The following is a 57,671-nucleotide window of genomic DNA, read 5'->3' as shown; positions in this document are numbered from 1 at the left end:
TTCTCCATCGAATTCAATCAACTCTCCCAATGTACAGTCTTCATGATCACCCATTTTAGTATCTAAGGAAATGATAGATTTAGCAGATTTAATAACAAATCGCAATTTGGTAATTGTTATCTCCATTTTAGTAGCGATTTCTTCGTCGGTAGGCTTGCGACTGATTTCTTCAGAAAGCTGTTTGGTAGTTTTCTTAACCTCGGAAATTGTGCGCCACAAGTGAACTGGTAGCCGGATGGTGCGGGAATGGTTGTGAATTGCCCGCGTAATTCCTTGACGAATCCACGAATATGCGTAGGTGGAAAACCTGGTTCCCATCGTGCAATCAAACTTTTCTACAGCCCTGATTAAACCGAGATTTCCCTCCTGAATCAAGTCTAATAAATCCAGCCCTCGATTTTGATACTTTTTAGCAATTGAAACTACCAGCCGCAAATTAGACTCTACCATTTTGTCTTTAGCTTTTCGGCTGCCCTCTAATTCTAACTCAGCAATTTTTCGAGCTAATTCAATCTCTTCGTCAGCTTTGAGCATGGGAAATCGACCGATTTCTTGCAGGTAAACCCGAAGCGAATCTGGGGGTATAGGGTCTTCTTGAAATTTGATGCTGTCAGGAATAGTTTGATGCAAAGCTTCATTAAATTCGTCAAAGTTGCTAAAGCCATGATTTTCATGCAACTGTGCCAAGGAAATATCGAAGATAATTTTTAAATTTGAATTTGTAGGACTGGCGAATGGGATATCTTTAATATGTTTGACTTTTTCTAATACATCTTCAGATTCATTGTGTTTATTGGCGCGGCGGTTTATAATAGATAAAGTCAGAGTTTCTCCATGTTTAAAAATAACTATTGCGGGCTTTAGAAAGAGTTTATTAATCTCGCGGACAATGCCGTCAAGCTGTTCGCTAGTGTAGGTGCTACGCCACAATTCTATTGCGAAAAATAAGTAGGAGTAAATCAAAAACGTATTTTCGCCCTTAGCTTTAGTATTCAAGGAGAATTTTAGCTTGTCATCACCCGCAATTTCATCCCAAGTGAACTGAAATAAAAAATCAACAGTCAGCCATTCATTTAAGATCGCTTTTTTGTGATTTAGCTTTTGATCTCTGTCAAATTCTGCAATAAAATTCTCCGAATTATTAGGATAAAACGGAAGATTTTTATCACTTCGGTAGCCAAGAGCAAAGAACAAATTACGGGCGTTATCGGCTAGTTTTCCCTTGGCAAAACTCTTTAAAGCTTGATTAATAGATGCTTTAGCTTGTTGTTCGCTGACGCTCATTTAATCACCAGCCAGGTAATCAGTTCAAAATCAGTTGTTGCTTTAACCTGATGCGCTTGTTCAACCAACACAGCACTGCGACTAGACAGCAGATTTCCGATGAGCCGCTTGTTGTAAATACCTGCAATTGAATCAACCGCCGACTTCAGCAAATCGTTATACAAATTCATATCAAATCCGTTATTAGTTTCTCGATCGAACAAGTTGCACAACTCTTCATAGGGAACAGTACATCCCGCACACAGCAACTGGTATATTTCAAGTATTTGTTTGGGTTGAGCAAAAGTTAATCGCACTTCCTTATTTTCGCGGACATAAACTACAAAATATGGTTGCAGCGGATTGACGGTTTTATTATCAAGAGAATCGCCTTTCTGTTTGAGGCAAAAAATTACGCCGGGAGCAATTATCGGGTACTCCGAGTTAGTTGGAACTACTGCATAGAGTCCTAAAGGGGCATCTTGGAGTAGTTTGCGGTTACTCTCAATGTATTTGGCTAGTTCCATTCGGAAATCATCGAGAGTGAATTCCGTTAGGGCGACACTCTCGGTGAAATCTTCGAGATCCAGCACCTCGTCTTTCAATCGCAGCAACTGCTTGTCGCGGTATTTCAAATCAGTCTCAATCACTTCTTGAATTTCCTTTACCTCCAGCAGGTTATCTTCAAATGTACCAGCCATGTCTGCTAAAGCCATCCGTGCTTCTACTCGATTTTTCAGATTGATGTACTGATCCAAGTCCTCTGTCGGCCAAAAATTAATTAATTGTACGGTGTGGTTGGGGCTGCCAATGCGATCGCACCTACCGAACCGCTGGATAATTCGGACTGGGTTCCAGTGTATGTCGTAGTTAATCAGATAATCGCAATCTTGTAAATTTTGTCCTTCTGAAATACAATCGGTGGCAATTAATAGGTCAATCTCGCCGTCTTGCGGCATAGATGGAATTTGGGCGCGTTTCTTGGCGAAAGGCGAAAAATTTGTCAGGACATGATTGAACTCATTTTTGCCAAAGGTAGTCTTATTTGCCGCAGAACCACCAGTCACCAAAGCTAAGTTAATTTTCAAGTCTAATCTTGCCCATTCCCGCAATCCTTCGTAGAGATAAACTGCCGTATCTGCAAAGGCAGTAAAGACTAAAACCTTGCGATTTGGTTGGCCATGCTTGTTAGTCGTAGGATGCTTGACTTTATCGGCGATTAGTGATTTTAACTCAGCTAACTTGGCATCCCGTTCAACAGAAATGCTTTGGGCAGAATTGTAAAGATTTTTAAGCTGTTCCTTGTCGCGTTTCAGGTCTTTTAACCACGTTTTGACATCGATGTGCGCCATTTTAAATATCAGCTTTTGACCTACTTGCATGGCATCTTGCAACTCTTCATCGTCGAAGTCTTCAATCATCAAATCGCTGAAAATAACGGTCTGGTTAGCGCCGCGAGATTGCTGAAATTGCTGAAAGTTTTGAATTTTTTTCTCTAGATATTCAATTTTGTTAATTGTGCGTTCCATTGTCAGCCCAAAGGAACGGATGGAGCTTTCTAAGCGTTTAAGGAAATTGACTTTCATCATACCGATCAAACACCGTTCGCGATCGCTCTGTTTGAAATTTCGCCCTGTTTTATTTTCATACACTGAACGGTATGGCGACAGGACATATTTTGAAGGGTTGAATAGCGAGAGTTGATATTTAGAAATTTCGCTGTTAAGCTGTTCGTAGGACATGAACTCACCCTCTCGGTCAATGTCAGGAAATACGGAGATGGGTTTGAGCCGTTCTGGAAAGCCGCCTAATTGGGCGATCGCATCTTTATAGTATTTTTGAATGTGCTTGCGTGATCGGGCGATCGTCAATTCGTCAAGCAGTTTGAAGAAAGCAGAACTTAGTTCTTCCAGGAGTTCGCTAGTTTTGCGATCGCGACTTTTCTTTGCCCACTTGGTAAATTTCCGCTGAGCATCAGCTAGTGTATCGCTCAGACTAGCAATTCCCAGCGATTCGCCAAACGCAGCATCGCGACCTTCTGTGATAAAATAAAGTTGATTCCGCAAATCCTTTAAATCATTGTTAACCGGAGTTGCTGATAAGAGTAGCACCTGAGTTTTGACACCGCTCTTGATAATATCATCCATCAATCTTTCGTAACGACTCTTTCTAATTGGATTGCCAAATTCGTCCCGTTTGCTCTTGATGTTATTGCGGAAATTGTGCGATTCGTCAATAACTACCAAGTCATAGTTTCCCCACTTAATCGTTGCTAAATCAATGTCCCCAGACCTACCGGAATCGCGGCTCAAGTCGGTGTGAGATAGGACTGCATAGTTAAAGCCGTCTTTAAGAAAAGGATTCAGTTCGCTATTGTTCTGTGCTAGATATACAGTCCAATTTTCGCGGAGTTTTTTGGGACAAAGAACCAAAACTTTTTCATTGCGAAGTTCAAAATATTTAATCACCGCGAGAGCTTCAAATGTTTTACCTAACCCAACGCTGTCAGCAATAATACACCCGTTATATCGTCGAATTTTATTGATAGCAGCCTTAACTCCGTCTTTTTGAAATTCAAATAGAGCTTTCCAGATTTCTGTATCAAATAGGTGTAGCTGTTCGCTGAGAATATCGTTTTTTTCTAGGTCATCTAGGAATGTCTCGAAGATATGAAACAGAGTTTTGTAGTAGATAAATTCAGGAGAATTATTCTGGTAAAGTTGCTCTAGGTATAGCAGCACGTCTTGTTTGACATCTTCGATTAGTTCGGCATCATTCCAGAGTTCGTCAAACCAGGCTTTAAGGTCGTGGCTATCGCGTTTACTATCTACTTCTAAATTGAGTTCAATATTGTTTGTTTTCGTACCTAATCCCAGTCCCCGCATGGTAAAATTTGAACTGCCCATAATAGCATTTTCGCTTCCGTTATGAGCAATGTGATACATTTTGCCGTGCAGTAAATTAGATTGCTTGACCGACCGTATCTGGACTTTTTTCTCAATCCATTCTGCACATTCTTTCGCAACCCGTTTTTGCTGCAACCGATTCTGTAGCTGCAAGCCCTGATCCTCAATTTGGAACGCCTTTTTATCAGTTTTACTGGGGTCAAGAGATTTGATGAAGCGCGGTTCGCCAAAGAGAAATTTCAAGCTTTTAATACCTAGAAGTTGTTCCTTCAAAGCATCAAAGGCATAAATTGTAAAGTAAGCAGAAACAATGGATAGGGTTGAGTTTTCCTCGACCTTTGCTTTCAAAAAATCGCCTACTGTTCCGCGGTGACGGTTGTCTCTAATTGCCGAGTTTGGGAGAGAAGAATCATGCTGTGACATAGCCTACCTTTATGCGGTTGTTGCACTAGGCTATATTCTACTGGTACAACTAGAGTCGTGGACGAAATTTTTTATTTCTACACTATCCATAGTAATAATACTAAATCGAGCTTAAATACCCCCTGAATTATACAGTGCTGGACGTAGAGACACTATATATAGTTTGCCGAAAAAGGGCGATCGCCTGACAAGTCAAGGGGGGTGCGATCGTACTTGGCGTAAACACTAGACCTCTGCAATAACTCCTGTGGAACAGGTCTCCAAGCCAGTTCAACACAAGCTTTTTGAAAAATATCCAGGACTGTTTCAGTAAAAGTGCGATTATTTAACCATCGCCACAGTAACTAATGACTAGGGACGGAGGAATGAGGACTATTTTCTAACTTTAAAAAATGCACCTGTCCCGAAACTTCCCCCGCCACAATTGTCACCCCATCCGGTGCAATAGCACAAGATTTCAACGCACTATCTCCCCGAAAAATAGCAATTACTTCTCGACTTAACAAATCCCAAACTCTCAGGGTATTGTCATCAGAAACAGAAATCACCCTAGTCCCCACCGTCGCCAAAGCTGTTACCGCATCCCCATGACCAGCCAAAGTGAAAACTTCCTTTCTACTTGACAAATCCCACACTTTCATAGTGCTCTTTCTACCCCCACAAACGGCCCATTTACCATCCGCTGTAACTGCTACAGCATTTACTAAATTATCATCACCTTTGAGAGTGAAAAGTTGATTTTTTACTACTAAATTCCAGAGATCAGCCAAACTATTTTTTTCGGTTCCCAAACTCCAAACTTTGAGAGTTTTATCACCAGCCGCAGAAATTAACCGTTTACCGTCAGGAGTAACTGCAACAGCTTTTATCCCGTCAGTGTGACCTACAAATGTAAAAATTTCTTCTCCTGTTTCCAGACTCCAAACCTTAATAGTTTTGTCACCAGAACCAGAAATTACCATCCTGCTGTCCGCAGTCACAGCCACAGAATTTACCCAGTCTGTATGACCTGCGAAACTCCTAATTTCCTCTCCTGTGGCCACATTCCAAACTTTCACCGTTTGGTCACCCGAACCCGAAATTATTCTCTGGCTGTCTGGGGTGACAGCGATTGCCTTAACCCAATCTTTATGACCAAAAATAGTCAAAAGTTCTTCTCCATTTTCCAGATTCCAGACTTTAATCGTGTTGTCGCCAGAACCCGAAATTGCTTTAGTGCAATCCGGTGTTACTGCCACAGCATTTACGGAATCCTGATGGGCTAAAAATGATACATTTTCTGTTTCTGTTTCTAAACACCAAACTTTGAGAGTTTTGTCAGAGGAACCAGAAACTATCCGTTTACCGTCCGCACTCACCGCTACTGCATTCACCGGGGCGATGTGACCGGTAAAACTGAATATTTCTGCTTTGGTTTCTAGATGCCAAACTTTGATAGTTTTGTCACCGGAAGCAGAAATTACTCGCTGGCCATCGGGAGTTATTGCCACAGATTGGATGAAACTGTCATGAGATCCTAATGTAAATATTTTCTTTCTTTCTCTCAAACTCCAGACTTTTACAGTGCCGTCATAACTACCAGAAATAATCTTTTCTCCGTCGGGACTAACTGCTACTGATTTGACCCAATCCCGATGACCAGTCAGAGTGAAAATTTCTTTTCCTGTTTCTAAATTCCAGACTTTGATGCTGTTATCGCCGGAACCGGAAATCAATCGCTTGCTGTCCGGTGTTACTGCTACTGATTGTACAAAACTTGTATGACTTTTGAGGTTAAAGATTATTTCCCGGTTTTTTAAATCCCAAACCTTAATACTGCCATCCCAGGAACCAGAAATCACTGCTTTGCCGTCGGGAGTAACTGCTACAGCTTCTACGGCAAAGGTATCGCCGCCAAAGGTAAATACTTCTTGTCCTGTTTCTAAGTTCCAAATCTTGATCGTATTATCCCAAGAACCGGAAATTAGTTGAGTGCCATCGGGGGTTATTGCCACAGCATTGACGTAGGTAAGATGACCTGTAAGGGTGAAAATTTCCTCTCCTGTTTCTAAATGCCAAACTTTGATATTATGGTCGGATGAGCCAGAAATTACCTGCTTACCGTCGGGGGTAATTGCTACAGCTTGTACCCAATCTGTATGTCCGGTGAGGGTGCGCTGCAATCTTCCTCCCGGAGGGGTAAAACTAGGAGTTAATGGTCGGAACCAGGGATATTTCTGTTTTTTTGCTTGGGCTAGTAGTGCTTGAATTTCTGGATTTTCAAAACACATCAAGCGGGCAATTAGTTGTGTGGGTAGTTGGGTATGGTCTGGGACGATAATGTGGGCAGAAATTCGCAGTGTTTCTTGGATTAATTTGAGGGTTTTTATTTGGTGATGGTCGAGGAAATTCGGGATATTTATTGCTAAATTGTAATCTTCTATTAGGGGCTGTACTCCCGATGCTGACAGCTTGGTTTGAATAAAATTGTAATCTGTTAGTAAGCTGTATAATCGATTGATGTCGGAATTGGCGACTAACTGACTGGGCTGGATTTCCAGTTCTGGTGTCTGTGCTGCGGGCAGCATGGGCTCTGACCCTGGCGTAAACTCGCTCATAAATTTTTGGATGTTTTTGTCAAATGTATGCGATGGCTAACTGCACCTTGGTGACATACTCCTACGGGGATTCCGACAAAGAAAGCTAACTCGATCGAGAAACTTGTCTCTTTGGTTAGCATGACATAGTTAATTTCTGTTTGCTACTGGTATGGGGCCCGTGTTTGTAATTAAAAATTATATCATTATTTGAGTTTTTTGATTCTTGTTAATATATCCTCCTGACAGGATGATTGTCCGTCTGTTGCTGTCTCTGGTATTTTTCTGTAGCCAAAGCGCCCTCTACGGTTACTTTATCTGATTAATTTCAAACTGAAAACTCCTTGACAGCTTTGCAGGTGTTCCTCATTCCTTTAAAATATACAAAATAGAGAAGTATTGAGTTCAGAGACAAAATTCATGGATGTTATCGAGTTTTTCGAGCTAAGTGCAGGCAAATGGTTTTCGCAGCGCACCGTACACTATCTCAATTCCGGGGAATTGCAGGCTGGCAAATCTGAGCTCAAAATAGAAATACTGACTGCTACTGAACCCGCAGTGGTGAAGCTGTGCCAACAGCACTCGATCGATCCGAATGCCAGTGGGTTAACTAGCGTTAGGGTGAGTTGGGAGGGTACTCCCGATCGCACTGAGCAAAAACAAATCGGTTCTACAATATTAGCCGTCTTACCCAATGCCGACAATCCCAGGGAAGGCAAAGTGATCCAAGATAAGGGCAATACTCGCTACGTGATGGGCAGTGATGACGTGCTGACATTGATTACGGAATCTGAAACTATCCATGCTGAAGAACGCCTCTGGTATCTCATCCCCAACCTCCGACTGCGTACCAGTGTTGTCAAGGAAGCTAACGGTAATGAACAAGCTTCTTTTTGTTCAGAAATTCGGATGGGAGCAGCCCCTAAAAAATAAAAATTTTGTTATTTGTTATTTGTTATTTGTTTGTGCCGATCACTAATAATCAATAACGAATAACCCATAACCAATTCCTCCCCTTCGCTTCGCCCAGTTCTCAAGGCCCGTATCAGACTTTTTTTCTTCTTTCTCCCTTTTTTCGGCGGCCTTCTTTGGCAATAGCTTTTAACTTGGAGTGAAAATCAGTATGTTTGACGATGGGGACTGATTTTTCAACTAATGGCGAGGCGACTGAAATATCAGCTTCGGCTCGATCGGCCACAGCAGTTACTGCCAAATCTTCATAAATTACAACTTCGGCATTTTCCCTGGTGCGATTGACTGCGGACACTTGTGGTATTTCCTCAGTCTCTACTTTGGGGAGTTCTGCATTGTCGGCGGAATCGAACTCAACATCTGGAGTCGGAAGCAAATCTAGTTCTAACCCACCTAAATCGGATTCTGCACTAGGTAAAAATATAGGTTCTTCGGACAACTTAAAATCATTTTCCTGCATTAAATCTTGAGGAAAATTGCTGCAAACTAAGCGTTCAAACTCGCCATTAAAATGATAAACAGGTTGGTTTAAACGCTGCCACATACTCAATATTTGTGCCACAGAAACGGCTTTGTAACGACCTTGATAAAGCGCTTCAATCACGGCTAAACGGAGCCAATGGCTGGGATAATTAGTCAGCCATTCGCCCGCCAATTTTTCTGCTTTTTTGCCACCTAGGTCAAAACCATAGTGAACCAGCAGAGCCGCTGCTTGTGCAGATATTGCCGTCACTTCTGTCATTTGTTAGTTGTTAGTTGTTAGTTGTTATTTGTTAGTGGTTATTTGTTAATGGTTATTTGTTAGTTCTTATTGGTGATTGTTTAGGCTGAGTTGTTATTTGGTTGCGGAAAACAACCACTAATTAATCACCAATAACTAATTTAATTAATCGGATAAACGCACGCCTCCTTCTACACTTCGCACATCCCCACCAAAAGATTCTGGAGTGCCATTCCAATTGAAGTCGCTAATCCTAAAAGTCAGGCTACCGACTTGACGTTCTGGATTAAAACGTAAAATGATTGCATAACTGCGGCGACTGTATTCCAAAGTGTAATTTGTACTAATGGTTTCCTTGGTATCTAAATTAATAGCACTTTGAATTCCGACTCGAAACCCGCCATAAACTTGTTGGACAAGTCCAAAGGAAAGGATTCTGACATCTACCAGGCGATCGAACAAAAATGGCGATAGACCATCCCGTCCTACCTGAGTGTAAGTCACGTTAAACCCAGTGTAGTCCAGGAAAGGGCGGGAGAAATGACCGAATTGCCCTTGAATGCCGACACTGCCGGCGAGAGAATTTTGTTGATCGTCACTGCTATAAAAACTCCCAACACCACGGATACCCAAAGCCAGTTTCACGTAAGGAACCACCGGAGTCCGCGTATACTTCAAACCCTGGGTAGGAGTGCGGGGGAGGGATTTACCCTGCCATAGGGTAAAGTCGCGGGTTAAGGCTGCGCTCAGTTGTAAGCGGCTCAAATCGATGCGGTTATTTTCCCTCACAGGTTCGAGCAAGTCAAATCTGTCGGTGTCAGCATTGATAAATTGATAACCGGCTTGGTAACTAAGATTAATGCCAGACTTTCCCAGGGGGATGATGGGGGAAGTGAGAACAACTCCCAGGCTGCTGTTGACGGTTTGAAAGCCGAGAGAACCGTTAAAGAGACGATCGCGATAGCTATATTCCCCCACCAGAGTGTGAGTCCCGATCGACTGCCGCAAACGCAAATTACCCCGAAAAGCATTTTCAGCTAGATTCGGGAAATTATCAAAATTGAGAAATATTGCCGAACCGTCGAGCCTAGTACGAGGGCCAAGGGCCACCGTCAACTTCGCTTTCAGGCCGTAACTATCCGGGGAAAACGGGCTACCGCCGTGTTTTTCGATCGCCCGCTGAAGATAAACCTGGGGAGTCAAAGTCAGCCTGACTGGCCCTGCTTGCAGTACATCCAAAGCGCACTCAGCATACAAACCACCGCGATCGCCCCCATCGAAGCCAAAGGTCAAACACGGGCCATTCCGCTGCTGACTGTCAAACACCTGTCGGCGAGGATACACAGGTATTTTCACCCGGTTGTCGAACACCAAACGAGGTTTAGTTGTGACCAATTCCTCCGCCGTGGGAGAAATCCTTCTAATCGTCGCCGTCTTGGCGCGGTATTCCAGTTCCGGCGGAGAAAAGGGGTCATTAGTAATCCGAATATTAGTAGCCACCCTCACGCCATCGGGTCGGAGTTCCAGGCGTTCTGCTTCAAAGCGAACGCGGTTAACGGCCCCAGTGATTTGGGGTGCGGTCACCTGTCCACCCTGTCCGCCACCGCCGATGGTAAAGGTAGCGGCGCCGGGGGAGCGAACTCCGCGCACTGGTTGCTGACTGGTAATTCGATCGCTCAGGGGCTGATTGAGAATCGTGCCCGCACTGATATCTGTGGGGAGTGTGGGGGTTAACTCGCTACCTGCTGCGGGTAAGAACAGTTCACCTTTTGCCTGTTCGACAGCACCGGAATTGAGACCGAGATTAAAGTCCATCCGTTCCCCACGGACTACTTGTTGGCCGCGGGTATAGGCGACATTACCGGATGCTATCACTTGGCGGGTGACTAAGTTGACGATCGCCCGATCGGCATCAATCACCGTTTGTCGGAACCGCACCACCACATTACCAATAGCCGTAACAATTTGCTGCTTGTCATCAAACTCCTGACTGTCTGCTTTCACCTCAATCGTATCTGCCGGACTCACAGGGAAAGGTACCGTCCGCTGGGAAGGTGGGGTGCGGACTCCTGGGGCTGGGCCTGGTTTGGGCTTCGGTTTGGGCGATGCTGGCGTTCCGGGCGTTGGGGCGGTACCCGGAGTCGGAATTTCTAACTGTGGTTGTCCGCTTGGTGTTGGTTCCGGGGGTGGTTCGGGAACTGGAATATCCTGGGGTTCAGGAGGTGACTTATCTTCTAGTTGCAGCCCCTTTGCCTGATAACTGCTGTCATCGGGGTGTGAAACCTCTGCCGATGGTTGTTCTGGTTCCCCCGGTTTTTTCTGAGTCAATAATGCCTCTGGGGTTGGTGCTGGATTCCTACCGGAAAGGCGATTTTGTGGCGGTGCAAAATGATAAGTAGTAAAGGAAGAGTCTTTGGGAGTTTCCCTGGTTGCGGTTTCTACAACGGGAGTGGGATTTTGAAATCTCAAATCTGCTGTGCCGTTTGCCACTGCTGCTAGGGGGTCGTCGATTTCTGAAGGCTGACCTGCTGCTGCGGTTGGGTCCAGGAGTCTGGCGGAGGGTGCTGGTTCGGTGGCTGGTTTTGCTTCTGACAGAACTAGAGCTGGGCTTGGTTCCGGTTGTTCTGTGGAGTTGCTGCGGGTGTCTCTATCACTTGCCGCCACAGCGAGGGCGACTTTTTTGGGCTTTGTGATATTGATGATGGCAGGGGGTTCTGGTGGCGGTACCGGATAGGGCATAGTTATAGCAGAAGGAAGAAAGAAGAAGGAAGAAGGAAGAAGGAAGAAGGAATATGCAATAAAATCAATGGTTTGAGCAATTGAAAATGTCCTAGTTACCTATTTAGGTTGCTATAAATGTTTAAACAGAAATTTGATGTCTGAAATTTGCAGTGGCTGCGCTGCTTGGGATGCTGGCTGCTGTTAGAACTTGCTTTCACCACAAGATAACCTCACTGACCAGCGAGGTTAAGTTTGTTTAACTAATTTTTGATGGTTTGTGGGTTCATGGCAGGGGCTGCTGTGGCCCGCCCCTCCTATGCTGGATGGATTGCTCGCTTGTATCCAATCCGCTAGCATCGGATTTCTGTGGTTGAGTCAAGTGGCTACCAACACCTAAGTACAATTTTTGGTTTTTGGACTCACTTTCAACCATGGACAGTCTTTCCGGTGCAACCCGACATGGATATTATTCCATGTCTCTGCGGTTGGGGTTCCGAGCTGGGTCATTGGACAAAAATCCAAATATGAACAGGGAAACAAAGAATAGGACAACTATATTAACTACGATTTTGAGGGTTAGCACTGTGGGAGTCTCCAAGAATGCGATCGAGCTGAGTGATTTGTTGCTGGTGCAACTTTTTTATCATATGTCAAAGATTAGCGAATTTAATCTTTGCTGTTGATGATTTTTGGGAAGTTGATTTTTGCCCATTCCCACAGTTGTTCGATTATTTTTTCTAGTCGCACCATGATGCGATCGAGCCATTCTAGCACTTGTTCTAGGGGATGCTTGATGTATCCCATTGATTCTGCTGTGGTTTCTAAGCACTCCTGTGCTTGTTCCTCTGGGCTGTTCTTTTCTGTTTCTTTGGTGATGCTGATGTATTTGCTGGGGGTTGGGCCGAGCTCAGGGGTGGTTGCTGTTTCTGGTTGAGTTTTCTGTGTCTGGATCTGAGTTGATGCTTCTAGGTTGCTCTGTCTGCTATTTTTTTGAGTATTTTCTAAATTTGATGTTTTTTGGGGTTGACTTTTTGTTACTTTTGTGTTGATGCTAATTTTGAGCTGGGCGATCAGGTTTTGAATTGCTTCTGGGTATGGTGATGTGGATTTTGGTGTCGATCGACCAGGGGGCAATTTTTCGATTTCCGTATTTTGGGGCTTGACTTTTGTGCTGATTTGTGTTATTTGCTCTGGGGCTGGCGGTGGCACTTGGTCTAGGGAGGGCGGTGCTGGCTCTCCAAATAGGTCTTGCCAATTTAGCCAAGGTCGATCGCCCTTGGTCTCGGTTTTTTCAGTATTTTCCGCTGCTCTTTGTTGCAAAGAATACTTGATTGCCAGAGATTTTTCTGTATTATCACTGGCTGCTGTTTCTTTGCCTAGGAGGTAGTCTACTGATGACCAAATCATCTGTTCGATGCTTTTGGCGTAGTTTTCGACTATTTCACGGGTGCTTGGGCTCAAATTCTCGGTTGTTGGCTCTATCTGGGCTGGCTGGCTGTCTGTTAAGTCACCAGTAATTTTTGATACTTGGGGTATGGTGAATTCTTCGAGGTTGACGGCGGCGCGATCGAGTAATGTGACAAAGGATAGAGGATTGGTGGCTCGATCGAACTTAGTGTAAAAATCTGTGGTTAATTCTGATGTATGGCAGTCTAGCGCACTTGCGGAGGTAATTGCCGGTCGATCGGTTTTGACTCCGGTGATTTGCGCTCTATCGGTTTGAGCTATGATTAAATGGCGATCGGCACCAGTATTAATGGCTTTTTTCATCGCCAGGATTGATTCTCCAAACTGATTTCTTTTCAGCGCCAAGGGACTTGTTTGTACCCAAGTCATCAATTGCCAAAAACCGCGCACTGGCGGAAGTAGGGATTTTGCCGCAGCCTCTTCTAAGCCGAGATTAAATTTTAATTCTTTTTTAGCAATTTCTCGTCGCCCTGGCCCGGAGTTGGCGACTTCCCAAGTTATGCGCCCCTCCAAGAGTTCCTGTTGTTCTTGGGTTAAAATATCTAAAATCTGATTTTCTGCTCCCACCAATACTAAACTGCGGGCTGGTAGAAAAGTCGCAATTCCCCGAACTTTCGGTGTGGTGTTAACGGTGTCACCATGATTGATGGAAATTTCGGTTACTGGAGTTTGAGAGTCTGGATGTTCTAAAACTAAATTCCTGGGAGTTGTTTTGGCATGGTTTCGGGTAAAGTGTGTTTGTGCCACTAAAGCCTGTGGTGTCACTGGGGCTGGCAAATTTTCGGCTGTAATTACAAAGGATAAATTGTCGGATTTTGTCGTTGTTTGCGATGGGAGGAGTATATTTTCAGCCATGTGCACAATATCTACGATCGCACTTTCTGCGCCTATCTCCTCATCCCACCCATTTGGGGATGAATTCTGAGAAAATTTGAAATTTTCTCTTTCAGCAAATTCCTGCAATTCCGGTAAATCTATTTTTTGACTTGATTCCCGCAGTTGTCTGGCTAACATTCGCGAACTTTGCACCAGCAAGTATGCTGGATAAAGTAGAATTTGGGTAGTGTTAAGCGTTGCGGATGTAACTTGTCGCCAAGTGCGATCGCAATTTTCGGCAACTTGGCGGGACTGTTTGGATATAAATTTTAATAGTCGGCTTTGGTACGGGCCGCCGTAGTTATTTGAAGACATAATTTAATTTGAGGTTGATTCAACCTTGTTTCTGTCTAATTCTCAATCTTAGCGAAATATGAGTGCTTCTGTGTCATCTGCTAGCAATAATATTTCTGAAGTTGTCGAAAGGTTGCGTCGCCTCACCCGATGGGATGCGCAGTCTGGCTGGAGGTACTACGACTCAGACTTGGCTGTTGTCCATGGGGTAAATATTTGTAACTGGCCTGTTGCCGAACTTAACCATAAAGGACATCTTGCTTGGCCTGCTGGTAAACAAGTTTTTTATTTGGGACAAAAATTTGTAGTTCCTCCCAATTTGTCAGCCTATCCTGTGACGGGGTTGCGCTTGCTGTTGAGCTTGACTTGGTGGGCCGACAATGTTCAGATTTTTGTGAATGGGGAGTTAGTTGGAGTCGGAGATTTATTTGATTGTACGGTGCGACTTTTGTTAAGTCCCTCTGTCCTTCTGGGAGATGAATTTTTAGTAATTTTGCGTTTGGTGAGTCCTGGTCACGATGCGGGTGCTTTGGTGAAGTCAGTTTGTCTGTATGAAGCTGCTGATTCTGCTTGTTTTGACCCTGGTTTTGTGGCTGATGAATTGGAGATTTTGCAAAATTCCCTGTCTGGTAATTTCTCAAATTTAAATTTCCAATACTCCCCCACTAAAAATATAGTCCATGGTGGGTTGGTTGTCAAGGGGGAAATGCTAAAATCTCAAGTGGAATTGGCGGTGGGTTTGATTGATTGGTCTGTGGTGGGCGATCGACAAAAGTTCGATCGTTCGCTTTCTAGTTTAAGGCAAAACTTGCTCGGATTTTTGGGAGGTTTTCAGGATGGTTTAAAGGTTGAAACCGCAGAGGGCACAGAGGGCACAGAGGGAGGTGGAAGAGAGAGGGTTTTTGGGAGGGCAGAAAGTGATGAGAGTACATCTATATATATAGGAGAAAGTAGTGGAAAATCTTCTATATATAAAGGTAAAATTTACTTAGTTGGTCATGCTCATTTGGATTTGGCTTGGTTATGGCCTGTTGCGGAAACTTGGGAAGCGGCAGAACGGACTTTTGAGTCGGCATTGAAGTTACAATCGGAGTTTCCTGGTTTAATTTTCTGTCATTCAACTCCTGCACTTTATGCTTGGATAGAAGAGCATCGGCCTGATTTATTTGCAGAGATTACAAAACAGGTAGCTGCGGGATTTTGGGAAGTTGTTGGTGGGATGTGGGTGGAACCAGATTTAAACTTGATTTCGGCTGAATCCATGGTGAGACAAGTTGTTTATGGACAGCGTTACGCCCAAGAAAAGTTCGGGGAGTTAATGCGGGTAGTTTGGCTACCGGATACTTTTGGTTTTGGATGGCAATTACCTCAGATTTTGCGCGATGGTGGAGTTGATTATTTTGTGACGCAAAAGTTGCGTTGGAATGATACCACTGAGTTTCCCTATGGTGCATTTTGGTGGGAAGGTTTGGATGGTACTAAAATATTTAGCATGATGTCGGGTCCGATCGGTGAAAACATCGAATCTGTGAAAATGGCGAATCATCTTTTTGATTGGCAAATTAAAACGGGTTTGCAATCTGCTGTTTGGCTACCGGGAGTTGGCGACCACGGTGGCGGCCCGACTCGTGATATGTTGGAGGTTGCGAAACGCTGGGAATTGTCGCCTTTTTTTCCGAGGTTGGAGTTTGCGAAGGCTGTGGATTATTTGGCGTTGATTGAGAGTCAGTTTTCGCCGGAAGTGTCGGAGTCTCAAGCTGATGTTTCGATGCGAGACAATTCGGCTGCGGCTGAATCTGCTAATTTGGGTAAAGTTTTCCAGTCTCCAGTCGATGTTTCGATGGGAGACAATGCGGCTGCGGTTGAATCTGCTAACTTGGGTAAAATTTCCCAGTCTCAAACTGATGTTTCGAGGCTTCCTCTTCTTCCTCTGTGGAAAGATGAACTTTACCTGGAATTCCACCGAGGTTGTTACACAACTCACGCGGATCAAAAGCGTTACAACCGCCGCTGTGAGGAATTGCTTTACCAAGCTGAGTTGCTGTCTTCCCTCGCCACGATTTGCGCGGGTGCGATTTATCCGAAGTCTGAATTAGAAATAGCCTGGAAAAAAGTTTTATTTAACCAGTTTCACGATATTTTACCTGGTTCTTCGATCGCCCAAGTTTATGCTGATGCTAATCTAGGATGGGCTGAGGTCGATCGCACTTGTCGTTCAATTGTGCTAACATCTTTGGATGCGATCGCCAGTCAAATTTCTCTGCCTTCTCCACCCCAACCTGATGCTCAACCGATTTTAATCTTTAACTCCCTCAATTGGTCGCGTTCGGAAGTTGTCTCTTTATCCCTTCCCGATTCCGCTGCTACCACTTGGGCGATTTACGACTTGTCAGGACAACGGCTGACTACGCAAATTCAACCGTGCGATCGACCACAACCACAATCTACACTGTTATTTTTGGCAAATAATCTCCCCCCAGTCGGCTACCGGGTGTTTTGGCTCTGTCCCGAAGCTGCTGAAACCCTGGAAAATTCGTCACCCTTACCAGAAAACTACAATCAGACATGGTTAGGTGAAGTTACAACTAATATTGCACGAAACGAGGGTGTTTGTCAAGAAACTCCTTTTGTCCCTCCAATAATGCTGCTAGAAAATGAATTTATTCGAGTAAAAGTAGACAGCGAAACTGGAAATTTATCGAGTATTTGGGATAAACTAAATCATAGGGAAGTCCTGAATGAATCTGGAGGCAATCAACTGCAATCATTTCAAGATGGCGGTCAATATTGGGACGCTTGGAACATCGATCCAAATTATGCAAAATATCCCTTAGCAGCGCCGATACTGAAAGATATTACCTGGATCTCCCAGGGAGAAATAAGGCAGAGTTTGCGTGTAGTTAGACAAATTGGTAAATCGGAGTTTTACCAAGATTATATAGTAGAAATTGGTTCGCCAGTGCTGAAAATTAAAACAGTGGTAGATTGGCAAGAAAAGCACGTTTTAGTAAAAGCAACCTTTGGGTTAAATGTAGAAGCAGATTTGGCAACGTGCGAAATTCCCGGAGGTGCGATCGAGCGCACAACTAAACCGCAGACTGCGGCGGAAAAAGCCAAATGGGAAGTGCCGATATTACGGTGGACAGATATCAGTAATGACGATTTTGGAGTTAGCTTACTCAATGATTGTAAATATGGTTGTGACCTTCAACCAAATCAAATTCGTCTAACATTACTCAGGAGTTCGACTTGGCCAGATGCACAAGCTGATATCGGCATTCATGAATTTACTTGTGGAGTTTATCCTCACCGCGGAAATTGGCAAGATGCTGGTACTGTACGACAGGGATATGAATTGAATTTGCCACTCTTAGTCAAGGTATTTCCCAAGTTAGAAGGAAATCACCACCGCACTTTGCCGACTGTAGGTAAATTCCTCGATTTATCAGCCGACAACTTAGTTTTGATGGCTTTCAAACAGTCGGAAGACCATGCTAACTTGTGGATTTTACGGTGTTATGAATCCCAGGGTAAAGAGGCTCGGTTAGAATTAGAGAGCGATTTGAGTTTGGCGATTATTCAGTCAGTGGACTTGTTAGAACAACCGACAACTTTACCAGAGAAATCAGAGGATGGGAAGGGTTTCCAAATATCCCCTTGGAAAATCGCCAGTTTTTCCATAAAATATGGGGATTACAAATAAATTTATTATCTCCAAAAATAAGCAACAGAATTAATAATCATCATTCCGAGTAAAAAAATAATGGTACTTGGGTCGATCGCCTCCCAGGCGGTTTTGAGATTAACTACGCCTAAAGCCACCATAAAACCTGACCCAACAATAGCGATCGCAGCCCGGTTCATCCGTAAACCCGGTACATACCCTAACCCAAAACCCAGGTAGGTTAATCCCAACAATAGATATTTCAGTGTTATCATATATATTTAAAACCTTTGATGAGCGTAAACTAACACAGAGCTGGGATTGGGAATCGCAAACGTCCCCAGGGACAGAGTTGTAAATTTGTTACAGCTAAGCAGCTTTATTGTAAAAATAGGTTTGACTTTGTTTCATAAAAAAGTTGAACCAGAGTGAGTAAATTTAATTACAATTGAGTTAATTTAAAAGTGTTTGCTAACAATAATTATTCAATTAACCCAGAAACAAACAATTCTCATGCCATCTGCACGGGGAACGAACTCGGAACAGCTAAAATTTCGTGCAGTAGAGAAATTGAACGCAATTGGTATCGTACTCTTTACGATAATTTTCCAGGAATTTACTTCGTTCTCGACGCTTTGGGAAGAGTATTTTCGCTTAATCAGTTCGGTGCATCTCGACTGGGTTACAGGGCCCACGAATTAGTTTCTCATTCAATTTTTAACATATTTGAAAGCCAAAATCAAGGTAAATTGCACGCAGAATTTGCCGAATTTGTGCAGCTAGAAGATAGTGGCTATCGCCAAAAAAGGAAGGCTTGGGAATGCAGTTTGACTTGCAAAGATGGTAGGAAAATTTGGGTAAAAGCAACTGCATTAACTTTGTCGGAACCAGCCTGGGAAATAGTCAAAAATAGTAACAATTCCTTTGAAACTTTCCAACTGCCAAGCGTACTGCTAGTTTGCGAAGAAATTACATTACCCACATATCTAACACCAGAGGCAAAAGCTCAGCAAATTTGGCGAAATCAAACTCAGGCGATCGCCAAATTAGCCAAAAGTCAAGCTACTGAAAAGAAAAATATAGAAGAATTTATCCGAGAAATTACGGAAACGGCTGTGAATGTTGTAAAATGCGATCGGGCTAGCATTTGGCTGTACAGCGAAGACCGCACCCAGCTTCACTGTATGGACCTTTACGAACAAAATACCAAACTCCATTTCGTACAAATAATTGTCACAGCAGCAGACTGTCCGGCTTATTTTCGAGCGTTGAAGTCCGAAAGTATGATCGCAGCAGTGGCTGCAACTAACGATCCCAGAACGCGAGAACTAGCAGGTCTTTATTTTTCCGATCGAGGTATTACTTCCCTATTAAACGTACCCATTATGTTGGGTGGTAAAATGGTAGGAATTGTGAATATTGAACGTGCTGCGTGTGACAGTGAGTGGACGGAAGACGAACAGTATATCACCAAAATATTAGCAGATTTTGTTTCAACAAGTTTGTCAGTCAGCGAAAGAGTAAAAATCGAATTAACGCGACGGGAACAGCAGCAAAACTTGATGAATGATTTTTACGAAAAACTAGAAGCACGAGTAGAAAAACGCACAGCAGAACTGAGTAAAGCCAATCAAGAACTGGCTGAAAGAATCTTTAAAAAAGAACAAATAGAGGCAGAAATCCGACAGCAGCAGCAAGAACAGCAAATTATTCTGGATTCCATACCAGCCATGATTTGGTACAAAGATACCGAAAGTCATTTGCTGCGAATTAATAAAGTGGCAGCAGCATCTAGAGGTTTGCCTCCAGAGCAATTAGAAGGTAAATCCTTTTATGAAATATATCCCGACGAAGCAGAGCAATATTATTTAGAAGACTTACAAGTAATTAATTCCGGCGTTCCCCGATTAGGCAAAATTCACCAACTGCCCACTGTCTCAGGTCAAAAATGCTGGGTACGCACAGACAAAATACCTTACCTAGACAGCGCAGGTAAAGTAGCAGGTGTGATAGTTTTTTCAGTAGATATTACGGAGTTAAAGCAACTAGAAATAAGACTGCGAGAATCGCGGGATAGATTGAAAGAAAGAGTTGAAAAACGCACGGGGATGTACAGGCAAGCAATGACTGCTTTGTACTCAGCAAATATGCAGCTTCAACAATTAATAAAAAGTGATAGTTTCCCAGAACAAATTAGCCGTAAAACCGCCACAGATCACTTGCTAGAATGTGAAGCTTATTTTGAAGCGGTTGCCGTGGCAGACCGGGATACAATTTTGAATGTCAGCAAAATTTTTGGGGAGTTATTCGGTTACAAACCGCAGGAAATGGCGGGGATGAGTTTGTTGGAACTGCTGTCGCCACAATCTTATAAACAAGCACCACAAATGATTTCGGCAGCCAGCAATACAATCTGCGAAACAGTTTTTATCAAGCGAGACGGGACAACTTTTCCTGCTGAAGTGCGGAGCAAATTCGTATTATATGAAGGTCGATTACTTCAGGTTAAAGCCGTGCGAGACCTGACGGAAAATAAATTACTAGAAGCAGAATTAGAGAGGTCTCGTTCTATTTTGCACGCGACTTTGGAAGCAACAGCCGATGGTATTTTGGCTGTCACTACAGCGGGAGAAATGATTAGTTTTAATGAAAACTTAGTAAAAATGTGGGGAATTACCGAAGAAATTAAAAACTCAATGGATCGCAGAATGCGGTTGGAATTTCTTACTCAACAAGTTAAAGACCCCAAAGCTTTTATCTGCCGAATTCAAGAAATTTATAACCATGCTGAAGCTGAAATCTGCGACATTCTAGAATTTAAGGATGGTCGCACTTTTGAACGCTATACTCAGCCCATTAGAGTGGGACACAATATTATTGGCAGGGTGTGGCGCTTCCGTGATATTACCTCTCGTTCTAAGGTGACGGCAATGTTGGGAGATAGCCAAAGACGTTTTCGGGCAATTTTTGATTCTTCGTTCCAATTTGTGAGCCTTTTGAAACCGGATGGTACTTTGTTAGAAGCTAACCAAACTTCTCTAGATTTTGCAGGAATCAATCTGCGGGATGTGGCTAATCTTCCATTTTGGCAAGGACCTTGGTGGGGGGGGGCTGAGGAAATTCAAGAACAGTTAAAACAAGCAATTTCTCGCTCTGCAAAAGGTGAATTAGTCCGCTATGAAGTGGAATTTAAAGGTACAAATCGGACGGCAACTATAGATTTTTCTCTGAAACCAGTAACCGATGAAACTGGTCAAGTGGTATTGCTATTACCGGAAGGTAGAGATATTACAGAAAGCAAGCAAGCTCAAATCGCCCTGCGACAGCAGGTAGAACGGGAACGCCTAATCACGCAGATTCAATCGCGTATCCGTTCTTCCCTAGACCTCCAAGATATCCTAAATACTACGGTAGCGGAAGTGCGGGAGTTTTTAGCAACCGATAGAGCGATCGTTTTCCGCTTCCGACCTGATTGGAATGGAGATGTGGTGGTGGAGTCAGTTGGGGAAGATTGGATACCACTTTTGGGGAAGGTTCTTGATGATTGTTGTTTTGCAAATTCTTATATCGGACAGTATTTGAAAGGCAGAATTCGAGCTGTTGAGGATATTCAAGCTGCGGGTTTGGATGAGTGTCATGTTAATTTTTTGACGGAGTGTCAGGTGAAGGCGAATTTGGTGGTGCCTATCCTACAGCAGGGTATAGAATCTAGGGAAGGTAACGCTTCTTGTTCTGTACCGAAATTGTGGGGTTTGTTGATAGCCCACCACTGTTCTGGACCTCGCAGGTGGCAACAGTTTGATATGGATTTACTGAGTCAGTTGGCTACTCAATTGGCGATCGCGATCGAACAATCTTTACTTTACCAGCAGTTAGCAGCAGCCAATCAAAGATTAGATGGCTTGGTGAATTTGGACAGTCTAACTCAACTAGGAAATCGTCGTCGCTTTGACGAAGTTTTGAACAGAGAATGGGAGCAATGTAGTAGTTCCCAGCCACTATCTTTGATTATGTGCGACATTGACTGTTTTAAACTTTACAACGACAATTACGGGCATCAAGCGGGGGATGCTTGTTTGCAACAAGTGGCACGGGCGATCGGAGATACTTGTGCAGAAGTATCTCCAGAACAGCTTTATTTGCCTGCTAGATACGGTGGCGAAGAATTTGGGGTAATTTTGCCAAATACAGACCTGTCTAGGGCGCGGACAGTTGCTGAAGCAATCCGCAGCCGTGTTAAAGCTTTAGCTATTCCCCATATCAAGTCCGTTGTCAGCGATTGCGTGACTCTGAGCTTGGGAGTTGCGAGCATTTCCGAAGGTCAAAACTCACCTAAAATGCTGATAGAAGCGGCGGATAAAGCGCTTTATCAAGCTAAGTCTAGCGGGCGCGATCAAGTAGGGATTAATCAGTAGTTCATAAGTGGTTTGTAGCAATAACTTTAGTCGTGGAATAGCTAACACCTTGCCAAGCTAACTAAAGTTATCGCTACCAAGTATGAGTTATTTAGTTAACAGTTGTTGAAACACTTCATACATTTCCCTTGCCAACTTTTGAGGATTCCACAAAGGTGCAAGATGTTCTGGCTGTTTAGATTTAATCAAGTGTTCTTTCACAGCATTTCGGAAACTAGCATCTCGCCCAAACTTAACTCCCCACTGGGTGTATTCTTCCCAACTCCAAGCCGCACCCACATCAAGATTTGCACTTTTGAGAAAAGCATAACCCATCCGCGAAAGATATTGGTCGCCGGATCTAGTTACCACTGGCAAATTCGCCCACAAAGCCTCCAAATTATGAGTACCACCATTATAAGGATAGGAATCTAAAAGCACGTCAGCCACATAATAAATGGCGCGGTGTTCTTCTTCCGTTTTGGTTTGCCCCACAAACTTAATCCGAGTAAAATCTACTCCTTGAATATCGCATTCTTCGCGGTAAGTGCTGTGAATCACTTCAGGATCGCCTTGACCTTTACGGATTAGCAAACTATCAGGAACTTCTTTGAGTATTTTAACTTGAGCGCGCACCATTTCAGGATTAGTTTTTCTCCCTGGTGCCACGCAGAGATAAGTCATTTGATCTAACCCAATACCGAGGGAAGTTCTAATCGCTTCTCGATTCACTGAAATGCTTTCTAATGCCCCAATGGCTACGGAACAACTAGGCAATCTCACTAACTGTTCTAAGTAATGTTTTTCAACACCGGCGGGGTGAGTGTGTTCGTCGCACAGAAAATAGTGATTGTCTGAGATATAAGGTGCATCAAATCCTAGCCAAGAAACACAGATGCCAGCGGGATACTGGTGTAACACTTCTACATTTGTTGGTACTGTCATCGAGTCTAAATCGATTAATACATCCAAATCGTCTTGCCGCACTTCGGCGAGAATTTCACCACCATCTGCAAAACCATTTGGATACTTTTTGGGCCAATAAAATTTGCCCGCCATGTCTTCAAATCGCTGGGTTACTTCATCTTTGTTAAGTTTGCCGGTGACGTAGAGGTGAACGTGGGGAGTGATGCGGCTTAATTCCCGAATTAAAGCTTCGCTGCACCAGCCGACGGAGTGACGACGGAAGTGTTTTGAGAGGAAGCCGATTCTTAAAGGTTTTTGGTTTGTTTGGTAATTGACTGGTTTGATTCTGTCGATTGATTGCCGTGGAGGAAGGACTTTTTTGTAGTATTCCTTGGCAACTAATCGGTAAAAGCTGGCATTTTTCTCGCGATTATCTCGCAGGTGAGAGACTGCAAACAAGAAGATTTCGTAGAGCAGTTTTAGTTCGATATTGGTAAAGGTTTCGATTTTTTCGTAGGAGAGTGCTTCGATTTCTTCGAGTTTCTGAATTGCCTGTTTGCTCACCCCTGATTGCAGATAGGAGAAAACGTAAGCGGTGGCTGACATGACTGGTACTTGTTCGCCACAGTTTTCGCAGTAGTTGTCTGCGACTTTGCGAGCTCCTGCTAGGTTGGTGGAATGGCTTAGTAAGTCGCACAATTGTTGGTGGGCTTCGCTGAATTTGGGGTTGAATTCGATCGCCTTTTCAAAATTGGCGATCGCCTCCAAGGGCTTATCCTGCTTTTGAATGTGTCCCATCCGACAGTAAACTTCTGCCCAATTTGGTTTGAATACCAGGGCTTCTTGATAGCTGGCTTGGGCTTCTTCCAGTTTGCCTAACATAGATAAAGCGTTGCCTAAATTAGCGTGAACATCTGCCCAGTCTGGCTTGATTTTGAGGGCATTTTGATAACTGGTAACTGCTAATTCGTACTTTCCTTGCTGCAAAAATGAATTGGCAAGGTTGGAGTGCAAAACTTCTAATTCCGGCTTTAATTCTACAGCTTTCTGATAATAAGTAATGGCTGCATCGAGATTGCCTTGTTGCGATCGCGCACTGCCGATGTTAGCATAGGCTTCTGCCCAATCTGGCTTAATGGCGATCGCCTTTAAATAGCTTTCAATAGCTTCATCGCGCTTGCCTTGAGTGAAAAGTCGGTTAGCTAAGTTAAAGTGGAAGTCTGCACCGACTAGCTGGGGATTAAGTTCGGATGTTCTCTGAAAACAGGCGATCGCGGCTTCCACGTTGCCATATTTGTGATATACTTTACCTAAATTCCAGTGAGCGCCCGCTAAATTGGGACTGAGGACAATGGCGGCTTCGTAATGGGCGATCGCCTCTTCCAAGCGATCCATTTTAAAATACATACTGCCGATATTAGCGCGAACTTCAGCAAAATTTGGTCGCAATTCTAAGGCGTGAGAATAGGAGCGAATTGCTGCTTCAAGTTTGCCTATAGCTTGCAAAGCATTCCCTAAAGTCACGTAAGCATGAATGTAATCTGGTCGAGTTTTGATGGCCAAATGACACGCTGCGATCGCTTCAGTAACCTTACCTTTTACCAAACAATCTTCTGCCAGATTTTTGTAGCCTTCAACTTCTTTAAAATTGGCAATTTCCTCATTGCTGGGAACATTCAATTGAGAAACTTGTTCAGAAACTTCCGCTGGATTTGTGAAGGATGTATTTAAATTTTTATTAGTTTCTGATGGTGGCAAATTGATACTGGAAGGCTGTAAACCATAGCCTTCGTCTTTGTTGACAGTTACCCCTTGTTGTGGGTCAGATTCTGGTTCTAATTCCAGAAATTTGCTAGGGGTATTTTCCTGCTCTTTTTGTTTAAGTAAATCAGATATTTTCTCTGCTATGCTTGCATCTTCAGGTTGCATTTCCAGGACTTTTTGATAACAAGCAATGGCGGCATCTAACTTGCCTTGATAATGGAGAACGCTACCAAGCATCAAACGTACTGAACACAAATATGGATTAATAGCAATAGCTGTTTGGTAAGATTTTTCCGCCTCCGATAATTGTCCTAGTTTGTAATACATACTGCCCAAATTAGCACTAGCTTCTGCAAATTCAGGCTGATTTTTTAAGGCTTGTAAATAAGCTTGAATTGCCATTTCCAGCTTGTTTTGACTATGTAAAGCATTGCCCATTGTCAAGTAAGCGGGAGCAAAACTAGGGTTAAATTTAACGGCGAGATGGCAGGAGTCGATCGCCTTTTCAAATTCCCCTTGCAAAGCATAAACTTCCGCCAAGGTTTTGTAAACCTCTGCATCTTCCCCATTGAACTCTAGAGATTTATGATAATGTGCGATCGCCTCATCAAGCCTACCTGTGTCTTTCAGCCGATTTGCCTTTTGGAAATAAGTTTGAGCTGCCTCTAAATTCACCAAAGATTCCGCAATCATTTGTTCTACCACTGTTACAGTTTTGATACTAATACTATTCAGCCATTTTACCCGCGATCGGGATTGCACCAACCAACTACACCCTGGATAGCGCAATTATCCATCGATTTATGAACTAGATTTTTTTTTCATTAAACCACAGAGGCCACAGAGGGCACAGAGAAGAAATAGAGAAGAAATAGATAAGTTCCCAAATGATAGAAAACTTATCGCAGAGAACTTGCTAGTTTCATCTCTTCCTCTTCCTCTCTGCGTTCTCTGCGCTCTCTGCGGTTCATTAAATCCATCAGTGCTATAATTTTAAAACTATTCAGGATTATTGAACATGACCACAGAACAAGACCCAGTAAAATTGATGAAACAGCAAGTAGGGTTTGCTGCCGCCGATCGGGTACAGTCAGGAATGATTGTGGGACTGGGCACGGGGTCAACTACAGCTTATACTATTCAGGCCTTGGGCGATCGCATCAAATCCGGTCAACTCAAAGATATCAAAGGAGTACCAACATCTTTTCAATCAGAAGTGTTAGCCAAACAATACGGAGTACCGCTGACAACTCTGGATGAAATTGACAGAATAGATGTGGCGATTGACGGCGCTGATGAAGTCGATCCGCAGCTAAACTTAATTAAAGGAGGAGGCGCAGCCCACACTCGCGAAAAAGTTGTAGATTGCCTTGCAGCTCAGTTTATCGTAGTAGTTGACAGTTCTAAAATGGTAGAGAAATTGGGTTCGACTTTTCGAGTCCCAATCGAAGTGATACCAATGGCGATCGCCCCTGTCACCCGCGCCATTGAAAAACTGGGAGGAAAACCAGAACTCCGCATGGGAATCAGAAAAGCAGGGCCAGTAATTACCGACCAAGGTAACATGGTAATTGATGTCCAATTCGACAACCTAGACAACCCTGTCGAACTTGAAAAAACTTTAAATAACATTCCCGGCGTGTTGGAAAATGGCTTGTTTGTTAACTGCACGGATTTAGTTTTGGTTGGTGAAATTAAAGATGGCAAACCTGTAGTCCGCGAGATTTTCAAGCAATCATAACTTACCCACTGGCAATCATAGACTCTTGGTAGAACAGGCATATTGCCTGTTCTTTAAAATAGCATAATAGGTAATTTCCAGTAATTAAAAATAGCCAAGTTCCGATTTATTAAAATAAAAAATGATTTGAAGCTGACGACTGCTTCATTATGCCTTCTTCCTTATTCCTTCTTCCTGAATTTCCCCCCTTGGGGGGGCTAGGGGGGGGGTTCTTCTTCCTTCTTCCTTCTTCCTTATTCCTTCTTCCTGAATTTCCCCCCTTGGGGGGGCTAGGGGGGGGTTCTTCTTCCTTATTCCTTCTTCCTTATTCCTTCTTCCTGAATTTCCCCCCTTGGGGGGGGCTAGGGGGGGTTCTTCTTCCTTATTCCTTCTTCCTTATTCCTTCTACTTATGATGCAATATCGCAGATTCGGACGCACAGAATTATCCATGCCAGTCTTTTCCTGCGGTGGCATGAGATATCACTACAAATGGCAAGACATACCACTAAATGAAATTCCCCTTGACAATCAAGAAAATCTCGAAAAAACGATTCGCTACTCTGTAGAATGTGGCATCAATCACATAGAAACTGCTCGCGGTTACGGCACTTCTGAAATGCAATTAGGATTAATATTACCGAAGTTGCCCCGTGAAAAACTAATCGTTCAAACAAAAGTTACTGTCCAACCTAACGCGCATAAATTCCGTGAAGAATTTGAGACATCCTTAGCTTATTTACAACTAGAATACGTCGATTTACTATCGATACATGGCATTAACACCTGGGAATTACTAGAAGATTCCATTCGTCCTGGTGGCTGCATGGATGTGGCTAGAAAATTGCAAGCAGAGGGCAAAGTCCGGTTTATCGGTTTTTCAACTCACGGCCCGACGGATGTGATTGTCAAAACAATTGAAACCAATCAATTCGATTATGTTAACCTGCACTGGTACTACATTAATCAAATTAACTTGCCAGCCATTGAAGCTGCTAAACTTCACGACATGGGCATTTTTATCATTAGTCCTTCCGATAAAGGCGGTCAACTTTACAACCCGCCACAAAAATTGATCGACTTGTGCTATCCTCTGAGTCCGATGGTGTTTAACGACTTATTTTGTTTGTCCCATCCGCAAGTACACACTTTGAGTCTGGGTGCAGCCAAACCTGAAGATTTTAACGAACATCTCAACGCTGTACAATTGTTAGATAAAGCCGATGGACTTTTGCCACCAATATTAGCAAGATTGGAAACCGCAGCAATTAATCAATTAGGAGAAGATTGGTTTAAAACTTGGCACGTCGGTTTACCAACCATAGAAAATACTCCGGGAAATATTAACATTTATGTGATTTTGTGGCTGTGGAATTTAGCCCAGGCTTATAATACTATAGAGTATTGCAAAATGCGCTACAATCTGCTGGGTAACGCCAGCCACTGGTTCCCAGGTCAAAAAGCCGATCGCCTCGATGAATTAGACTTGCGTCGCTGTCTCGCTCACAGTCCCCACGCTGCTAAAATTCCCGGTATTCTCAAAGCAGCCGATGAACTTTTTGGAGGTGAATCTGTTCAGCGCTTATCCAAAGAATAATATCAAAAAACCAGGCTATTTTTGGAGATTTCCTACTTATTGAAGAAGTCGGGAATTGGCGGATAGTGTAATATGGTTTAAACGGTTAATAATTCACTTAGGTACTGTATATGAGTCTGAAACGTCGAGATTTCTTGTATTTACTGACTGCTAGCGTCGGAGCTCTTACCGCAGGTGCTTATCAAGCGTCAGGAAATAATGTATCCCAAGCAAGTCCAATTGCCGAAGCAACCAAGATAGCTCAAACTCCGGGGCCTTTTACACTGCCACCTCTCCCCTACGAATACAATGCCTTAGAACCGCACATCGATGGGCGGACAATGCAATTCCATCATGATAAACATCACGCAGCTTACGTTAAAAACCTCAACGATGCTGTTAGCAAATATCCGCAACTCAAAAACATGAGTGTGGAAAATATGCTCAGGGATTTGAGTAAAGTACCCGAAGATATTCGCACAGTAGTTCGTAACAATGGTGGCGGACACGTAAATCATAGTATGTTTTGGGAAATCATGAGTCCCAAAGGCGGTGGCGAGCCCACAGGTAGTTTAGCAACAGCAATTAAGCAAAGTTTCGGCACTGCGGACGATTTTAAAGCCAAATTTAACGACGCGGGAACTAAACGTTTTGGTAGTGGTTGGGTGTGGTTAGTCCGCACTAAAGCTGGCAAACTTGAGATTGCAACTACTCCGAATCAAGACTCTCCTTTAATGGATGGAAATTATCCAATTATGGGTAATGATGTTTGGGAACACGCTTATTATCTCAAATACCAAAACTTGCGCGCTGATTATCTCAAAGCTTGGTGGAATGTTGTGAATTGGACAGAGATTAGCAAGCGTTACGAAAAGGCGATCGGTTAATATTGTTTGTAGTAATGACTTTAGTCCTGCTTCACTAACATAAACAAGATATATAGCAATCCTTGCAGGAGTCGTAAAGTTTTTACCCCACCCCAACCCTCCCCTTGCTAAGGGGAGGGAGTAAGAAGTTCACAAATGATTTAGGATTGCTATATATAGCAATCCTTGCAGGAGTCGTAAAGTTTTTACCCCACCCCAACCCTCCCCTTATTAAGGTCCGGGAGTAAGAAATTCACAAATGATTTAGGATTGCTATAGCAGTCCTAAATGAGTCGTAAAGTTTTTTACCCCACCCCAACCCTCCCCTTATTAAGGTCCGGGAGTAAGAAATTCACAAATGATTTAGGATTGCTATAGGACTGAAGTCCTCACTACAAACTTATACAAGTTTCCGCAAATAAACGCAGTGTCGCACACTATGACTCACGGGAGTTGTGAATGCTTCGACTGACTCAACTGTGCCGCCTAAAGGTTCGATCGCACTTTGCAACTCTGTCTCTTCTTCCGCCGTCCAATTACCTCGATAAAGCACAGCTAAACCGCCATTTTTCAGGAAAGGCACGGCATATTTACCACAAACAGAGGCGGCTCCCACTGCTCGCAAAAACGCCAGATTGTAAGCTGCTTTGTGGGGTGGTTGCCGCCAAATTTCATCGGATCTCCCCAGCAAAGTCGCAGTATTTTTTACTGCTAATGATGGTAAAACTGTGTCCAGAAAATCAATTTTTTTGCGGGTAGAATCAAGCAAAGTAACTGATAAAGTGGGAAGTGCGATCGCCACAGGCAACCCTGGAAAACCTCCCCCAGTCCCGATATCGATGGCTTTGAGCAGCGACTGTGGGGGAAATTCGCGAATTTCCCCTAAATTATCATTAACTGGTAGCAGCTTCGCAATGCCCCGCAAAGAATCCCACAAATGTTTTTCCCAAAACTCGATCGGCTCAGTAATTCGAGTTAAATTTAAAGAGCGATTACCCTCAAGAATTAATTGGTAAAGTCGCTGAAAATGTTGCTGTTGTGAGTCATTCGGAACCCAATTCATGGATTCCTGCCACAACTCATTCATTTCCGGTAGCACAGGAATTTTAATCTGATTCATCTTTTATCCCTACTCTTTCTTGACCTACTCTCAACTAATGACTAATGATTAATGACTAATGACTAATGACTAATGACTGATGACCCTTCGACTACGCGGTTCCTGAGCGGAGTCGAAGGGCAGGGCACCGCTGATGACTAATGACTAATGACTAATGACTAACAAAGCTCGTTTCTTTAGCTTCTAATTTAGCCCGATCTACTTCCTGCAAATCCCCCCGTTCTAAAGTCCAAAATTTATCTGCAACACTCAATAAATCGCTAGCATCGTGAGTAACAATCAACAATGTCCAGTGATTTTTTAACTTACTCAGCAAGCTTACCAACTGTCGGCGCATCGACCAATCCAAACCCGCCGTCGGTTCGTCCAAAAGCAGCAAATGCGGCTGGCGAATTAGCTGTACCGCCAGCGCCACCCGTCGCTGTTGTCCTCCACTCAAAGCATGGGGAGAAGTGCTCAGTGGCAAATGTCCGAGTCCCACTTCACCCATGGCTTTGTTAATTTGTTCTTGTCCCAATTCTGGGTGTCCCAAGCGCAATTCTTCTAAAATTGTGCCTCCGCAAAAATGTCTTTCGGGAAATTGAAATACTAAACCTCCTAACTGTTGCAAGTGTTCGGGAGTTAATTCTTGTTCGCGCCAGCGGATGTCACCGCTAGTTTTTTCTGCTAAACCTGCTAATATTTCTAAGAAGGTACTTTTGCCTGAACCGCTGCGGCCGACTATCAGCCCCATTTGCTGGGATGGCAGTTCTAAATTGATGTTTTTGAGAATAGGATTCGGACAGGCTGTAGGATGATAGACTAGGTTTTTTAGATATAGCATGGGGAGAAGGAAGAAGGAAGAAGGAAGAAGGAAGAGGGAAGAGGGAAGAAAATATTTGTTCGCTCTTTAGTTAACTTCTTGGTTGTGCTATTAATAATTAAGGCTTTTTCTGGCTTGTGCCGATCGCCCACCATGATTTTACCTAAATTTTACATAAATCTTTACAAAAATCGGCCTTTTTTTTTGAACTTGGGTGCTTGATTTTCAAATTGCTTTATGGTATATTTTAATAATGGAAGTATGTGCAATTTTTTCAGAAATGCTTATATTCCCATTATTAAATTATAGGGCAATAGCCCGCAAAAATCAAGACCATCCTATCATTTTTTGAGTCGCGGCCCCGAAGTCTGAAATTTCAACTTTCCGATTCCCAGTGAAAATTTATTGCCTTCAGAGAATTGACGATGATGAAAACCATTTTAGCGTCCCTTGGCAAACAAATTAGCAGAAATAGACAGACAGTGGGGACGATGGCGAGTATGGCGATCGCCTTGAGTATGTGCATCAACTCAGCATTAGCGGGCGATCCGTTTCGCTCGACATACCCACAGGCGATCGGACCCAAAACCGAAACCGCCTTCAAAACAATGTTTCAGCAAGGAAACTACAAAACAGCAAAAGCTCAAGTTCAACAAGCACTATCCTCCGAACCAAACGAGCCACTAGCCTATGCAATGGCAGCCTCATTATCCTACATCGAGCAAGACTTAAACTCGATGAATTCCTACGCGCAAAAAACCCGCGAAATCGGCGAACAACTGAGTAAAACAAATCCCCTACGTGGCAACATTTACACCGCAGCAGGTCACTTTCTAGAAGGAGCAAATGTCATAGCCAAAGAAGGAACAGCCAAAGGCGCACCCCAAGCACTCAACAAACTGCGAGTCGTATTTCAATATCTAGATGCCGCCGAAAAAATAGCTCCCAACGACCCAGAACTCAACTTAATCAAAGGCTACATGGATTTAATGCTAGCCACCAACCTGCCCTTTTCCAACGCCAGCGACGCCATTCAAAGACTAGAACAAAAAGCCTCTCCCCGCTACTTAGCCTATCGGGGAATGTCCGTAGGCTATCGAGACCTAAAAAAATACGACTCAGCCCTAGAATTTGCCAACAAAGCACTGGCAGAAACACCCCAAAATCCCGAAATTCTTTATCTAAAAGCCCAAATCTTATTTACTCAGGCAAAGGGTAAAGATGGAAAAGAATATAATAAAACTTTACTAGAAGAAGCTCGCAAAAACTTTGATGCTTCCTTGGCAAAATCCGATCAATTACCGAGAAGTTTAGTTGCTGAAATTTTCTTTCAGCAGTGCAGAACCCGCAACCGTCTCGACAATAAAACTCGTGACTGCGACCCAATGCGCGATAAAATTCGAGATGCAGACGGTATCTGGGGCCCGGCGGCCTTACCACCATTATAAAAACACCAAAAAATTATGAAAGTACAGTTTCGCGAATTTAATCCCTTTGACTTGTGGATTTGGCTGAAGTTTAGCAATGTGCCTTCCAATGGTGAAAAACAGTACGTTGAAGAGGTGTTTGATTCTTGGTTTTTCTTAGGAAAACTAGGAGGATTTAATGCGGAAAACCTGCAAGTGCAAGATGAGGGGTTAGATATCAATGATATGGATTACGATGTTAATCTTGCCGATGGGAGCATGATGGCTTTGATGCACAATATGGGAGAGATGGAGTACGAGGGAGTTTGGGCTCGTTGTTGGTTTGATTTGGGGACTAGCGATGCGATCGCCCTCGATGTTTTGATTAATGTTTTCCAGCAACTTAGCAAAGAATTTGTGACGGTAGAAGAGCTAATTATAGGCGGTGAAAATATAGATTGGCCCGTTGAAAACAGGAGGAATAGAGAGGGTTTTGAGCCTGATAATTAGCTAATAAATATGTTTTTATACTCGTTACTAGGCTCTGCCTAGTAACACATATCTGGAGGCTCTGCCTCCAATTTTTCTGCTATAAAAAAGAGACAGAGCCTATGGGGACTGATTCCTAGGCTCTGCCTAGAAACCAGTGATAAATAAATTCCCCCTAACTTACTTGTAATTACCTATTAAGCATTGGTCCCAATATCTTAAAGAGAAAAGAGTTGACAAAACCAAGAGCCATAGCCCCAATTAAAGCACTCCAAATACCATGTCGTAAGCGGAATCCATCTACTAGCCAAGCTGCCAATCCAAAGATAATGGCGTTGACAACAACCATAAACAAACCGAATGTCAGCCAGATTAATGGTAAGGTTAAGCCAGTCACTAACGGTTGAACTAGAACATTCAGCAATCCAAAAACCGCTGCCGAAATCATCGCTTTTCCAAAAGTGTCAATATCTACCCCAATTGGCAACTTGGAAATAATAAAAAAGCTCACCGATGTTACCAACCAAGCAATTGCCAGCGAAACAATATTCATGTGCCAATCTCCCTGAGAAAGCTAAACATTAAATCGGAACAACAGCACATCCCCCTCTTGTACAACATACTCTTTACCTTCACTGCGAACCAGGCCTTTTTCCTTAGCCGCATTCATCCCACCCGTGGTAACTAAATCTTGATAGGCGACAGTTTCAGCCCGGATGAAACCCCGTTCAAAATCGGAGTGAATCACTCCCGCAGCTTGCGGTGCCAACATTCCGGCGATAATCGTCCAAGCACGAGTTTCTTTTGGCCCGCTAGTAAAATAAGTCCGCAAACCTAACAATTCGTAAGTAGCTCGAATCAGAGATTTTAAGCCACCTTCTTTCACCCCCAGAGATTCTAGGAAATCTGTGCGTTCTTCCTCGGATAACTCCACCAATTCTGACTCAACTTGTGCCGAAACTATAACAACCTTAGCATTTTCTGCTTCTGCTACTACCCGCACCTGTTCGACATAGCTATTTCCTGTGGCCAAATCATCCTCAGATACGTTGGCTGCATAGATAATTGGTTTATTTGTCAGTAATTCCAAACCTTTAACTAAGTCAGCTTCCTCCTGGGTGAAACTGTACTGGCGCGCTGGTTTACCCGCATTCAAAACCGCGACCAATTTTTCGAGGATGTCTACTTCTGCTTGAGCTTCTTTGTTGCTGCGGGCTTGTTTGCGAGTGCGATCGAGCCTGCGTTCAATTTGAGCTAAATCTGCGAGAATTAATTCGAGATTGATAATGTCAATATCTCGGAGGGGATCGACAGAACCCGCAACGTGAATGATATCATCATTGTCGAAACAGCGGACAACATGGGCGATCGCATCTACAGCCCGAATATGAGACAAAAATTGATTTCCCAATCCTTCCCCCTGACTCGCCCCCTTCACCAAACCGGCAATATCCACAAACTCCATCCGCGTCGGCACTGTTTGCGCGGAATTGCAAATATCGCTCAGCACCTTCAACCGTTCGTCTGGCACTGCCACGATACCCGTATTTGGCTCGATCGTACAGAAAGGAAAATTAGCAGCAGTCGCCTTGGCATTAGCAACCAGGGCATTAAACAAAGTAGATTTGCCAACATTAGGCAGTCCGACAATTCCGGCGGTAAGCATGGCTATTTAGAAACGTATCACTGTTTCAAAATATCATAAGCAATACCAATATATTTGACTTGTCTGCGATCGCTTCTACAGCTAAGCTTGTATAAATACGTAACTTGAGGTAGATGGCTCCATGGTTAACAAGTTGTTAAGCAAATTAACGATCGCTGCTGGGTTGTCTTTGCCACTGGTGGCGCTGGCAGCATCTAGCGTTTTCGCTCAGATGGTGAAAGTTTCGGTGGTTAACAACAGTGGCAAAACTATGACTGGTAGTTCACATAACCATCGACTCCTCCCCCTCAGCACACCAGAGTCCCGACTGCTTTAATAAATCAGGACTCCGATCGCCAACTCGTTTTACATCACACTGGCAAATAACTGCTCGAAACTCTTTTGGGGAGCCTCCGACTTCGCCACAATCTCCACTAGCTTATTGCGAGAAGCCGGCTCAAATAGGGCTTCCACGCATACTTGAGCTACCTTAGTGCGGGGAATGCTACCATCTGATAGTTTGTCCGCTGACTCCATGACGATCGCATCAGAATTATCCTCATTTTTGAGACCACCCGGTCGGACAATGGTAAAAGTCAAGCCACTTTTTTGCAAATAATCCTCAGCTTGCTTTTTCCACACCAGAATCAGCCAAAACAAATTCAGGGGGTGAAAAAAGTTTGAGACGCACAGAGATGTCACCAGCACAAAATGCTCTATTCCCTTAGCCTTAGCTGCATCCACCAAATTTTTGGTTCCCTCAAAATCCACCCGATAGGGCAATGTGGGGTCAAAACCAGGGGCTGCACCCGTGGCGCACAGCAATACCGTACTATCACCGATGGCATCGGCAAGAGAAGTTGCATTTAATACATCTCCCGTGACTAACTCAGCTTCCGGGGGTAAAATTTGCCTAGCTGTCTCTAAATTACGGACTAGAGCACGTACCGGAATCCCGCGCTTTACCAATTCTGTGACAATTCGGCGGCCAGTTTGACCTGTGGCTCCTGCTACAAATGCTTTCATAAGTCGAGTTATGCTGAACAAGGGTCAATTTTGTTGCTATGAGCAACTATCAATTTATTAATTGTAGGGAGTTTCCGAACTTGCCACATCCCCCCGATCGATCGGCATCGTCTATAACAGGAGAGCAAACCATGAAGCAGGATTCCGCTGAATATCCAACCGTTGAGACTTCTGAGGAAATTTGCTACCCAGATGGGAGTTTCCAGCTACCGTCGAGTGGAGGTGCAGATGTCGCCGAGGAAGTAGAGCTGATTTGGTTTAGTACACATTTTGAAGACAGCATGGAGATGTATGCTGATGCTGCTACGGTGGCGCAGCATTTGAACAACCATAAGAGTTGGTTTTCTCAGTGTGCTTTGCCCATGAAGGCTGAGCCGATCGGAGAAAATGGCTATGATTTATTAATCGGGCGTTTTGGTGCTTTCGGCTACCGCGTGGAAGCGAGAATTGGTTTAGAATTACTACCGCCTGATGCGCGAGGCACTTATTTGATTAAAACAATTCCGATTCCGAATTATACGCCACCGGGATATGAAGTTAATTTTTGCTCCGCTATGAATTTGGTGGAAGTATCTGCGGAGGAGTTTGCCAAAAATTGGCAAGGTGCCGATCGCTCTCAATTACCGCCTCTGATTACCATTGCTGGGTGGAAGCTGGATTTAGCTGTGGGAGTTTCCTTTCCGAAATTTATTCGTTCGATGTCGGAATCGTTAATTAAAAAAACCGGTGAAGGAATTCTGGAAACAATTATCAAACAAGTTAACCGCCGCTTGACGTATAAAACTCAGCTTGTTTTTCATGAAAATTTAGACATTCCTTTTCCGAAAAAGCCTCATAAACATTAAGTGCGATCGCTCTGAATGTGGATGAATGTTTCAGTAAAAAAAAGCACACTGAACGACCCGGTTTCCCGAAAAAACCGGGTTATTATTTGGGTTGGTGGTGGATATTTAATCAATCAAAGCCAGTGTCTAAGATCACAAACTAGATCGATCGCCCTCACTGTCAAAAATCATCAAAGTATGTCAAATTAAATAAATAATTTTAAAATACTTTTTTCCAGTTTCTTAAAAAAATATGACCACAAAACTAAGAGCTACCAACACAGAAAAAATGGAGAGAGACTTACAGCAGTTGAGGGCAGACCAAGAATTGATTCTCAACCAAGTAGACAATGCGATCGCTCTGTTCGACTCCTCTGACAGCTTAGTTTTGTTTAACCAAAAATTGGCCGGAACCTGGGGAATCGCCCCAGAATGGCTGGCAACCAAGCCCAAGTCATACCTGCTGTTTGCCGAAATAGTCGATCGGGGTTACTGGTCACTTCAGCAGTGGGAACAGTTTCAGCAAGCACTAGAAAAAACTGTAGATGAAAATTTATCATTTTATTTCCAGCAATCCAATGGGGTTTGTTTAGAAGTATGTGCGACTATCACCCACAGCGGCGGACGGCTATTTACATTTAGAGACGTTACCATATACCACAACTCTCAAGCTAGCTTGAACGCCGAAGTCAGACGCTTGACATTTCTGTTAGGTTTAACTGAACGGCTGCAAAACTCGAAAAGTTTGCAAGAAATAGGTCGATTTGCTCTCAACTATCTGGTAGAAGCAATGAATGCAGCCTTCGGAGATGTGAAGGTGATTAGCGGCAAGGGAAACGAACGACAAGCCGCAGCAATTTCTAACCAAGTTTCCACTCAATTTCTGGCTAGTTACGGGGAGCCAGTAGCCGCAGGTATGCAAGAACTCCTCGACAAAGGTATTCCCTACGGCACCGGTTTGTTGTGGGAAGTAGTAGCAACTGGTAAACCTTTGTTTGTGGAGGATTATGCCAAACATCCCAATGCAGTGCCGCAATTTCGGCACCCAGGCATCGGTCAATTGGGCATTTTCCCGATCGCAGCCACCGACGGTACAATTATCGGCGTACTAACCCTGGAGTCCCGTAACGTCAAAAAACTACAAACCGCACTCCACCAAGACGTACTCGAAGCTGCTTGTCGGACTCTGGGAGCCGCCATCGAGCGGGCCCAGGCACAAGAAGACTTGCGCCAAGTTAACCAACAATTAGAGTATTCTTCTCAGTTGAAATCCGAGTTTCTGGCATCGATGTCCCACGAATTGCGGACACCTCTCAACAGCATTCTCGGCTTTTCTGACTTGCTACTGCGCCAAACAGCCGGACAGTTGAGCAACCGACAAGTCCAGTACGTAGAATTGATTGAAAAAAGCGGCCAGCACTTGTTGCAGCTAATCAATGATATTCTCGACCTTTCTAAAATTGAAGCTGGCAAAACAGAGCTGAATTTACAGCCGGTTCGCGTTCACGAACTGGCAACGGACTGTCTGAAAATGATTCAGCCGCGGGCTGACAAAAAGCGCATCGCTTTGTCTTTGGAACTGGACTACCGCATTACTAAGGTTTTGCTGGACGAACGGCGAGTGCGACAAATTGTGATTAATTTACTTTCCAATGCCATCAAATTTACCCCAGAGCAGGGGAAAGTGAAACTCAGCGGGCGTTTGGCCTACGGTAATGAAATTAACGGCGATTATCGCCCTGACTGTTCTCCTGTCAATGCCAGCACACCTTATTTTTGTCTCGAGGTCAAAGACTCCGGTATCGGCATTCCTGAAGACCGCTGGCACTTGTTGTTTCGACCTTTTCAACAGGTGGATTCTTCTCTGACTAAGCGCCACGAAGGTACTGGTTTGGGTTTGGCTTTGACTAAACGACTGGCAGAATTGCACGGGGGGACTGTTTCTTTTCAGTCTAGTTGCGATCGGGGAAGTCGGTTCCGCGTTTGGCTACCTTTGACGGAGATGCGTCAAGAGTTGGCAATATCTGTGGCTTCTTCCCTAGACTCCGGTTTTAGCTCTGCCTCTGCGATGCCTTTACCCATCGGTAGCAAGCGGATTTTAGTTGTTGAAGACCAGCCTTTGAACCAAATGTTGATTTCTGAGGTGCTGGAATTGGAGGGCTATGGAGTAGAGATGATTGCTGATGGTTCGGGGATGCTCGATCGAATGGCGGTGGCGATTAACGCCCCGGAGTTACTGCCGGATTTGATTTTGATGGATATTCAGTTACCGGGTGTTGATGGCTTTGAGTTGATGCGACGAGTTAAGGCAGATCCTGTGTGGAAGTCTGTGCCGATGATTGCGGTAACTGCAATGGCGATGCCGGGGGATCGCGATCGCTGTTTGGAAGCTGGAGCTTGTGATTATTTGAGCAAGCCGCTGGATCTGAATTTGGCGATCGCTACAGTCCGTTCTTTTCTTAGTTAAAAAATATTACAATTTATTACGGGAAAGGCTAGACTCAATAGTAGAGAAATATTGACAATTGCCTAAGTCCTGATGGACGTTCAAGTTGAATGCTAGGGAAACTAGCTCAGCTATTTTTATAGATTTCAGGGGCATCAGTCTTGCCGATCGGTGACACACTCTACCAATCATATTCAATGTCAAATAAGTCGCCCTATATTCTGTTGGTTGATGATGAGCCAGCTAATCTGATTTTACTCGAAGAATTGTTGCACTTGAAAGGATACACTACTTTTTCCGCAGTATCTGGCAACGAAGCACTTTCCCTGGCCAGAGTCCATCGACCTGACTTGATTTTACTCGATATTATGATGCCGGAACTCAACGGCTTTGATGTATGCGATCGCCTGCGGAAAGATCCGACTTTGCAAACAGTACCCATAATTTTTTTAACAGCCCTTGATGACGATACCTCTAGGATCAAAGGGTTAGAAATGATGGCAGATGACTATTTAACCAAACCTTTTAACAGTCGTTTGTTGTTGGCCAAAGTTGAAAATATTTTGCAGTTGAGCCAAATGCGATCGCAAGTTGTCTCAACGGAATTCAACCAGCAGGTAAAAGAGCAAAGCAAACGCCAAATCGCCGCTGCTTGGGAGGCTAACGAGTATCTTTCAGAAAAATTTCACCTATTTGTGCCGGAACAGTTGCTCGAACGAATTGCCCCTCAAGGAGTAGAATCTATTCAGTTAGGCAATGTCACAGAAGAAGAGTTGACTATTTTATTTTGCGACATTCGCGGCTTTACGGCGATCGCCGAATCTCAAGAAGCACGCGAAACATTTGAATGGCTGAATGCTTTATTTACTAAAATGAGTGATTGCATTAGTTCCCACGGAGGTTTTATTGACAAATACCTAGGCGATGCAATTATGGCAGTTTTCGATCGGCCCAATTCTCACGCTAGAGATGCGATCGAAGCCTCCGTAGCCATCCAAAAAAGTTTGCAGGAATTTAATGCCGATCGCCACAAATACAATTTATCATCTCCAGTCAATATCGGTACAGGAATTCATACAGGTATAGGCATGATTGGCACTTTAGGGTCCGATCGCCGCATGGATTCTACGGTGATTGGCGATGTTGTTAATACAGCTTCTCGCTTAGAAAACTTCACTAAAATATACGGCTGCACAATTATTGTTAGCGAAAAAGCCCTCCTCCATGCCAGAGAATTTGTCAACAGCATCAATTCCCACTCAGATTCCCAGGAACATCTCCTATTAAAGTGCCAATTGCCAGGAAAAGCTCAGGAGACTCTTATTTCTAGTTCTCAAACAACAGTTATGGACAGCCAGTTGCCAAGTGCAAATTATTACTATCGCTGGATAGATAGAGTAACGCCACGGGGAAAACAGCAAGCTATTGACATCTATGAAGTTTGGAGTTCTTCCAGTCCTGACTGTGAGGTAAAACAGCTTACCCAGGCACTATTTAACAAAGGAATTCAAGGGTGGCAAGCGGGAAAATATGTCGCCGCTTTGGGATATTTCCAGCAACTAGCAGCCCAAAACCCCGTTGATACAGTCGTTAATCTTTACATAGAAAGATGTCAGCAAAAACTAGGTTTATTACCAGGAGATCAAAACCCTAATTATTAAAAAAATAGAAGTTCTACAACTGCTATTTTTTCCCCGTTACATTCTGGTTGAGTCAGTTGGGCCAGCAAAGCGCCGCCCTTCTGCCTTCTGCCTTCGGCTAAATCAAACCGCAGCCAAAACTTGCTCTCTCATTTTGCCAATCACCTCATTCACACCACCGGAATTCAAACGGTAACTCAAAGGATGACCAATCAAATAAGCCGTACTGTGAAACAAAACATCAATCTCAACCAAACCATTTTCCTGTAAAGTTTTGCCCGTCGCCACCAAATCCACAATTGCCTCCGACATTCCCGTAATCGGTCCCAATTCCACAGAACCATAAAGCGGCACAATTTCGACTGGCAAATTCAAATTATGAAAATATTCCCTAGCACAGTTTACGAATTTAGAAGCAACTCTACCATGAGGAGGTAAGTCCACACTTCTGCGGTAAGAACTAGATTTTTTCACTGCGACAGATAGCCGACATTCACCAAATTTTAAATCAATTAAGCTGGCAACTTTTGGCTGTTTTTCCCGCAAAACATCATAGCCGGAAATCCCCAAATCCGCTTGACCATATTCCACATAAACCGGCACATCATGGGTTCTGACTAGCAAAGCTTTTGCAGTTCCGGTTGGGTCATAAATTTGAAGCTGGCGGTTAGATGAATCCAAAAAAGCACTGAAGTCTAATCCAACAGCTTTAAACAGTCGAATGCTATCTGCTAACAGTCCACCTTTGGGAAGTGCTACGGTAATCATAAAAATACTCGGTAAGTGGGAAACAAGTGCGGCTTGAGCCTAGAGAGGGAAAGGACTTTTTCCTAGACTACAATAGCACAAATTGTTCCAATCTAAAATCTAAAATCAGAATGCGGATTCTTTTAGTTGATGATGAAGTTGAGTTAACTGACCCCTTGAGTCGAGTTTTAACCCGCGAGGGTTACAGGGTTGATGTGGCTTTTGATGGCGCAACGGGCAAAAATTTAGCAATTCAGGGCAATTATGATTTGCTAATTTTGGATTGGATGTTGCCTCAGAAAACAGGATTGGCAATTTGTCAACAATTGCGATCGCAAGGACGGAATACACCAGTCCTATTTCTCACCGCCAAAGATACCCTAGATGACCGCGTACAAGGATTGGATGCCGGTGCAGACGACTATCTCGTAAAACCTTTTGAATTGCGAGAACTCCTCGCCAGGGTCCGGGCCTTATTGCGACGACCTCCGACTTTTGATGCTGATGTGGCTGTGGGAAGGCTACAAGTTGGTGATTTGCAACTAGACTACGACAATCAATTAGCTTATCGGGGCGATCGCACCATTGACTTATCCGAAAAAGAATGTCAGTTGTTAGAATATTTAATGCGCCATCCCGGTCAATTGCTGACCCATGAACAAATCCACCAATATTTGTGGAATGAAGCAGAAAAACCCAGCAGCAATGTATTAGCTGCTCAAATTCGCCTACTACGCCGCAAAATAGAAGCCCCTCGCGAATCTGTGCTGATTCACACAGTCTATGGCAGAGGTTATCGGTTTGGGGAAGGAAGTTAAAAATATGGCTAATAGGAATTAAGCACAGTTTAAACTTAAAATTCAAATTCAAACTTGGAGAGTATTCAGAAGCCAACTAAATTTCTGAATACCCCTACAACCTTGTTCAATTTCGCCGGCACATACGAGCAACCACTGCCACAATCTCTTGGGGATCGATCGGCTTAGCCATGTGATTTTGAAACCCAGAAGCGATGGCTTTTTGTTGGTCTTGCTCTCCCGCGTAAGCAGTCAGAGCGATTGCCGGAATCTGCCGAACTCGATCGCCCAGGGATTGGCGAACTTCAGCAATCAGCGCGTAGCCGTCCATCTCTGGCATTCCAATGTCACTCAACAGAATATCAAAAGACACCGTAGAAAGCAGTTGCAAAGCCTGGATAGCTGAGCCAACAGCAGTCACTTCTGCTCCCGCTTGCTTCAACACAAAAGCCAAAAAATCGCGGGAATCCGGGTTATCCTCCACCACCAACACATCCAGATTTTCCAGGAGAAGATCCTTAGAGGGAGCCAAAGTGGTGTCAGCAACTTCCTCAGCCAAATTTACAGTGTCCAAGATGGGCAATTCCAGAGTGAACGTTGCTCCCTGATTCTCCCCCCTACTCTCCACCCAAATTCTGCCACCGTGAAGTTCCGCAATTTGACGCGCAATTGCCAATCCCAATCCCAAACCACCAAACTGGCGCGTAGTAGCTCCATCTTCCTGGCGGAAATGCTCAAACACATAGGGGAGAAACTCCGAGTTGATACCCTTGCCCGTATCTCTCACTTGCAGTTGGGCATAGCCCTTAGTCTCAGTGAGATCGACTCTCACCACTCCTCCTGTTGGGGTAAATTTAACCGCATTTGACAACAGATTCCACACCACCTGCTGCAATCGCCCCCCATCTCCATAAACTTTTTTAATGTTAGGTTCCACATTGACTTCAATGTGAATCGACTTAGCTTCTGCTGCTAGTCGTACCGTTTCGATCGCCGCCGAAACCACAAAAGACAAATTCACCGGCATCGGCACCATGGTCAATTTGCCACGCATAATACGAGAAATATCCAGCAAATCTTCAATTAACTGGGATTGAAGTTGGGCATTGCGTTCGATCGTCTCTAGTGCTTGTGCCCTTTTGGCTCCATCCAACTTGCCACGGCGTAAAAGTCTTGCCCAGCCAAGGATCGGGTTGAGAGGCGATCGCAACTCATGAGACAACACAGCCAAAAACTCATCTTTAATTCGGTTAGCATTTTCGGCGGCTTCCCGTGCACTCTGTTCCCGTTGCAGAACTTGTTCCCGTTCAGATTCAATGCGCTTGCGTTCGCTAATGTCATAGGAGATGCCAATTAACCCAATCACAACTCCGGCCTCATTCCGGTAAGGCGCTTTCATCCCCAGAAAAGTCCGAATCCCATCAGGAGACTCTTCAACCACTTCTGTCTGTCCAGATGCCATAATGCGTCGATCGTTTTCCATAACCCTTTCCCCCAGATCAGATGAGGGATAGAAATCGCGATCGCGATAGCCAACCACCTCCGAAGCAGATTTACCGAGCACCTCCAGGGTAGCGGGATTAGCATAAATAATCCGTCCTTCCCGGTCTTTCACGAAGATGGGGGTGGGCGCTGACTCATTAATCACTTCTAAAATCGCATTTTTTTGCCGTAGTTCTTCTTCAACTTGCTTGCGATCGGTCACATTTCTAAAATAGGTAGTTATCCCATGGGCCGCAGGGTAGCAGTGAACTTCGTACCAGCGATCGTGGTCAGGGTAAAACCCAGTCAGTGAAGCACTCACGCGATGTTTCATCACGCCCCAGTAAAGCTGCTCAAACTCACTACCAATCAGACCCGGAAACTCTGACCAGAAGTTTTTGCCCAGCAAGTCAGCCGGGGTACGATCGAGCAAAAATTCTGCCTGGGGATTCACGTAGGTAAACCGCCAATCTTCATCGAGAGCGAAGAATCCATCGCTAATACTCTCCAAGATATTTCGGATGCGCTCTTCGCTAGAGAGCAAAGCCTTTTTAGCTTGTTCCCGTTCAACCTCCATGCGCTTGCGATCGCTAATATCGGTGAACAGAATCGCGACTTTTCGCTCCTGGGGCTGGCCGATGGGGAAGGCATAAACATCGAACCAACGATTCATCGCTTCAGAGCCATTTTCAAAGCGCATGGATTCGCCTGTGAGCGCAATTTTGCCATAGGTTTCCACCCAATGATCTTCTAGATTGGGAACGAGCTGACGTGCAGTTTTACCAGTCGCCTGTTGTAGTCCCGTTTGGTTCTCGAATGCTGGATTGATTTCCAAAAAGCGGTAATCGATCGGCTGATTGTTCTGGTCAAATAGCACTTCAATCACCGAAAAGCCTTCATCAATCGATTCAAACAGGGTTCGATAGCGTTCCTCCGATTGGCCTAAGGCAGACTCGGATTGTTTGCGATCGTCAATATCAATCACCGAGCCAATGTAGCCTTTAAATTCACCTTCAGGTCCAAACCAGGGACTAGCGGCATAGATCGCCCAAATATAGCGACCGTCAGAGCCACGCAAGCGATACTCGATTCGGAACACATCATGACGCTCGTTGGCAGCCATGAACATCTGTTGAGTAAACTGACGGTCGTCTGGATGTGTTGCGTTCAACCACCCAAATCCCAAACCCGTTGCTTCAGTCTGTCCTGTAAATTCATACCAGCTTTGGCTCAAATAGGTGCAGTAGCCCGTTTCGTCTGTAACCCAGATCATACAGGGAGCATTGTCTGCCATGTTGCGAAATTTCTCTTCACTGACTCGCAGTGCCGCTTCTGCCTGTTTGCGATCGGTGATGTCTCGCGTCACCCCTGCCACCGCTTCTACCGCGCCGTTTTCGTCGAAGAGTGGCACGAAAATGTGCTCATAGGCTCGCGTCCCAAATCCGCTCGTGTAGGGAGTCTCATCCTTGAGCTGTTTGCCGGTCTCCATGACTTGCTGAATTTGATTTTGCAGCTTGGTTGCTAAGTCGGTTGGGTAATCCAGTTCAAAAAAGTTTTTCCCCATAGCTTCAGCCGCTGTTTTTTGCCACAGATGCAGCAACGGGGGATTGACATAGGTGAATCTTCCTGACAAATCAAAGGTGTAAATAAAATCTGGGACTGAAGATGCGATCGCATCGAATTTGCGCAATTCTCGTTCCAGTTCGCCGGACATTTGTCGCAAAGCTGCTGCTGCTTGTTTGCTGTCGTGAATATCCACCGAAGCACCAACCCAATGTGTGATTTTGCCCTGGGCATCGCGCCACGGAGTAGCTTCATTCAAAAACCAGCGAAACTGATTGTCATATCGCCGCAGCCGATGTTCGGAACGAATGTTGATGCCACAGGCCATGGCGCGAGCAATTTCTTGAATGACGCGAGAATGATCGTCAGGGTGATGCACATTTTCCGCCCAGTTTTTCCGCTTCAACTCATTCAGCGACTTGCCGAAATAATCGACAAAGGTTTGATTCAGGTACACCACTTCTCCCGTCGCATCCAACATCCAGACATGATGGGTGGAGAGTTCCGTCAGCGTGCGATATTTTGCTTCAGATTCGCGCAGACTGTCGCTAGCTCGATCGCGCTGCAGGACAATACTAGCGATTTGAGTCCCAAAGTTAGCGAGTCGGTATTCCCAATCCGTCGGCATCCGCGGCTCACCAAAGCAAAGCATTAAAGACCCCAGTGGCAGATGATCTAAGCCCACAATAGGCGAGGAGTGACAAGCCAGCACACCGTGAACCACACATAAGTCTCGCCATTGCTGGGACCAACTATCGTCCTTGGCGATATCGACACAGATGATAGGCCCAACGCGATATACCGCCTCTCCACAGGTCCCGATCGCCAGTTCATTAATGGGCGCATCTTTGAGTCCTAGACTAAAGCCCGTGGGAAAATCTGGGGCGATCGAGTTGTGAAACGTTTGTCGCGTCGCATCCGCCAGTAGGATGCAGGCGCGGACTTGGGGATTCAACTTCGACACGGAGGTACACAAAGCCGATAAACATTCCTCCAGGGGTTTCCCGGTAGCAGTTAGTTCCAGCAGTCTTTTCTCCTCTACCAGCACCAGTTCTGCTTGCTGGCGATCGCTAATATTTTCAAGCAGATGGAGATTCCCTGGAAGGGCTTCGGCGAAAGCTTCACGGATGGCTTCTGTTTCTCGCCGCGCCATTTGCTCTTGCTGCAAGGCCAATTCAGCCATCTGACGCAGATGAATATTTTGCAAAGCAGCGGCGCTGAAGCTTGCCAGACTGGTGATTAACCGTTCGTCTTCGCGATCGAACTGACGCTGCTGATGGTGAGAAATCAGCCATATAGTGCCTAACTTTCGATCGCCCGCCCTAATCGGAAATAGCAAGCTTTCAGCGATCGGAAACTGTGGATGATGTAGGTAGGTGAAATAGAGTTCTGGACGCGCATATAGTTGCGCTCCTTCGCCCTGAATCGTCGCAGTACAAGGACTAAATTTGGCTGGGATTGTGGTTTGTTCCCAAGATTTTAATGCACCGGCGATCGCCACCCAGCGAAAGACTGAAGTACCATCAGCTAAAGTCTCCAGCAAGCTGACCCCAGCAGTGTCTGCTCGACCTAAGTCCAGTGCCATCTCAACCACAGTTTTCAGAATCGAGAGGGGGTCATCGGTCAGTTTTTGAGCCAGAGTATGAAGGGCTTGGTTTTCGGCGGCGAAATCTGGTTGTCTGGGTGGGCGATCGGCCAGTGCCGAGGAGATGGCGACATCTGCTTCGGTTGTTGCCTTTTGGTGGTTGTCAGCTAAGCCACCCCCTGAAGGCAGAGAGTGATTTTGGTTATGATGGGTCATCCAGTCTCCTTCTTGTGGCTGACAAATATGTGTGGTAGACTACTCATAATCTAGGGCTTCCAAAGCTTGTTTCATCTCCTCTGTTGTAGTCGTCGCCGTACCGAATTGGCGCACCACAATACTAGCCGCCAAATTCCCCAAAACCGCCGCTTCCCAACCCGACGCACCGACACACAAAGCTAAAGTCATCGCCGCTACGACTGTATCCCCAGCACCTGTGACATCAAATACATCCGTCTTATTAAACGGGGGAATATCCCAACGTTGAATATCCAAATCCCCCTGTTGGCAAATAAATGTTGGGGGTGGTGAATTTGGGAGAGTTTTTCCCTGGACTATTTCAAACAAACTCATCCCTTCTTCGCCACGAGTAATCAGGATTTTTTGAGCTTTAGTTAAAGTCAACAAATCCCGTCCGGCTTGCATTAAGCTTGAATAATTATTAATACTATATCCGACCGCTTGTTCGGCTTCTGGCAAGTTCGGAGTAAATAGCATCGCTCCCGAATATCGCTGCAAATTTGTTTGAGCATCGACAATTGTTTTATCAGGAACTACCGCTGATGCGATCGCCAAATTAGTCAAAACTCCATCACCATAGTCCGAACAAACCACCGCATCTACAGTCGGTATTTGTTGCCGGATATAATCTGCTAATTGTAACTGCAAATCCAAATCCGGCAACTCATCCGATTTGCGATCGACTCTGACAATTTGTTGAGTCACCGACTGCCGCGCGTGTCCCGAAATACGAGTTTTCGTCACTGTTGGACGCTGCGCATCGATGAAAATCCCCGCCGTATCAATTCCCGCAGCCTCAAAAATACCGCACAAAGCCTTTCCTTGGTCATCTTTTCCCACCAAGCCAGCAACTTTTACTTTGCCTCCCAGTTTCGCTAAATTATAGACAGCATTTGCGCCTCCTCCCGGTACTTGTCGAGTATTTTCGTAGCGCAAAATCAACACAGGTGCTTCGCGGGAAATTCGTTCTACTTGTCCGGTGACAAACTCGTCCAAGGTCAAATCTCCGATCGCCAATACCTGTGCTCGATCGAAGCAGTCTAATCTTTGCAATAATTTCTCTGTTGAGGCACGCAGTTGAAGCCAAAAATCGGAATAGTCATTAGTCATGAACAATAAAAAATGAGACTGAGGAATTGACAATTGGGTGTGGGACAAGTGGCAAATAAAAACCAGCCCCTAAAGACTAATAATATTTGCCTACCTAGGTGGATTTTTAACTTTTAATTCATGTTCTCACCAGGGTGAAAACCTATTGCAGAGCGATCGCGATTGCTTCAACCACTTACCACAAGATTGCGGATCGAAGGAAACACCTTTAGAAATCAGAGCAACCTTCAAGGTGTGAAAGTTGTCTGCAACCTTCCGAAGGCCGCGTTACTTCAACTTCTGCTTGATGATCGTAATCACCTGAGTCATTTGTTTCTTGAGTGCGTCAATTTCAGCCTGCATTTTTGCCATTTTCTCAGTCATCGCCTGAAGTTCGGCGGTGCCCGATCCAGAGGTAGGTGCAGCAGCGGTGGCGGCGGCTTCTGGTACTGGTTTCTTTTTAGCCAATACCATCGCTGATTTAATCGCCTCAGTGAGTTGCTTCTTCTCAAAGGGTTTGGCGATAAATGCAAAAAAATGCTTCTCAAAAGGTTTAGGAATTTTCTCCATCACCTCTTCTTCCCGGCCCGACATAATCACCAAGGGGATCTTGGAAAGTTCGGGATGGGCTTGAACTTTTTGATACACTTCCCAACCGCTGACTTTGGGCAGCAGGAAATCTAACATAATTAGATTGGGACGGGCTTGACGGATCAGCTTTAGTCCCTCTTCTCCGTCTTTGGCTTCTAGAACTTCAAAGTTACCTTGGGGTAACATTTCTCGGACTCGGACGCGGATGACTTTACTGTCATCGATGACTAAGATTTTTTGACCAGCCACGACTGACTCCTTCAGATACATTTAACGCGGTAAATCTAGGATTAACCTTCGATCTACTGTGTATAGCATAATCTGGTAAGCCCTAAGCTCTCCAGATACTTGACTCTCCGGGCGCGTGAACGCACTCTTGATTCTTTGTTCAACCAGTCAACTTGCCCGTTGATGTCACCACCAACGAGTAGAGGTCGTTCTGTCCCCAAGCGTTAATTTCGGTGTGCCCCACCGTATGTGAGTGTTGATTCGCAACCTTAAGTATATCTGTAACAGAATTCTCTCCAAAATCCTTTCTAAGTTGAATTTTTATCACCACAGAGGTCAATGGTGATGGGGGACACGATTCCTGCAAGTTCAGAGACTTGGATTTCAGATACGATCGAAAAGCATTAACCAGATCGCACTTAATTTCATGCCATCCCAAACCCCTCAAACTCCCACAGCCAAATCAATTGCCTCCCCAATGCGGGATGAAATTCAGGCGATGCCAGAGTGGTTGCGCCGCCCACTTGGCAAAGCCAGCGAGCTCTCCGAAGTCCAAAAAATTATTAAGCAGCGACAAATTCACACCATTTGCGAGGAAGGTAGATGTCCCAACCGCGCAGAATGCTATGCTCAAAAAACCGCCACCTTTTTATTAATGGGCCCGACTTGCACCCGTGCTTGTGCATTTTGTCAAGTAGATAAAGGTCATTCTCCCATGCCCCTAGACCCCGAAGAACCGCAAAAGGTAGCCACAGCAGTCAATCTGCTGGGTTTGCGCTATGCGGTTCTCACTTCGGTAGCCCGTGATGATTTACCCGATGGAGGTGCTGGTTGGTTTGCGATGACAATGGCCCACATCCGCCTGCTCAACCCGCAAACTCAAATTGAGGTACTAACACCGGATTTTTGGGGTGGTGCCACCGCGCCCACCCTCCCGGAAGCCGAAAACAGAACCCTAGAGGAATTGCAGCGATCGCGAATTAGGACAGTCTTAGAGGCTAAACCAGCGTGTTACAACCACAATATTGAGACAGTAAGGCGGTTACAAGGGCCTGTGCGTAGGGGGGCCAAGTACGATCGCTCCCTCGACGTTCTTCGCATTGTCAAAGCCTTTGACCCCAGCATTCCCACCAAATCCGGTTTGATGTTGGGGCACGGGGAAACCGAAACTGAAATAATCGCAGCGATGGCCGATTTGCGCGATGCCAAGTGCGATCGACTCACCCTCGGTCAATACATGAGACCCTCTCTAGAACACCTCCCTGTGCAAAAATACTGGACACCCGCTGAATTTGACCGTTTGGGGGAAATAGCCACAGAGATGGGTTTTCAACAAGTGCGATCGGGCCCTCTAGTCCGCAGTTCCTACCACGCCGGAGAAAACGATTGAAATTAATCTCAATTGGTATAGATTAAAAGTTACAAAAAGTAACTCTAGAGGATGGTACAAACGTGAACCCTCTCTGGTACTGTAAGACTTTATAAAGTCGGGATCAAAAACTTCCACGACTCTAAACAGACACAAAAAAATCTCAGACTACCTCGGTAGCAGATTTTGATTAAGTGTCCAGCATCACCGAACCTAATTGTCGGCGATTGTTTCAATAAGTGGGTCTTACAATATTAAGACCCAAGCAATCCCAAATGCCTTGTGCGATGGGATAAGGAGCTGCATAGTTCAGCCCAGGCGGGTCAATCCGCTCGAAGTAAAAAAGAAAAGGGAGAGATTCACGCCTCCTTAGTCATGCACACCATGACTATACTTTTACAAGCTATTGGTGGTAAATACAGTCACATATTAATTAGGACTTTGACCTATGGCAGAGATAGCAAAGAATCAACTAAAATCCGATTCCGTAATGAAAACGGGTAAGCCACCTTACACCTTTCGCATGGCTTGGTTTTTGGTACTACTAGGTATCAATTTTCTAGTTGCAGCCTATTATTTCCATATCATTGAATAGTTCTGCAACCTGGATTTTAGTGACCCTGTGCTGTTCTCCGCCTGTACTTAACCATGTTTTTGGCAGGTAGAGAGCAGCAATTGCATTCTGAACGGGCAAGGTAGCCATTCCACTTTATCAAAAAATTATTTACGCTCTACTATCGTCCCATTTCTCTTGTGCGATTCCTATGGTTTCCGGTTGCATCGGTATTGTTAAAACAGTCAACATCACCTGAGAGTGGAACTGGAATTGATATCAATCAAGCATCCTCCCCCCAAACCCTCAGTTGCAAATAAACCAATCCCAAAGCCACAGCCATCAGCAAAGTTGCCGCCGCCGCTGCGTAGCCAAAATCAAATTGTGCAAAAGCTTGGTCGTAAATATAATAAACCAGCAGATTAGTAGAATTCAAAGGACCACCACCAGTAATCACATAAACTGGCTCAAAACTCCGCAGCGTAAAAATAGCAGTAGTGACAGTCGCAAATACCAAAGTCGGGCGCAAACCCGGTAAAGTAATGTACCAAAATTGTTGCCAAGCATCAGCTCCATCCAATTCGGCCGCTTCGTAGCGATTGAGCGGAATTGCCTGCAAACCAGCCAAAAATACTACCATATTAAAGCCTAATTGTTTCCAAATACTGAGCAAAATCAGCACCGGCATTGCCCAAACCGTGCTACTAAGCCAAGCTATCGGATTTAAACCCACCGCCCTTAGGAGGTGATTCACGGGCCCCTCAGTTTGAAACAGCCACCGCCAACCTAAGCCGACAGCCACTAAAGAGGTAATCGAAGGAATAAAATAGGCCGTGCGGAGCACCCCTCGCCAAGCAAAGGAGCGATTTAGCAAAACTGCCAAACCCAAGGGAATAACTAAACTGGGAATGACTGTAACAGTAGTAAAATAGATGGTGTTTTGGACAACTTGCCAAAAATCTGGGTTAGTGAGTAGACTCCAATAATTTTTCAACCCAATAAAACGCATACCCGATTGGGTGAAACTGCCAGTGGTAAAGCTAAGGTAGCATAAATAGGCGATCGGGTAAATCAAAAAAGTACCCAAAAACAACAAAGCTGGGGCTAAAAAAGTCCAAGCTGCGATCGACTCATTGTCCAACCAGTTAAAACGCCCAGATTTAATCGAAACCATTGGCTTGTAAAAATTATCTTTTAGTTTTAAACTGTATCACAATACAGGTGAATTTCAAAATGCAGCCTCTAGATATATTATCCAATTTACCCACTATAGAAACCGAGAGACTCCTGCTCAGAAAAATTACTTTAAACGATGCCAACGATATGTTTGAGTATGGCTCAGACCCCCTAGTATCTCAATACACCATGTGGTCAACTCATACCTCCATCGAAGACACTAAAAGTTTTCTCCGAAGTCTCACTAAAATGTATAAAAAGCGAGAACTCATTGACTGGGGAATCGTTCACAAATCCGAACAAAAATTAATCGGAACTTGCGGATATGTCGAATGGAGCATGAACCACAGTCGCGCTCAAATTGGATACGCTCTTTCTCGCAAATACTGGAATCAAGGATACATGAGTGAGGCTGTCAGTGCAATTATAGACTTCGGTTTTCGGGAAATGAGCCTGAATAAAATAGAGGCTCGTTGTGCACAAAAAAATATTGCATCAGCCCGCGTGATGGAAAAAGTCGGAATGCAATTGGAAGGAATATTGCGACAGCAGCTATTTGTCAAAGACCAATATTGGGATCTCAAAATTTATTCGATTCTCAGGGATGATTTTTTTGCCGATCGACCAGAGTAGAATTCGTTGTAGGTGGTATAATTATTTTGAATATCGGGGTGTGTTATTGATGAGCATAAAAAAATTAAATACTCCCAGATTTCTGATAGGCGCCTGTTGTCTGTTACCTTGGAGCAGATTAGTCACGAGTGCGATCGCGCAACAGCCAACTTGGCGATCGGTAATTATCTCTCAAGCAAATCCCCCAGCCAAAACTGTAGCCAAAAATTTGGTAGGACAGTGGCAACTGAAATATCTATCACCGATTCCTTTAACAGTAATTTTAACACCAGAAGGCAAATTATTTATACTTAAGGGCTATCCTTTCCCTAATCCCACCGCCTATGAATTTAGCTACAAAATTAACTCGCTCTCGCAACCCATGCAAATCGATTTAGTTAGCAGCAGCAGTGATGAAACTTTGCGGACAATTTTTGAATTCAACAAGCGCAGTCAACTGCGTGTAGAACTCATGGGTTTAAAGCCAGGAGAGCCCAGACCAAATACTTTTACGGCCGGGGCAATTTTTCTAGAAAAAGTTTCTACAGTCACAGCTTTACCACGAAATACAAAAATCGAAAAATTTAATCTATTAGAACCAGAAAATCCGCGAGCAGTGTATGAAGGAGAAGAATTTATTAGATATGCAATTAAGGCACAACAAAGCTTCTACGCCGAAAATGCCAAATTTGCTACAACCCTTGAAGAACTGGCCATAGGAACGAGATTAGATACAGAAAATTATCGCTACCAAATTTTACCTGAAAGTGGTGTAACCGAAGGTATAATTATAACCCTTCAAGCTAAAAAACGTCAATTTAGAAGTTATACAGGTGCAGTTTTTTTAGTAAAAGTTAAAGACGATGCCGATAATTCTGTAACTAGCGTTGGATTTATTTGCCAAACCGATAAACCTTCTACTATACCTCCACCTAGACCTATAGTTCCGATAAATAATGACAAAGCCAGCTTTAGATGCCCAATTAATTCCTCTTTGATATCAATAACTACAACAGATATTTATTACGCACCACAGAATCAGGGTTTCAAGGCGATTCGATAATCGAGCTACCAACGGAAAATAGAGTGTTTCAGGCTACAAATTGAAAACTGTTCGGACTATTGTGATATAACGGTAAAAATTTTATGATGACAGCAAATATAAAGTCTATAGATTGTTTAATTGTCCCCGAAATTCCTGCCACCCAAATAGCAAAAAATGCTGATATTAGCGATCCATTAAAACTAGGAATTCTAGCATCAGGAAGCGGCAGCAACTTTGAAGTAATCGCCCAAGCCATCCAAAACCAACAACTCAACGCTCAAGTCCAAGTATTAATTTACAATAACCCCGGAGCAATAGCAGCAGTTAGAGCCGAAAAATACGGCATTCCCTCAATTTTACTCAATCACCGCGACTACAAAAAACGTGCTGAATTAGACACCCAAATTGTTAAAACTTTCCAAAAATATGACGTACAATGGGTCATCATGGCTGGCTGGATGCGAATTGTCACTAAAGTTTTGCTCGATGCTTTTCCCGAAAAAGTTATTAACATCCATCCCAGTTTATTACCAAGTTTTCCAGGAATCAACGCTGTCGAACAAGCACTTGCAGCCAAGGTAAAAATCACTGGATGCACAGTGCATATCGCTCATTTAGAAGTAGACAGCGGTCCAATTTTAATGCAAGCAGCAGTACCCGTATTTCCCGATGATACCGCAGAAACTTTACACGCTCGCATTCAAGTGCAGGAACACAAAATCATGGTAGGTGCGATCGCCCTTATTTCCCATCAATTTGCTGTTTAAGTAATTACTTATTGCCCGCATACCTAGCAAGTCTGTTAGGGCAAATTCATGTAAATCCCTCGCAGCAAAACATTTTTTTTAAACAAAAATACACCCTGAAGTTATGATTATAAAAACTCATGTATCCCAAAACACAACTAATGCTAATATATTAATGGTAGCATTAGTTTGTAGGTGGCCTTAGCTTAATTGCTACTATAACGTTCATGCGGGTGTACGCTGTGTCTACTAAATTTGTCTCCACACCTATTTGGCCTAAAACATTACCCGAAACTCTATCTTTAGAATCTACTCTTAACGAGCTTTCAGTCTTTAATTTTCAGGTTGAATCTTCTTATTTAGGGAAAGAAGTAGCTAGATTATTTCACACTCAACCGCTACTTCCAGGAGTTGTATTGACTGTTAAAGGCGAGTTTTTGGGAATGATATCTCGCCGACGATTTATGGAACACATGAGCCGTCCTTATGGCATAGATATATTTGCTCATCGACCCATTCTCGCTTTATATCAAATAGCTAGAACTGATATTTTAATTTTACCGGGAGTAACATTAATTGTGATGGCAGCTCAGCGAGCAGTCCAGCGGTCGCCAGAACTACTTTACGAGCCTATAGTCGTACAGTTAAACGATAAAAAATACAGACTCTTAGATGTACATCAAGTGCTGTTAGCTCTGTCCCAAATTCATCAACAAGCTACTTGGTACATTAGCGAACTTTATTACAATTTATCGGTGGCTAAGTCCGACTTAGAAGTGGCAAATACTAAATTGGAAACAGCAAATTCCGAGTTGTATCGCCTCGCCAACTCCGACGGCCTAACTCAAGTAGCTAACCGCCGCTGCTTTAACGAATATTTAGAGCAACAATGGCAACAGTTAGAGCAAGAAGAAGCAGAATTATCTCTGATCTTGTGTGATATTGACTTTTTTAAGAAATACAACGATAATTACGGACACCAAGCTGGAGACCTGTGCTTACAACAGGTAGCCGAGAGGATTGTGGAAGCTATGAATGACTTGGCTGGTAAAGTTCCCGGAGAAACTCTAGTGGCTCGTTACGGCGGCGAAGAATTTGCCGTAATACTTCCCCGTACAGCACCGGACACCGCTGCTTACGTTGCCGAACAAATCAGACTAGGGATCAAAGGACTAAAAATTGAACACGCTCAATCCCCTGTCAGTTCTTTTGTCACCCTCAGCCTGGGTGTCGCCAGCACCCTTCCTCAGATGGGAACATCCAAAGAAAACTTGATTGCAGCAGCAGACCGTTGTCTCTATCAAGCTAAAGACAAGGGACGAGACAGATTTATCCTAGAGCATTACAGCTAAACCGTTATCTGATTTCCTCCCTCTCAAAAGTTCCCTAGTTTTGAGATATATTTATAACTACCTTCGGGGTATTTTGATTGTGGCTTGCAAGCAGAAGAAATATGATTAGCCAAATGGCTAATTATAGATTGGCTGATTGGCCCAATCAGCAAGTCGATATTTTTACTATGCTAGTGTTAGTCAGGTTCCGGTATCTATACATCCATCCGTTATCTAAGTATTATGCTCAAAATTTTGGTAATTGAGGACGACGAATTAATCCGGGAAACTCTTGTGCAACTCCTGGAATCTCAGAACTATGGAGTCATTGTGGCTCAAAACGGTCGAGTAGGGGTGCAGATGGCACTCTCGGAGATTCCAGATTTAATTTTGTGTGACGTGCAGATGCCGGAACTCGACGGTTATGAGGTTTTGCGGACTCTGCGCCAAAACTCCCTGGCTGCAACAATTCCATTTATTTTTCTCACAGCTCAAGGTGGTAAAGCGGATTTTCGCCGCGGGATGGACTTGGGCGGTGACGATTATTTGACAAAGCCGTTTACCAAGGCCGAATTGCTCGGAGCAATTTCTTCTCGTGTCTCGAAACGACAAACTATTACTCACCCCCTGAGTGTCGCACTGCAACAAGCAGAGGCCAGACTCACCGATTTAGTTAATGACTCGACAATAATTTCGGCTCTCTCTCCTGAAAAGTTGGCCTTGGAAGCTTTGCTGCGCCGCGCTTTGGCACAGGGCGAGTTTCAGGTATACTATCAGCCCCAGGTGGATATTGCTACCGGACAAATTATCGGTGCAGAAGCATTGGTGCGTTGGCAAAATCCCGATCGAGGTATAATTTCTCCCGCCGAATTTATTCCACTAGCAGAAGAGACAGGCTTAATTATTCCCATTGGCGAGTGGGTACTGCTTTCAGCTTGCGCTCAAGCCGCGAGTTGGCTAGAAGCCGGATTTTCGCCGTTCCGGGTATCAGTGAATTTGTCAGCCCGACAGTTGTCAGACCCCCAACTTAAGGCGCGAATTGTCCAAATATTGGAAACTACGGGCTTGGAACCCTCTAATTTAGAGCTAGAAATGACAGAAAGCGCTTTGGTAGAAAATGCTGCTGTCGCAGGTGCTACTCTCAATGAACTCAAAGCTCTAGGCATTCGGATTGCTGTTGACGACTTCGGTACTGGTTATGCTACTTTAGGTTATCTCAAACAATTTGCTTTTGACAGTTTAAAGATCGATCGAATTTTTGTCCGCAATGCTAACGACGATTCTCAAAATGCCGCTATCACCACTGCGGTGATTTTACTGGGTCACAGTTTAAACATGACCGTAATTGCCGAAGGGGTAGAAACGGAGGCAGAGTTAAATTTTTTGAGACAGCACCAGTGCGATATCATGCAGGGATACCTGTTCAGCCCTCCCGAACCTGCAACCACATTTGAGCGTTTGCTGGTGGCCGACAAACATTTGTGTGAGGCACCCCTGGGAATAGTATCTACTGGTGCCATCCCTTTTATGCCTCTTGCTGAACGCGAAAAATCCAAAAACCTCTCCATGTCAAGCTTAGGAATAGTTTGAGTTTCCTCAAACAAAAATATCTACGATCATTCTATGCTCCAAGACAATTTTCAACAGAGGATATGTTTTCTTTTTTCACCCTTTTTACAGGGTGAATAGAAAGTAGATATAGATTCCCAAGCCCTTTAAAACTAGCTGGTCAGACCACAAAAACAACAAGATAAAAAGCCACCCTAGAAGGATGGGGCTTTAGACCCTATTTTTCGCTAAACTCATTAAAGTTCCTATTTTAGGAGTTACAGTTTCAATAACTGTCAACGCGACTTGGTGCAAGGCTGGCATGGAAAGAATATTGGTGGTTGACGACGAGACAGACTGTCAAACAGTCTTGGCAATGTACTTGGAGAGCCAAGGATACCGGGTGGAATGTGCTAATTCTGGTATTGAGGCACTCTCTATCTTTGAAAACGACCCTCCAGATTTA

The 57,671-nt window shown here is 44.3% G+C and carries 38 protein-coding genes and 1 pseudogene (1 of these 39 running past the window's edge); 20 read left to right on the top strand and 19 right to left on the bottom strand.

Going from position 1 to position 57,671, the window contains the following annotated elements:
• The 3 genes and pseudogenes from AAFP11_RS03415 to AAFP11_RS03405 form a co-directional block, all read right to left on the bottom strand.
• Nucleotides 1–576: pseudogene (locus tag AAFP11_RS03415) on the bottom strand (sigma-70 family RNA polymerase sigma factor) (its annotated part extends 249 nt beyond the left edge of the window); the annotation flags it as partial.
• Nucleotides 577–1,280: 704 nt separating this feature from the next.
• Nucleotides 1,281–4,592, bottom strand: a complete 3,312-nt coding sequence (locus tag AAFP11_RS03410) for a helicase-related protein (RefSeq protein WP_341735756.1) — start codon at nucleotides 4,590–4,592, stop codon at nucleotides 1,281–1,283.
• A 344-nt stretch (nucleotides 4,593–4,936) separates the two neighbouring features.
• The gene (locus AAFP11_RS03405) at nucleotides 4,937–7,189 is read right to left on the bottom strand and encodes a hypothetical protein (protein WP_341735755.1); all 2,253 of its coding nucleotides are present in this window, start codon (nucleotides 7,187–7,189) and stop codon (nucleotides 4,937–4,939) included.
• 399 nt (nucleotides 7,190–7,588) lie between these two features.
• Between AAFP11_RS03405 and AAFP11_RS03400 the strand changes: the two genes are divergently transcribed.
• Nucleotides 7,589–8,101, top strand: coding sequence for a phycobiliprotein lyase (locus tag AAFP11_RS03400; RefSeq protein WP_341735754.1), 513 nt, complete (start codon nucleotides 7,589–7,591; stop codon nucleotides 8,099–8,101).
• A 112-nt stretch (nucleotides 8,102–8,213) separates the two neighbouring features.
• Here AAFP11_RS03400 and AAFP11_RS03395 read toward each other — a convergent pair whose 3' ends face one another.
• The 4 genes from AAFP11_RS03395 to AAFP11_RS03380 all read right to left on the bottom strand — a co-directional run bounded on the left by AAFP11_RS03395 (nucleotide 8,214) and on the right by AAFP11_RS03380 (nucleotide 14,240).
• Nucleotides 8,214–8,882, bottom strand: coding sequence for a hypothetical protein (locus AAFP11_RS03395; RefSeq protein WP_341735753.1), 669 nt, complete (start codon nucleotides 8,880–8,882; stop codon nucleotides 8,214–8,216).
• A gap of 144 nt (nucleotides 8,883–9,026) precedes the next feature.
• Entirely contained in the window at nucleotides 9,027–11,600 is a 2,574-nt protein-coding gene (locus tag AAFP11_RS03390) for a DUF3769 domain-containing protein (protein ID WP_341735752.1), read from the bottom strand.
• A gap of 448 nt (nucleotides 11,601–12,048) precedes the next feature.
• Nucleotides 12,049–12,165, bottom strand: a complete 117-nt coding sequence (locus tag AAFP11_RS03385) for a photosystem II reaction center protein I (protein WP_340523282.1) — start codon at nucleotides 12,163–12,165, stop codon at nucleotides 12,049–12,051.
• Nucleotides 12,166–12,248: 83 nt separating this feature from the next.
• A complete protein-coding gene (locus AAFP11_RS03380) occupies nucleotides 12,249–14,240 on the bottom strand; it encodes a hypothetical protein (RefSeq protein WP_341735751.1) in 1,992 nt (663 codons plus the stop codon).
• A gap of 58 nt (nucleotides 14,241–14,298) precedes the next feature.
• Between AAFP11_RS03380 and AAFP11_RS03375 the strand changes: the two genes are divergently transcribed.
• On the top strand, nucleotides 14,299–17,922 hold the full coding sequence (locus tag AAFP11_RS03375) for an alpha-mannosidase (RefSeq protein WP_341735750.1): 3,624 nt from the start codon (nucleotides 14,299–14,301) through the stop codon (nucleotides 17,920–17,922).
• 5 nt (nucleotides 17,923–17,927) lie between these two features.
• Here the strand turns inward: AAFP11_RS03375 and AAFP11_RS03370 are convergent, their stop codons facing one another.
• Nucleotides 17,928–18,158, bottom strand: coding sequence for a hypothetical protein (locus AAFP11_RS03370; RefSeq protein ID WP_341735749.1), 231 nt, complete (start codon nucleotides 18,156–18,158; stop codon nucleotides 17,928–17,930).
• Between the two features lie 189 nt (nucleotides 18,159–18,347).
• On the opposite strand from AAFP11_RS03370, the gene AAFP11_RS03365 reads away from it, so the two are divergent.
• Nucleotides 18,348–22,298: a PAS domain S-box protein gene (locus AAFP11_RS03365; RefSeq protein ID WP_341735748.1), complete on the top strand. Its 3,951-nt coding sequence runs from the start codon at nucleotides 18,348–18,350 to the stop codon at nucleotides 22,296–22,298.
• Nucleotides 22,299–22,385: 87 nt separating this feature from the next.
• Here the strand turns inward: AAFP11_RS03365 and AAFP11_RS03360 are convergent, their stop codons facing one another.
• Nucleotides 22,386–25,709: a tetratricopeptide repeat protein gene (locus AAFP11_RS03360; protein ID WP_341735747.1), complete on the bottom strand. Its 3,324-nt coding sequence runs from the start codon at nucleotides 25,707–25,709 to the stop codon at nucleotides 22,386–22,388.
• Nucleotides 25,710–25,965: 256 nt separating this feature from the next.
• Between AAFP11_RS03360 and rpiA the strand changes: the two genes are divergently transcribed.
• The 3 genes from rpiA to AAFP11_RS03345 all read left to right on the top strand — a co-directional run bounded on the left by rpiA (nucleotide 25,966) and on the right by AAFP11_RS03345 (nucleotide 29,129).
• On the top strand, nucleotides 25,966–26,688 hold the full coding sequence (rpiA, locus tag AAFP11_RS03355; RefSeq protein WP_341735746.1) for a ribose-5-phosphate isomerase RpiA: 723 nt from the start codon (nucleotides 25,966–25,968) through the stop codon (nucleotides 26,686–26,688).
• Nucleotides 26,689–27,081: 393 nt separating this feature from the next.
• Nucleotides 27,082–28,263, top strand: a complete 1,182-nt coding sequence (locus AAFP11_RS03350; protein WP_341735855.1) for an aldo/keto reductase — start codon at nucleotides 27,082–27,084, stop codon at nucleotides 28,261–28,263.
• A gap of 110 nt (nucleotides 28,264–28,373) precedes the next feature.
• The gene (locus tag AAFP11_RS03345; RefSeq protein WP_341735745.1) at nucleotides 28,374–29,129 is read left to right on the top strand and encodes a Fe-Mn family superoxide dismutase; all 756 of its coding nucleotides are present in this window, start codon (nucleotides 28,374–28,376) and stop codon (nucleotides 29,127–29,129) included.
• A 379-nt stretch (nucleotides 29,130–29,508) separates the two neighbouring features.
• Here the strand turns inward: AAFP11_RS03345 and rsmG are convergent, their stop codons facing one another.
• Together rsmG and AAFP11_RS03335 are read right to left on the bottom strand one after the other, a co-directional pair.
• On the bottom strand, nucleotides 29,509–30,228 hold the full coding sequence (rsmG, locus tag AAFP11_RS03340) for a 16S rRNA (guanine(527)-N(7))-methyltransferase RsmG (protein ID WP_341735744.1): 720 nt from the start codon (nucleotides 30,226–30,228) through the stop codon (nucleotides 29,509–29,511).
• A gap of 151 nt (nucleotides 30,229–30,379) precedes the next feature.
• Nucleotides 30,380–31,051, bottom strand: coding sequence for an energy-coupling factor ABC transporter ATP-binding protein (locus AAFP11_RS03335; protein ID WP_340520709.1), 672 nt, complete (start codon nucleotides 31,049–31,051; stop codon nucleotides 30,380–30,382).
• 404 nt (nucleotides 31,052–31,455) lie between these two features.
• On the opposite strand from AAFP11_RS03335, the gene AAFP11_RS03330 reads away from it, so the two are divergent.
• Nucleotides 31,456–32,478: a Sll0314/Alr1548 family TPR repeat-containing protein gene (locus AAFP11_RS03330; protein WP_341735743.1), complete on the top strand. Its 1,023-nt coding sequence runs from the start codon at nucleotides 31,456–31,458 to the stop codon at nucleotides 32,476–32,478.
• 15 nt (nucleotides 32,479–32,493) lie between these two features.
• Nucleotides 32,494–32,946: a DUF3531 family protein gene (locus AAFP11_RS03325; protein ID WP_341735742.1), complete on the top strand. Its 453-nt coding sequence runs from the start codon at nucleotides 32,494–32,496 to the stop codon at nucleotides 32,944–32,946.
• A 169-nt stretch (nucleotides 32,947–33,115) separates the two neighbouring features.
• Here the strand turns inward: AAFP11_RS03325 and AAFP11_RS03320 are convergent, their stop codons facing one another.
• On the bottom strand, nucleotides 33,116–33,478 hold the full coding sequence (locus AAFP11_RS03320) for a phage holin family protein (protein ID WP_341735741.1): 363 nt from the start codon (nucleotides 33,476–33,478) through the stop codon (nucleotides 33,116–33,118).
• Nucleotides 33,479–33,499: 21 nt separating this feature from the next.
• Nucleotides 33,500–34,591, bottom strand: coding sequence for a redox-regulated ATPase YchF (ychF, locus tag AAFP11_RS03315; protein ID WP_341735740.1), 1,092 nt, complete (start codon nucleotides 34,589–34,591; stop codon nucleotides 33,500–33,502).
• A gap of 121 nt (nucleotides 34,592–34,712) precedes the next feature.
• On the opposite strand from ychF, the gene AAFP11_RS03310 reads away from it, so the two are divergent.
• Nucleotides 34,713–34,907, top strand: coding sequence for a hypothetical protein (locus AAFP11_RS03310; protein ID WP_340520719.1), 195 nt, complete (start codon nucleotides 34,713–34,715; stop codon nucleotides 34,905–34,907).
• A gap of 29 nt (nucleotides 34,908–34,936) precedes the next feature.
• Here the strand turns inward: AAFP11_RS03310 and AAFP11_RS03305 are convergent, their stop codons facing one another.
• Nucleotides 34,937–35,596: an NAD(P)H-binding protein gene (locus AAFP11_RS03305; protein WP_340520721.1), complete on the bottom strand. Its 660-nt coding sequence runs from the start codon at nucleotides 35,594–35,596 to the stop codon at nucleotides 34,937–34,939.
• A 38-nt stretch (nucleotides 35,597–35,634) separates the two neighbouring features.
• Here AAFP11_RS03305 and AAFP11_RS03300 point away from each other — a divergent pair, with 38 nt between their 5' ends.
• The 3 genes from AAFP11_RS03300 to AAFP11_RS03290 all read left to right on the top strand — a co-directional run bounded on the left by AAFP11_RS03300 (nucleotide 35,635) and on the right by AAFP11_RS03290 (nucleotide 40,527).
• Nucleotides 35,635–36,441, top strand: a complete 807-nt coding sequence (locus AAFP11_RS03300) for a DUF1997 domain-containing protein (RefSeq protein ID WP_341735739.1) — start codon at nucleotides 35,635–35,637, stop codon at nucleotides 36,439–36,441.
• Nucleotides 36,442–36,673: 232 nt separating this feature from the next.
• The gene (locus AAFP11_RS03295) at nucleotides 36,674–38,887 is read left to right on the top strand and encodes an ATP-binding protein (RefSeq protein WP_341735738.1); all 2,214 of its coding nucleotides are present in this window, start codon (nucleotides 36,674–36,676) and stop codon (nucleotides 38,885–38,887) included.
• 176 nt (nucleotides 38,888–39,063) lie between these two features.
• The gene (locus AAFP11_RS03290) at nucleotides 39,064–40,527 is read left to right on the top strand and encodes a response regulator (protein WP_341735737.1); all 1,464 of its coding nucleotides are present in this window, start codon (nucleotides 39,064–39,066) and stop codon (nucleotides 40,525–40,527) included.
• Between the two features lie 102 nt (nucleotides 40,528–40,629).
• On the opposite strand, the gene hisG is transcribed toward AAFP11_RS03290, so the two are convergent.
• Nucleotides 40,630–41,274: an ATP phosphoribosyltransferase gene (hisG, locus tag AAFP11_RS03285; RefSeq protein ID WP_340520728.1), complete on the bottom strand. Its 645-nt coding sequence runs from the start codon at nucleotides 41,272–41,274 to the stop codon at nucleotides 40,630–40,632.
• A gap of 110 nt (nucleotides 41,275–41,384) precedes the next feature.
• On the opposite strand from hisG, the gene rppA reads away from it, so the two are divergent.
• Entirely contained in the window at nucleotides 41,385–42,071 is a 687-nt protein-coding gene (gene rppA / locus AAFP11_RS03280) for a two-component system response regulator RppA (RefSeq protein ID WP_341735736.1), read from the top strand.
• A 106-nt stretch (nucleotides 42,072–42,177) separates the two neighbouring features.
• Here rppA and AAFP11_RS03275 read toward each other — a convergent pair whose 3' ends face one another.
• The 3 genes from AAFP11_RS03275 to AAFP11_RS03265 form a co-directional block, all read right to left on the bottom strand.
• Complete coding sequence (locus AAFP11_RS03275; protein WP_341735735.1) at nucleotides 42,178–46,896, bottom strand: PAS domain S-box protein; 4,719 nt, start codon at nucleotides 46,894–46,896, stop codon at nucleotides 42,178–42,180.
• Between the two features lie 39 nt (nucleotides 46,897–46,935).
• The gene (locus AAFP11_RS03270) at nucleotides 46,936–48,027 is read right to left on the bottom strand and encodes a PfkB family carbohydrate kinase (RefSeq protein WP_341735734.1); all 1,092 of its coding nucleotides are present in this window, start codon (nucleotides 48,025–48,027) and stop codon (nucleotides 46,936–46,938) included.
• A gap of 267 nt (nucleotides 48,028–48,294) precedes the next feature.
• A complete protein-coding gene (locus AAFP11_RS03265) occupies nucleotides 48,295–48,846 on the bottom strand; it encodes a response regulator (RefSeq protein WP_341733868.1) in 552 nt (183 codons plus the stop codon).
• A 406-nt stretch (nucleotides 48,847–49,252) separates the two neighbouring features.
• Between AAFP11_RS03265 and lipA the strand changes: the two genes are divergently transcribed.
• Nucleotides 49,253–50,215 carry a lipoyl synthase gene (gene lipA / locus AAFP11_RS03260; RefSeq protein WP_341735733.1) on the top strand — a complete coding sequence of 321 codons (963 nt, stop codon included), beginning with the start codon at nucleotides 49,253–49,255 and terminating at the stop codon, nucleotides 50,213–50,215.
• Between the two features lie 427 nt (nucleotides 50,216–50,642).
• A complete protein-coding gene (locus tag AAFP11_RS03255; protein ID WP_340519612.1) occupies nucleotides 50,643–50,789 on the top strand; it encodes a photosystem I protein PsaX in 147 nt (48 codons plus the stop codon).
• Between the two features lie 241 nt (nucleotides 50,790–51,030).
• Here AAFP11_RS03255 and AAFP11_RS03250 read toward each other — a convergent pair whose 3' ends face one another.
• The gene (locus AAFP11_RS03250; RefSeq protein WP_341735732.1) at nucleotides 51,031–51,921 is read right to left on the bottom strand and encodes a sugar ABC transporter permease; all 891 of its coding nucleotides are present in this window, start codon (nucleotides 51,919–51,921) and stop codon (nucleotides 51,031–51,033) included.
• A gap of 59 nt (nucleotides 51,922–51,980) precedes the next feature.
• Between AAFP11_RS03250 and AAFP11_RS03245 the strand changes: the two genes are divergently transcribed.
• The 5 genes from AAFP11_RS03245 to AAFP11_RS03225 all read left to right on the top strand — a co-directional run bounded on the left by AAFP11_RS03245 (nucleotide 51,981) and on the right by AAFP11_RS03225 (nucleotide 57,247).
• Entirely contained in the window at nucleotides 51,981–52,556 is a 576-nt protein-coding gene (locus AAFP11_RS03245; RefSeq protein WP_341735731.1) for a GNAT family protein, read from the top strand.
• 49 nt (nucleotides 52,557–52,605) lie between these two features.
• Nucleotides 52,606–53,598: a type IV pilin-like G/H family protein gene (locus tag AAFP11_RS03240; RefSeq protein ID WP_341735730.1), complete on the top strand. Its 993-nt coding sequence runs from the start codon at nucleotides 52,606–52,608 to the stop codon at nucleotides 53,596–53,598.
• A gap of 86 nt (nucleotides 53,599–53,684) precedes the next feature.
• Entirely contained in the window at nucleotides 53,685–54,347 is a 663-nt protein-coding gene (gene purN / locus AAFP11_RS03235) for a phosphoribosylglycinamide formyltransferase (protein ID WP_341735854.1), read from the top strand.
• 221 nt (nucleotides 54,348–54,568) lie between these two features.
• Nucleotides 54,569–55,678 carry a GGDEF domain-containing protein gene (locus AAFP11_RS03230; RefSeq protein WP_341735729.1) on the top strand — a complete coding sequence of 370 codons (1,110 nt, stop codon included), beginning with the start codon at nucleotides 54,569–54,571 and terminating at the stop codon, nucleotides 55,676–55,678.
• Nucleotides 55,679–55,900: 222 nt separating this feature from the next.
• Complete coding sequence (locus AAFP11_RS03225; protein ID WP_341735728.1) at nucleotides 55,901–57,247, top strand: EAL domain-containing response regulator; 1,347 nt, start codon at nucleotides 55,901–55,903, stop codon at nucleotides 57,245–57,247.
• Nucleotides 57,248–57,671 lie beyond the last annotated feature (424 nt).

It is taken from the genome of Microcoleus sp. CAWBG640 (genome assembly GCF_020883015.1).
Classification (GTDB): Bacteria; Cyanobacteriota; Cyanobacteriia; order Cyanobacteriales; family Microcoleaceae; genus Microcoleus; species Microcoleus anatoxicus.
The sequence above is the reverse complement of the archived record's forward strand: the minus strand, read 5'-3'. Positions and strand labels throughout refer to the sequence as shown.

Bases quoted from the DNA above. Each gene is read 5' to 3' on its own strand.
- AAFP11_RS03410 (WP_341735756.1), bottom strand. From the start codon at position 4,592: ATGTCACAGCATGATTCTTCTCTCCCAAACTCGGCAATTAGAGACAAC.
- AAFP11_RS03405 (WP_341735755.1), bottom strand. From the start codon at position 7,189: ATGAGCGAGTTTACGCCAGGGTCAGAGCCCATGCTGCCCGCAGCACAG.
- AAFP11_RS03400 (WP_341735754.1), top strand. From the start codon at position 7,589: ATGGATGTTATCGAGTTTTTCGAGCTAAGTGCAGGCAAATGGTTTTCG.
- AAFP11_RS03395 (WP_341735753.1), bottom strand. From the start codon at position 8,882: ATGACAGAAGTGACGGCAATATCTGCACAAGCAGCGGCTCTGCTGGTT.
- AAFP11_RS03390 (WP_341735752.1), bottom strand. From the start codon at position 11,600: ATGCCCTATCCGGTACCGCCACCAGAACCCCCTGCCATCATCAATATC.
- AAFP11_RS03380 (WP_341735751.1), bottom strand. From the start codon at position 14,240: ATGTCTTCAAATAACTACGGCGGCCCGTACCAAAGCCGACTATTAAAA.
- AAFP11_RS03375 (WP_341735750.1), top strand. From the start codon at position 14,299: ATGAGTGCTTCTGTGTCATCTGCTAGCAATAATATTTCTGAAGTTGTC.
- AAFP11_RS03370 (WP_341735749.1), bottom strand. From the start codon at position 18,158: ATGATAACACTGAAATATCTATTGTTGGGATTAACCTACCTGGGTTTT.
- rpiA (WP_341735746.1), top strand. From the start codon at position 25,966: ATGACCACAGAACAAGACCCAGTAAAATTGATGAAACAGCAAGTAGGG.
- AAFP11_RS03350 (WP_341735855.1), top strand. From the start codon at position 27,082: ATGCAATATCGCAGATTCGGACGCACAGAATTATCCATGCCAGTCTTT.
- AAFP11_RS03345 (WP_341735745.1), top strand. From the start codon at position 28,374: ATGAGTCTGAAACGTCGAGATTTCTTGTATTTACTGACTGCTAGCGTC.
- rsmG (WP_341735744.1), bottom strand. From the start codon at position 30,228: ATGAATCAGATTAAAATTCCTGTGCTACCGGAAATGAATGAGTTGTGG.
- AAFP11_RS03335 (WP_340520709.1), bottom strand. From the start codon at position 31,051: ATGCTATATCTAAAAAACCTAGTCTATCATCCTACAGCCTGTCCGAAT.
- AAFP11_RS03330 (WP_341735743.1), top strand. From the start codon at position 31,456: ATGATGAAAACCATTTTAGCGTCCCTTGGCAAACAAATTAGCAGAAAT.
- AAFP11_RS03325 (WP_341735742.1), top strand. From the start codon at position 32,494: ATGAAAGTACAGTTTCGCGAATTTAATCCCTTTGACTTGTGGATTTGG.
- AAFP11_RS03320 (WP_341735741.1), bottom strand. From the start codon at position 33,478: ATGAATATTGTTTCGCTGGCAATTGCTTGGTTGGTAACATCGGTGAGC.
- ychF (WP_341735740.1), bottom strand. From the start codon at position 34,591: ATGCTTACCGCCGGAATTGTCGGACTGCCTAATGTTGGCAAATCTACT.
- AAFP11_RS03310 (WP_340520719.1), top strand. From the start codon at position 34,713: ATGGTTAACAAGTTGTTAAGCAAATTAACGATCGCTGCTGGGTTGTCT.
- AAFP11_RS03305 (WP_340520721.1), bottom strand. From the start codon at position 35,596: ATGAAAGCATTTGTAGCAGGAGCCACAGGTCAAACTGGCCGCCGAATT.
- AAFP11_RS03300 (WP_341735739.1), top strand. From the start codon at position 35,635: ATGAGCAACTATCAATTTATTAATTGTAGGGAGTTTCCGAACTTGCCA.
- AAFP11_RS03295 (WP_341735738.1), top strand. From the start codon at position 36,674: ATGACCACAAAACTAAGAGCTACCAACACAGAAAAAATGGAGAGAGAC.
- AAFP11_RS03290 (WP_341735737.1), top strand. From the start codon at position 39,064: ATGTCAAATAAGTCGCCCTATATTCTGTTGGTTGATGATGAGCCAGCT.
- hisG (WP_340520728.1), bottom strand. From the start codon at position 41,274: ATGATTACCGTAGCACTTCCCAAAGGTGGACTGTTAGCAGATAGCATT.
- rppA (WP_341735736.1), top strand. From the start codon at position 41,385: ATGCGGATTCTTTTAGTTGATGATGAAGTTGAGTTAACTGACCCCTTG.
- AAFP11_RS03275 (WP_341735735.1), bottom strand. From the start codon at position 46,896: ATGACCCATCATAACCAAAATCACTCTCTGCCTTCAGGGGGTGGCTTA.
- AAFP11_RS03270 (WP_341735734.1), bottom strand. From the start codon at position 48,027: ATGACTAATGACTATTCCGATTTTTGGCTTCAACTGCGTGCCTCAACA.
- lipA (WP_341735733.1), top strand. From the start codon at position 49,253: ATGCCATCCCAAACCCCTCAAACTCCCACAGCCAAATCAATTGCCTCC.
- AAFP11_RS03255 (WP_340519612.1), top strand. From the start codon at position 50,643: ATGGCAGAGATAGCAAAGAATCAACTAAAATCCGATTCCGTAATGAAA.
- AAFP11_RS03250 (WP_341735732.1), bottom strand. From the start codon at position 51,921: ATGGTTTCGATTAAATCTGGGCGTTTTAACTGGTTGGACAATGAGTCG.
- AAFP11_RS03245 (WP_341735731.1), top strand. From the start codon at position 51,981: ATGCAGCCTCTAGATATATTATCCAATTTACCCACTATAGAAACCGAG.
- AAFP11_RS03240 (WP_341735730.1), top strand. From the start codon at position 52,606: ATGAGCATAAAAAAATTAAATACTCCCAGATTTCTGATAGGCGCCTGT.
- purN (WP_341735854.1), top strand. From the start codon at position 53,685: ATGACAGCAAATATAAAGTCTATAGATTGTTTAATTGTCCCCGAAATT.
- AAFP11_RS03225 (WP_341735728.1), top strand. From the start codon at position 55,901: ATGCTCAAAATTTTGGTAATTGAGGACGACGAATTAATCCGGGAAACT.